This window comes from Pyxidicoccus fallax (assembly GCF_012933655.1).
In the GTDB taxonomy this organism is placed as follows: Bacteria; Myxococcota; Myxococcia; order Myxococcales; family Myxococcaceae; genus Myxococcus; species Myxococcus fallax.
The window spans coordinates 1-41792 of the sequence record NZ_JABBJJ010000079.1; the positions used below are offsets into that span (position 1 = coordinate 1).

At 68.6% G+C, this 41792-nt stretch carries 24 protein-coding genes and 1 pseudogene; 10 read left to right on the forward strand and 15 right to left on the reverse strand.

Annotated features, from left to right (window positions below):
* Positions 1 to 604: 604 nt before the first annotated feature.
* On the reverse strand, positions 605 to 1939 hold the full coding sequence (locus tag HG543_RS18385; protein WP_169346099.1) for a hypothetical protein: 1335 nt from the start codon (positions 1937 to 1939) through the stop codon (positions 605 to 607).
* Positions 1940 to 2058: 119 nt separating this feature from the next.
* Between HG543_RS18385 and HG543_RS18390 the strand changes: the two genes are divergently transcribed.
* The gene (locus tag HG543_RS18390; RefSeq protein ID WP_169346100.1) at positions 2059 to 2859 is read left to right on the forward strand and encodes an alpha/beta hydrolase; all 801 of its coding nucleotides are present in this window, start codon (positions 2059 to 2061) and stop codon (positions 2857 to 2859) included.
* Between the two features lie 89 nt (positions 2860 to 2948).
* On the forward strand, positions 2949 to 4250 hold the full coding sequence (locus tag HG543_RS18395; protein ID WP_169346101.1) for a chitosanase: 1302 nt from the start codon (positions 2949 to 2951) through the stop codon (positions 4248 to 4250).
* A 36-nt stretch (positions 4251 to 4286) separates the two neighbouring features.
* On the opposite strand, the gene HG543_RS18400 is transcribed toward HG543_RS18395, so the two are convergent.
* The 6 genes from HG543_RS18400 to HG543_RS18425 all read right to left on the reverse strand — a co-directional run bounded on the left by HG543_RS18400 (position 4287) and on the right by HG543_RS18425 (position 15922).
* Positions 4287 to 6083, reverse strand: coding sequence for a HEAT repeat domain-containing protein (locus tag HG543_RS18400; protein ID WP_169346102.1), 1797 nt, complete (start codon positions 6081 to 6083; stop codon positions 4287 to 4289).
* Entirely contained in the window at positions 6080 to 6880 is an 801-nt protein-coding gene (locus HG543_RS18405) for a nucleotidyltransferase domain-containing protein (protein ID WP_169346103.1), read from the reverse strand. The genes HG543_RS18400 and HG543_RS18405 overlap by 4 nt, the downstream gene beginning before the upstream one ends.
* Positions 6877 to 8172, reverse strand: coding sequence for a DNA polymerase beta superfamily protein (locus tag HG543_RS18410; RefSeq protein ID WP_169346104.1), 1296 nt, complete (start codon positions 8170 to 8172; stop codon positions 6877 to 6879). The genes HG543_RS18405 and HG543_RS18410 overlap by 4 nt, the downstream gene beginning before the upstream one ends.
* 139 nt (positions 8173 to 8311) lie before the next feature.
* Positions 8312 to 11020 carry a GAF domain-containing protein gene (locus tag HG543_RS18415; RefSeq protein WP_169346105.1) on the reverse strand — a complete coding sequence of 903 codons (2709 nt, stop codon included), beginning with the start codon at positions 11018 to 11020 and terminating at the stop codon, positions 8312 to 8314.
* 156 nt (positions 11021 to 11176) lie between these two features.
* Positions 11177 to 13102 carry an RCC1 domain-containing protein gene (locus tag HG543_RS56820; protein WP_211194015.1) on the reverse strand — a complete coding sequence of 642 codons (1926 nt, stop codon included), beginning with the start codon at positions 13100 to 13102 and terminating at the stop codon, positions 11177 to 11179.
* A gap of 63 nt (positions 13103 to 13165) precedes the next feature.
* On the reverse strand, positions 13166 to 15922 hold the full coding sequence (locus HG543_RS18425; protein ID WP_246357132.1) for an Ig-like domain-containing protein: 2757 nt from the start codon (positions 15920 to 15922) through the stop codon (positions 13166 to 13168).
* 352 nt (positions 15923 to 16274) lie between these two features.
* On the opposite strand from HG543_RS18425, the pseudogene HG543_RS57020 reads away from it, so the two are divergent.
* The 3 genes and pseudogenes from HG543_RS57020 to HG543_RS18435 form a co-directional block, all read left to right on the forward strand.
* Positions 16275 to 16406: pseudogene (locus HG543_RS57020) on the forward strand (serine hydrolase); the annotation flags it as partial.
* Between the two features lie 231 nt (positions 16407 to 16637).
* A complete protein-coding gene (locus HG543_RS18430) occupies positions 16638 to 18077 on the forward strand; it encodes a serine/threonine protein kinase (protein ID WP_246357133.1) in 1440 nt (479 codons plus the stop codon).
* Positions 18078 to 18568: 491 nt separating this feature from the next.
* Positions 18569 to 19378 (forward strand): beta-N-acetylhexosaminidase family protein, encoded by an 810-nt coding sequence (locus tag HG543_RS18435; RefSeq protein ID WP_169346109.1) that lies wholly within the window; start codon positions 18569 to 18571, stop codon positions 19376 to 19378.
* Positions 19379 to 19596: 218 nt separating this feature from the next.
* Here HG543_RS18435 and HG543_RS18440 read toward each other — a convergent pair whose 3' ends face one another.
* From HG543_RS18440 to HG543_RS18460, 5 genes are all read right to left on the reverse strand, one after another.
* Positions 19597 to 20208 carry a hypothetical protein gene (locus HG543_RS18440; RefSeq protein ID WP_169346110.1) on the reverse strand — a complete coding sequence of 204 codons (612 nt, stop codon included), beginning with the start codon at positions 20206 to 20208 and terminating at the stop codon, positions 19597 to 19599.
* Between the two features lie 1306 nt (positions 20209 to 21514).
* Positions 21515 to 22111: an imm11 family protein gene (locus HG543_RS18445; RefSeq protein WP_169346111.1), complete on the reverse strand. Its 597-nt coding sequence runs from the start codon at positions 22109 to 22111 to the stop codon at positions 21515 to 21517.
* Between the two features lie 3 nt (positions 22112 to 22114).
* Positions 22115 to 22855, reverse strand: coding sequence for an AHH domain-containing protein (locus tag HG543_RS18450; protein WP_169346112.1), 741 nt, complete (start codon positions 22853 to 22855; stop codon positions 22115 to 22117).
* A gap of 238 nt (positions 22856 to 23093) precedes the next feature.
* Positions 23094 to 30062 carry an RHS repeat-associated core domain-containing protein gene (locus HG543_RS18455; protein ID WP_169346113.1) on the reverse strand — a complete coding sequence of 2323 codons (6969 nt, stop codon included), beginning with the start codon at positions 30060 to 30062 and terminating at the stop codon, positions 23094 to 23096.
* 161 nt (positions 30063 to 30223) lie between these two features.
* Positions 30224 to 30790 carry a Vps62-related protein gene (locus HG543_RS18460; RefSeq protein WP_169346114.1) on the reverse strand — a complete coding sequence of 189 codons (567 nt, stop codon included), beginning with the start codon at positions 30788 to 30790 and terminating at the stop codon, positions 30224 to 30226.
* Positions 30791 to 31437: 647 nt separating this feature from the next.
* Here HG543_RS18460 and HG543_RS18465 point away from each other — a divergent pair.
* Positions 31438 to 32628, forward strand: a complete 1191-nt coding sequence (locus HG543_RS18465; protein WP_169346115.1) for a Kelch repeat-containing protein — start codon at positions 31438 to 31440, stop codon at positions 32626 to 32628.
* A 145-nt stretch (positions 32629 to 32773) separates the two neighbouring features.
* Here HG543_RS18465 and HG543_RS18470 read toward each other — a convergent pair whose 3' ends face one another.
* A complete protein-coding gene (locus HG543_RS18470) occupies positions 32774 to 33298 on the reverse strand; it encodes a DUF1801 domain-containing protein (protein WP_169346116.1) in 525 nt (174 codons plus the stop codon).
* A gap of 450 nt (positions 33299 to 33748) precedes the next feature.
* Here HG543_RS18470 and HG543_RS18475 point away from each other — a divergent pair, with 450 nt between their 5' ends.
* Both HG543_RS18475 and HG543_RS18480 read left to right on the forward strand, forming a co-directional pair.
* Positions 33749 to 34213 carry a VOC family protein gene (locus HG543_RS18475; protein ID WP_211194016.1) on the forward strand — a complete coding sequence of 155 codons (465 nt, stop codon included), beginning with the start codon at positions 33749 to 33751 and terminating at the stop codon, positions 34211 to 34213.
* A gap of 226 nt (positions 34214 to 34439) precedes the next feature.
* Positions 34440 to 34709: a hypothetical protein gene (locus HG543_RS18480; protein WP_169346117.1), complete on the forward strand. Its 270-nt coding sequence runs from the start codon at positions 34440 to 34442 to the stop codon at positions 34707 to 34709.
* Between the two features lie 285 nt (positions 34710 to 34994).
* Here HG543_RS18480 and HG543_RS18485 read toward each other — a convergent pair whose 3' ends face one another.
* Positions 34995 to 36977 carry a right-handed parallel beta-helix repeat-containing protein gene (locus HG543_RS18485; RefSeq protein WP_169346118.1) on the reverse strand — a complete coding sequence of 661 codons (1983 nt, stop codon included), beginning with the start codon at positions 36975 to 36977 and terminating at the stop codon, positions 34995 to 34997.
* A gap of 371 nt (positions 36978 to 37348) precedes the next feature.
* Between HG543_RS18485 and HG543_RS18490 the strand changes: the two genes are divergently transcribed.
* Complete coding sequence (locus HG543_RS18490) at positions 37349 to 38260, forward strand: LysR family transcriptional regulator (protein ID WP_169346119.1); 912 nt, start codon at positions 37349 to 37351, stop codon at positions 38258 to 38260.
* Positions 38261 to 38275: 15 nt separating this feature from the next.
* Here HG543_RS18490 and HG543_RS18495 read toward each other — a convergent pair whose 3' ends face one another.
* A complete protein-coding gene (locus HG543_RS18495; protein WP_169346120.1) occupies positions 38276 to 39256 on the reverse strand; it encodes an MBL fold metallo-hydrolase in 981 nt (326 codons plus the stop codon).
* Between the two features lie 251 nt (positions 39257 to 39507).
* Between HG543_RS18495 and HG543_RS18500 the strand changes: the two genes are divergently transcribed.
* The coding region (locus HG543_RS18500) for a CHAT domain-containing protein (protein WP_439332606.1) at positions 39508 to 41792 on the forward strand (2285 nt) is incomplete at its 3' end.

The following is a 41792-nucleotide window of genomic DNA, read 5'->3' on the forward strand; positions in this document are numbered from 1 at the left end:
CTCCCTCCCCCGGGCCGCCGCCTCGCTGGAGGAATCATTCCTCCACGACGCCCCTTCTACCGGAGGGGGCTGACATGCCAGGGAGGGTGGGACCAGTGTCCGGGGAGGACCTGGCGGGTCCTCTGGCTGCGTGCACTTCGCTCCAGCCATCGGACCGAGGGCAGGTCATCTGGCTGCCTGCCCTTCGCTCCAGCCATCGGGGTCGAGGAAGAGGCCTGAAACGAGCGCGCGGGCTCGGATGTCACGTGGTGCTCTGGGACGAAGCCCGGACCGCAACGAATGCTGCGCGGGGCACCGAACTCCACGCTCACGACGAGGGAGGGATCCTCCGAGGCAAGAACGATGCGCGCCTCGAATCCGTCGCCGAGCTGCGCGCCCAGGCAGGCCAGGGCGAGACGTACGGCTCGTCCTTGGAGAGTGTCCGGGCACTGCACCACCCACCGATGGGGCCGCGCCAGGCTCGGCGAGTCCGGCCGGGCCCGGCGACCTCCCTCGGGGGTAACCGCACCTCTCGGACTTCGCGGCAGGTTGCGCACACGGCCTTCAAGGACCTCACGGAGCCGCAGGCAGCACTCGCGGCCCCACCGGCCATCCCTGAAGCGGGTCAGCGCAGGTCCGACGGCAGCCGCGGCGAGGACAGCAGCTCGCGGAACACCTGCCAGCGCCGCTCGGGTGACGCACCGGGGCCCGCGTGGCGCTCCACGTACTGCTTCACCATGTCCTGGCCCAGGTTGTAGTTGATGACGTACGCGCGATACGTGTCGATGAAGGACATGCGCTGCGTCGCGCGCTCCGGCGACACCAGCCCGTAGCGCACGAGCCAGTCGCGTGCCGCCTCCCGGCTCATGCTTCCGTCGAGGTACCGGCGCGCGGCCTCGTTGCCCACGTAGGACAGCTTCGCGGCCAGCTCCTCCACGCGCACGTAGTTGGCGGCGCGCTTCGGGTCGAGCCCCGCGAGCGGGAACAGGACGTCACGCAGGTACGCCTCCGCGTCGGGGAAGGCCACGTCGATACCGTAGTTGGCGCTGCCCTCGGCGATGAGCGACATGGGCGAGAAGAGCGGGTACACCGTGAACTCCACCCACCCGCGCTCGCGCACGAGGTGCTGCTCCAGCAGCGCGTTGTAGACATGGTGGCCGGGGTAGCCCTCGTGCGCCGCCAGGTCGATGGCGCGCAGGATGAAGATGGGCAGGTCGGTGTTGATTTGGATGAGGCTGGTCGCGTTGCCCTTGAACCAGTTGTAGCCACCCCACGGCTTCTGGGTGACGTACTCCAGCGTGAAGGTCTCATGCGCCGGCAGCGTCACGTGCTTCAGCGTGCGGCGGCGGGCCTCCTCGATGGCGGCGCGGAAGACGGGGTCCAGCTTGTCCTTGGGAATGACGAAGTCCTTCCGGAACCGCTCCAGGCGCTCGCCCAGCGGGCCCGAGCCGGGCACGAGCTTCTCCAGCTCGGAGATCATCGCCTCGAACTCCGCCTCGGTGTGCCCCGGGTCCTTCGCGTCGTAGAGGGCCTGGCTCTCCTCGTCGAACTTCAGCCGCTCGCCGGACAGCATCCGCACCCGCGCGGCGAGGGCGGACAGCTGCGTCAGCAGGAAGCGGCGGCGCATCGCGAGGAGCGTCTCCGAGGGCTCCGGTACGGCCTCCACGGACTTCACCAGCGCGGCGGCGCGCGAGGCAATCTCGGGCAGGGGCAGCTTCGTGGCCTCCGCCTCCTTCTTCCAGTCCTCCGGCCCGTAGTACGCGTCCACGTAGTTGCCGTCATGCTGGCCCACGGCGAGGACCAGCTTCACGTACTGCTCGGCGGAGGAATCCAGGGGGGAAGGTGTCGTCATCGGCGTTTCAGTCGAGGGCTGCGAGGAGGACGTCGCGCCCCGCGTGGCGCAGGCGAGCACCAGCGAGGTGAAGGCGAGAACGGACAGGCGTCGGAGGCTCGTGAGCATGGCGTGGCCCGGTTGTAGATGGCCCGTGCCGCGAGTTCCAGCGGCACCCCGCCGCCACGGCGTCTTCGCGTTGCGTGAAATAAAGCAAGACGGGCGCTGTTCGCGCGTCGACACCGCATATGAACCGAACTGCCTGGATACGAAGACTGGGGCTCACGCTCGTGGCGCTCGGCGCGGTGGGCTGCGCGCATCGCCCCGCCGCCACGCCTCCGACGACCCCCACCACCGCGCTCCCTGGCTGGGTCCTCACCCATGAGGACGATGACTTCCCCTACGTGAGCTTCACGGTGGGCGCGCCGGAGCGCGGCCAGCCGCTGCCCATGTACCTCGCGCTCCACTACATGAGCGCGAGCATGCCCACCACGCTGGGCCAGTTCGCCTCCCTGCCCGGCCCCGCGCGCGTCATCGTTCCCCGGGGACAATGGCCCTACAAGGACGGCTTCGCGTGGTGGGTCATCGACCCGAAGGAGCCCGCGCCGGACCGGACCGAGGCTCAGCGCATGTCATCGCTGACCGACCGGCTCATGCGCTTCACGCAGCGGCTGACGGAGCGGCACCCCACCCAGGGCCGGCCCTTCGTCATGGGCCTCTCCCAGGGAGGAGACCTGAGCCTGCTGCTGGCCCTGCGGTACCCCATGCTCTTCCAGGCCGCGCTCCCCATCGCGGCGCGGCTGCCTTCCTCGCTGAGCAGCAAGGCACGGTGCGACGCCTCGACGGCCATCCCCATCGAATTCTTCCACGGCGAGGCGGACACCACCGCCTTCTATTCCGAGACGAAGGCCACCGCCGAGGCGCTCGAGGCCGCGGGCTGCTTCGTGAGGTTCCATACCTATCCAGGCGTGGCGCACGACTACACCGAGACGCAACAGGCCGACGTGGCGGCACGGCTCCGTGACCTGCGCACGGCGCCTCGTGGATAGCCCGGACGTCGCCTCCATGTCTTTCTGCTATTCCGTGTATGGCGCGGATGCCTCCACCCGCGAGGCCGCGCCAGGAAAGGAAGCCGGACATGAGAGCGCATCGGAGGAGCAGGACCTGGGTGTACGCGGCGTTGGCGGCGGCGCTGGCGGGCTGCGCGCCGGACACGGAGGGCACGGAGGTGCTCCCGGCCACGGAAGGCCAGGCGCTGGCGGCCTGCTCGTACAGCATCACCACGAACACGTACGTGGGCTCGGAGTACTGGGGCACCATCATCTTCAGGAACACGGGCACGGCGGCCATGACGCGGCCGACGATTGCCTTTGGCGTCCCCAGCGGCGTCGTCTGTGATTACGACGAGCCCGGCTGGACGCACACGCAGAGCGGCACGACGTGCACGTACTCGCGGACGTCGGACCTGACGGTGGGCGTGAATGCGTCGTACACGTTCTATTACTCGACGACGTCGAACACGTCGTTCACCGCCACCAACATCCAGATTTCCGACCCGAGCTGCGGGAGCACCCCGCCTCCGCCGGGCCCCGGGATGACCGCCAACCAGAAGAAGGTGTCCGAGGACCTGACGAGCATCTGGGAGAACGACACGCCCACCATCGACTACGCCTACTCGGAGAACATCGGGGACGGGCGCGGGTACACGAGCGGGCGCGCGGGCTTCTGCACCGGCACGGGTGACGCCATCCAGGTCATCCAGTGCTACGTCAACCTGCGCAGCGCGGCCAACGGCAACCTGATGGCGAAGTACATGCCGGGGCTCACCACCATCAACAACCGCTTCCTCTCCACGGGGCAGTCCCAGGCCTCCACGGCCGAGCTCGACGCCGTGGGCAACTGGCGCGCCGACTGGGCCACCAGCTACAACAACACGACGACGCGCGCGGACTTCAAGATCTGCCAGGACCAGGTGAATGACAAGCTCTATTACACGCCCGCCATGAACGAGGCCGCGAAGTGGGGCCTCGTCACCGCGCTGTCGAAGGCCGCGCTGTACGACGCCTATATCAACCACGGTGAGTCCGGAATCCGCAGCCTCATCCGCGCCGCCAACACCGCGGTGGGCAACTCCGGTCAGGTGGCGCCCGTCATCGGCTACAACGGCATCACCGAGAACGCGTGGCTGCAGCGGTTCCTGGAGAAGCGCCGCGACGTGCTCGCGGCGGACTCGACGTGGATTGAAGCCGTGGACCGCGTCGCCGCCTACGAGAAGCTGCGCCGGCGCGGCAACTGGGACCTGGGCACCGCCTTCCGCAACGACGTGCGCGCCCGCGACTGCTGGGGCACGAGCTACCCGTTCAGCGGCTACACGGTGCGGCAGATCAACCCGGATGGGAGCTGGAGCACGCCGACGTCGTACACGTACTCCTGCCAGTGAGCCGCACGGGACGGATGAGCGCCCCGCGACGGGCGCTCATTCGAACCGCTTCAGGGCCTTGGCCGCCGCTTCCCGGACGGGGTAGCGGGGCCTGTCACGAGTGCCGTCCCCGGAGAGGTAGTGCCCGTCCGTGTACGCATCCGTGACCAGCTGCTTCAGCCGGGGAACGGCGAGCGGTGAGCCGAGCCGTCCCAGTGCCTCCGCGGTGACCTCGCGGGTCTTCCCATCCGTGGAATCGAGGAGCGGCAGGAGCCGCTTCACCACGGCATCACGCTCCTTCGGCTTCAGCGTGGTGGCGCACCGCTCTCCGAGCCCGTGGATGTTGCGCGTCCAGCTCGTTCCTCCATGGCTGAAACCTCCGCTGTCCTCGGCGCAGGGGTCGTGCCTGGGCCGCTCCGCGAGGAGGCTGAATGCGGTAACGGCGCGGTGCTGGGTCTCCCCCACGGAGTCGGCCGTCATGGCGAGCAGGGGCTCCAGCGCCTCACGCTGGGCGACATCCGCGAACCCTTCCAGGGCCAGCACCCGCTTCTCCCACGCTTCCGGCCCGCGCTCCTGGAGGCGCCGGAGCGCGGCCGTGCGCAGGGGCTCGCGGGCCGAGGACAGCACCTGCTTCAGCTCCTCCGGCGGGAGGTCCCGGTGACGCGTCACCAGGGCGCCCCGGTACAGCCGCTTCACGTCGAAGCCCGCCGCCCGCAGCCGCGCCAGCCCGTAGGGTGCCGGGTCGTCGTCGACGCGGTACTTCCCGTCGAGGTCCAGGAGGCGCTCGACCACGACGCCCCGGCAGCCCGCGTGCAGCTCGGTGGCGCGGATGACGCCACGAAGCTGCTCCTCCCAGACGAGGTCCGCCCCCGTCCCGCACGCGCCATCCGACGGCGTGACGCGCCGATAGAGGGCCGCGGCCTCGGCGAAGGCTCCGAGGTCCTCCCGCACGTTGGCCCACTCCCGCATCACCGCGGAGAAGCGGGAGCCGTGCCAGCCGTAGGCGTTCTCCTCGCTGGCCTTCAGGGGCCCCGGATAACCCAGCAGCGTGAGGTAGCGGTGCGCCGCGGTATCCATGCCCTGGAGGTCTCCCCGCAGGCGCGCCGCCTTCAGCTCCTCGTGGGCCGCATCGAGCGTGGCGTTGGCCGGCGCGGGCTTGCGCCAGTCACCACCGGGCTCCACCGTCTCCCCCACCGGAGGACCGGCCTCCCGGACCGCGGCGAGGAAGTACGCGAGGTCCTCCAGTTCCCGCCGCGTGGGCCGCACGGCGACGAGCTTGCCGTCCCGGACGCGAAGAGCCGCGAAGTCGCCCAGGGTCGCCAGCTCCGTGGCTACCTCCTCGGCGGAAGGCGGCGCACAGGGGCGAGAGGCGATGACCGCGGCCATGCGCCGCGTCCGCAAGGTCTCCATGGCGCGCCCCGCGTAGAAGGAGCCCCGGGCATCCAACTGCCAGAGCAGCGGGAGCAGGTCCGCGCTCCCGTACCGGCCCAGCATGAGGATGAGCGCGTTCGCGCTGTCCTGCACCCGGAGCAGGTCCTTTCCGGCCTCGCGGCTGTACGTCTCGAGTTCCTTGCAGTCCTCGGTTCCCGCGAGACAGCGCGAGAGCAGTGCCCGGAGCACGCGCTCGACGTCGGCGGCGGGCACCTCGCGCTCGTCGGGGTCTCGGATATCGGACAACAGCGAGCCCGTGTTCCCCTCGAAGCCGGCTTGGCGGATGAGCGCCTCCGCCTCGGCGAGCGCCGGGAGCTGCTCGCCGGCGGGCGCCGCGGCGTGCGCTGGAGCGGGCTCACTCGCGTGAGCCTCGCTCGCACCGAGCATTCCACAGCCGAGCAGCATGACGGCGATGGCTCTCATGCACCCCTCCTCACATCGAAGTGCCGACGACGCAGGTCCAGCATCCACGCCTCCAGCGCGAGCACGGCCTCCTCGGGCGGGTCCTCGGGCAGGACGGACTCGGGCACGGCGGCGTCGAGCACCTCGAAGGAGCGCGCCACCTCCGCGCGCCACTTCTGGCTCAGCTCCTCCGGCAGCTCGCTCTTCTCCCCACGCCGCTTCTGCTCCACCAGCGCGTGCGCCTCCGAGAAGCCATACAGGTCCAAAAGCTCGGTGACGTCCGTCTCCACCGTGCCGGTGCGCAGGGCGTGCGTCCCCGTCAGCGTGGTGCGCAGGACGTAGAGCAGCTTCTTCGCGGACTTGAAGCCGCTCTTCTCCCACTCGCGCAGCTGGCCGTGGGCGAAGCCCCGGTAGTGCCGGTGCACGCGGCGCGACATCACCGCGCGCACGAGGGGCTTCAGCCCCTCCAGCTCCGGCGACGCGCGCACGCAGATGGCGCCGAGCACCCGCTCGAGGTAGTTGCCATTGCCCTGCAGGATGCCCTGGAGCACCGGCTGCAGCTCATTGGACGAGTAGTCCACCTCCACGCCATCCACCACCTGGAGCCGCTCGGCGGTGATGTGCTTGGGCTGCAAGCCCAGCAGCACCGCGGTGGGCGCCACGTGGATGGACTTCAAGTCGAGGTCGCTGTCCGGCGAGGGAAAGCCATACGCGTGCGCGCCCGAGAGGGCCACGACGAGGTGCTCGCGCTTCGCGGACTCCTCGTCGAGCACCCGGTCAGCCACCACGCGCTCATGTTCCTTCAGCGTGCCCTTCATTCCGAATCCCTCCACTCCATGGCCGGGGCCTCCGGCGCGTCGCGTCCCAACGGGCCGGGCTCCTTCAGCACCCAGCGCCGCGCCACCTCGTCGCCCACGCGCCGCAGCAGCCGGTCCGCGCGCTCGTAGTCCGGATGCTCCGGCAGCCGGCTCTCCCGGTGCGCGGCCTCCAAATCGGGCGCCATGGCCTCCGCGTCCCGCAGCACGTCCTCCAGCGGCACGCGGCCCGCCTTGATGTCCAGCAGCCGCGCCTTCAGCGCGCCCGTCGCCTCGAACGTGGGCTCGCCCGTGCGCAGCCAGCCCGTGGCGGTGGCCACCAGCCGCAGCAGGTTGTAGGCGTTCTTCGGCCGCAGCTCGCGCGCGGACGGAGGCCGCTGCCCGCCGCCCCGCGCGTACGCGGTGAGCGCCGCGAAGTCGTTGGCCGTCAAGAGCCCCTGGTCCCACAGCGAGCGGTAGAGCTGCTTCACGTACGTCTTCGCCGCCAGCAGCGCGTCCTGCTGCGAGGGCGCCGTCCGGGGAGACACGGCGGCCAGCCGCTTCGCCACCTCGTCCAGGTCCGGGGCCGGGTCCTCGCACAGCCACTCCAGGAGCAGGTCGCGGTGCTCGGCCAACCGCTGGCTGCGGGTGAGCTTGTCGAGCTGGCTCATGGCATAGCGGCCAAAGCTGCCGAAGATGGCCTTGGACACGAAGGCGCCGCGCTCGGCGAGGAGCCACTCGCCCAGCACGTCCTTCGCCGTGGCGCCGGGGACGAAGAGCGTCTCCAGCGTGTTGGGGTCCGCGCGCAGCGCCTGCTCCACCGTCTTGCGTACCTCCCAGTAGGTGGTGCTGCCGTCAGCGCTGACGAGGTCCATCGGCGCCTCGACGAGGCCGAAGGTCCACGGCAGCGGCAGCGCGAAGACACCGCGCACGTCCACGTCCGAGTTCTCGTTGGCCAGGCCCCACGCGTGGCTGCCCACGCGCGTCTCCAGCACCACGCAGGGCGTGAGCGCCGACCACGCGGCCTCGCGGCGGCGGGCGAAGTTCACCTGCCCCATGCGCCGGGGCACGAGCTCCTCGCGGGCGAACCACACCTCGCCCACGCCGACAATCTGTACGTCGAAGCCACCGTCATGCGCGCGGACGACGCGGCCCACCACGCCTTGAGGGATGCGGCGCCCACCGGAGGCCATGCGCTCCACGCGCGTCGTCACCTCGGTGCCGTGCGGCAGGGGCACCGACAGCCGGTCCACCTGCTCCAGTCCCCGGATGCGCGCGCTCCCCTGGCGCGGGGTGTCCGTCGGAGAATCACTCATCACTCACCTCCCCATGCGGTGCGGAGTCGTCTCCAGACGACAGCGCGGGCGCGGAACTGACGCCCCGGCCCCATGCTAGGCCACCCGGTGGGGACAGGGGAGACCGAGCCTCACGGCGCAAGCAGGGCTTCGAGGAGTCCTAGGTGGGTGCCGAGCTCCTCCCAAGTACATCGACGATGGCGGCGACGACGCGCAACGGCTCGACTGGCTTCGTCAGATGGGCCGCGTATCCGGCCGCGGCGGACCTGTCCCGGTCTTCGGGCCGCGCGAACGCCGTCAGGGCCACGGCAGGCAACGCGCGAGCGCCAGACCATGGCAGTTGTCGGACGCGCTGCAGGAGCTCGTACCCATCCACTCCGGGCAGCCCGATATCCGAGAGCAGCAGGTCCGGCGAGCATGCCGCGATGGACTCGAGCGCCGCGGTGGCATCGGCGGCGACACTCGTCTTCGCGCCTGCCTCTTCCAGGATGCGCGACAGGAACTCCCTCACATCCGGCTCATCGTCCACGATGAGGACCTTGCGCCCGGCGAGCGCGTTGTCCTGCACTGTCGCATCGGAGGTTGCTCTGACGGCCGGAGCCTCGAGGAGTGGCAAGCGGACGGTGAAGGTGGCGCCCTGCCCTTCGCCAGCACTGAAGGCCTCGATGGAGCCGTCGTGGGCCTCCACCAGGTGCCGTACAATCGAGAGACCGAGCCCCAGTCCCCCATACCGTCGCGTCGTCGAGCCATCCGCCTGCCGGAAACGCTCGAATATCTGGTCCATGAACTCCGGCTTGATTCCCGCCCCCGTGTCGGCGACCCGCACCTCGACCGCCCCCGAGGAGCCGCGAACGGCAACCCGGATTTCTCCGCCCGGCGGAGTGAACTTGATGGCATTGGACAACAGGTTCCAGACAACCTGCTGCAAGCGGCTGGGGTCTCCCAGGACGAGGCCGGGTGGCTCATCGAGCTCGACCTTCAGACGGAGGCTGGCGGCGTCCGCGGCGGGGCGAAGCGTGTCGACCGCGGCCAATACGAACGACGCGGGGGAGACGAGCTGCTTCTGGAGCCGGAGCTTCCCCGTCACGATCCGGCTCATGTCCAGCAGGTCATCCACGAGCCGGGCCTGGGTGTGCGTGCTGCGCTCGATGATGTCCAGCCCGCGGTGCAGGTCCGCGTGTGCTGGAAGCAGCTTGCGCCGCAAGATGTGGACCCACCCGACAATGGCGGTCAGGGGCGTTCTCAGCTCGTGGGAGAGCGTCGCGAGGAACTGGTCCTTGAGCGCATTGGCGCGTTCAGCTTCCCTGCGGGCCGCCCGCTCGCCCTCCAGCAGCGCGTGACGCTCCTGGGCGGCCTGTCTGGATTCGGCGTACAGCCGCGCATTGTCGATGGCCACCGCGGCCTGGGCCGCGATGCCCGAAGCAATCCGCTCACTCCGCTCGGTGAAGACCCCTGGCTCCGGGTGCCCGAAGAACAGGCCGCCGAGCGTGACGCCAGAGCGGCTGATGACGGGCACCGCGAGATAGCTGCGCACCGGGAGGTGATCTTTCGGCATCCCACGGTGTGGCGGCAGGTGCCCATACCGCCTGTCTTTCGTCACGTCCTCGAGCCGGATGACCTGGCTGCCGGTGAACGTGGGCTCGAAGAGCGGCGTCGAGCGAGGATGGCTCTCGGGGTTCATCACCATACCGGGAGTGCCGCTCAGTGTGGACAACAGGTAGGTGTCCCCATTGGGATGGCGTACCTGTTGGAAGAAGGCCCCGAAGCGCGCACCGGTTGCCTCCGTCGCGGCATCGGTCACCCGCTGCAGCAATCCATCCAGGTCCAGCTCAGCGGCCAGCGCGGTACCGGTCCTGTTGAGCAACTCGAGGAGGCGGGCTTCCTCGCGGACCGCGGCGTCCGCGCGAATCCGCTCCAGGGATTCCCAGCACTGCTCGACGATGGACTGAACGAGGTCGACCTCGGCGGGCGTCCAATGCCGGGGCTGCGACGAGTGAACCGCCATCGCGGCGACAAACCTGCCATTCTTCAGCAGTGGCACGCAGATGACCGACTGAATCTCGGTGAGCCGGTATGCCCCCAGGTCCGTGCCGACGGTCTGGGGGTCCTTGTCGACGTCATGATTGACGTAGGGTCTGCCCGCCAGCATCAAGGCATGCACGTGGGCGCCGAAGTCGGTGAAGCGGTACCGGCCCACGATGCTCCGCACTCCCACGGTGTAGTCACCGATGAGGTCGAACGTGTCCTGGTCCTCGAGCACGTGTGCATAGGCGCATCGGTTCACCTGGAGGTGTTCTCCCAGCATGCGTGCCGTCGTCTGCATCGCCTCCTGCGGATTGGCCACCGAGCGCATCGCCTGTGACACTTCGTCCAGCAGCTTGAGCCGGCGCTCACTCAGCACACGGTTCGTGGTCTCCGCGAAGGTGACCAGCACGCCAGCGACCGCTCCGTCGTCATCCCGCACGGGGCTGTACGAGAAATTGAAGTAACAGTCTTCCGGGTACCCATACCGCCCGATGGTCAGCTTGAAGTCATCGAACCCGATGGCCTTGCCCTGGAGCACTTCCAGCCACATGGGACCGATGGTGGGCCAGATCTCCTTCCACACGTCGGGCGTGGAAGCTCCGAGCGCGGCCGGATGCTTGTCGCCCAGGATGGGGCGATACGCATCGTTGTAGAACTGGATGAGATGCGGGCCCCACGCAACGAACATGGGCAGCCGGCACTCCAGGATGGTGGCGACAAGAGTCTTCAGGCTCTGCGGCCAGCTTTCGGGAGCGCCAACGGGTGTGGCTTCCCACTGGAAGTCACGGACGCGCTCACGCATTTCACCCGGGGTGGTTACACGGTCGAGGAAGTTGGAATACACGGATGGCCACAGGTGGGGATCTGGCCGAGCCTACCCGCAGCCGGCCGCGCTTGCCGCATACGGCCGTGTCGCATCTGTCCTCCGTAAAACGGGGTGATGTGGACTCGCCGTACGGGGAGTAGCAGTCGCGGCTGAGCGCCCCCCCAGTGACTCGCGCTAGAAGAAGTCGACCGCCGGGAGGCCGTCTCCCATGGCACTCCGGCCATCTCCGCGCTCCTTCGTGTCGCCGAGCCCGAGCTGGCCATAGGTGTTGCGACCCCAGCACTTGACGTCACCATCGTCGAGGGTGACACAGGTGTGGACGCCCGTCGTGAGCGCCGTCGCGGTACGGCCCGTGCCGAGGTTCACCGGAGGCAGCGCATCGCCCATTTGACTCGGGGACAGACCGCGGTCCTCCGCGTCGCCGAGCCCGAGCTGGCCATGGAAGTTGCGCCCCCAGCACTTGACGGTGGCGTCATCGAGGAGCGCGCACGTGTAGAACTCACCCAGGGAGAGCGCCTTCGCGGTCCGCCCCGTGCCGAGGTTCACCCGGGGCAGCGCGGCCTCCATCTCTCCAGGACCATCGCCACGGTGCGCGGTATCGCCGAGGCCGAGCTGGCCATACTCGTTGTAACCCCAGCACTGGATGGAGCCGTCATCGAGGAGCGCACACGTGGAATACCCACCCGCGACGATGGCCCTCGCGGTCCGCCCCGCGCCGAGCTTCACCGTGGGCAGCGCGTCGCCCATCTCTCCCGGGCCATCTCCACGGATCCTCGTATCGCCGAGCCCGAGCTGGCCGAATTCGTTGTAACCCCAGCACTTGACCGAGTCATCGTCGAGGAGGGCGCACGTGTGAGAGTACCCCGAGGTGAGCGCCTTCGCGGTCCGCCCCCTGCCGAGGTCCACTGGCGGCAACGCGTCGCCCATCTCTCCCGGGCCATCTCCACGGCTCCGCGTATCGCCGAGCCCGAGCTGGCCATGGCTGTTGTCACCCCAGCACTTGACCGAGGCATCGTCGAGGAGGGCACACGTGTAACCACTGCCGTTGGCGGTGAGCGCCCTCGCGGTCCGTCCCGTACCGAGGTCCACCGGCGACAGTGCATCGTCCATCTCTCCAGGGCCATTTCCGCGGCGCGCCGTATCCCCGAGCCCGAGCGAGCCAGAGGAGTTTGCCCCCCAGCACTTGACCGCGCCACGCTCGAGGAGCCCACAGGAGTGATACGCCCCCAGGACGAGCGACGTCACCTTCCGCCCCGTGCCGAGGCGAACGAACGGGAGCAAGCCGCCCATCTCATCCGGGCCGTCCCCACGGCTGTCCCCATCCCCGAGCCCGAGCTGGCCATATTCGTTGAACCCCCAGCACTTGACACGTCCATCCTGGAAGGCCGCGCAGGTGTGCGTCGGCCCGGCGACGACCGCATTCGGAACATCGTCACGGACGCGCACGGCCACCGAGCCGGTCGCGGCTGCACCGTGGATGTCGGACACCTGGTACTCGAAGCGGGCAGCGCCCGCGAACCCGGGCGTCGGCGTGAACCGCACCTTGTCGCCCACGAGCTCGACCGTACCGTCCCGCGCGTTCGCGACCTGGCTCACCGCCAGCAAGTCACCCTCCACATCGCTGTCATTGGCGAGGAGCGTCGCCACCGGGATGAACAGCTCGCCATCCATCCGGGTGACGGCTGAATCGTCACCGGCAACGGGCGCGTCATTCACGGAGTGGATGGTGACGGTCACCGTCGCGGCGCGGGGGCTCGTCCCATCGCTGACCGTGTACTCGAACGTCGCCGTTCCGGAGAAGTTCGCCTCCGGGGTGAAGGTGACATTGCCACCCGCCAGCGTCACGGTGCCATGGGTCGCCTTGGCGACGGCGGTGGCCGTGAGGGAATCGCCGTCCGCGTCGGTGTCGTTGGCGAGGAGCGTGGTGGCCGGGATGACCACGGCGGTGTCCTCGTCGGTCGTCGCCACGTCACTCGCCGCGACAGGGGCATTGTTCGTCGGAGGCGGCTTCGGAGGCGGCTGCGGCGGCTTCTCCCCACCTCCACACGCGACAAAGACCCAGGAGCCAACAAGGATGGAGACAAGAAGCGGATGTTTCACGGGTTCCCCTCAAAGAAAGACACACCTACAGCACGAGCCCGCGTCGTCCTCGGGCTCCCCGCGCTACAGCTCGACGGCCGGGAGAGCGTCCCCCATCTGCCCCGGACCGGCCCCGCGTTGGGCGGTGTCACCCAGCCCGAGCTGCCCCCGTTGATTGGCGCCCCAGCACTTGATGCCGCCATCGTCGAGGGAGGCACAGGTATGGGTTCCCGCCGTGAGCGACGTCGCGATACGACCGGTACCGAGGCTGACCGGCGGCAGCGCGTCGCCCATCTCGCCCGGAGCGTCCCCGCGGTTGGCGATGTCGCCGAGCCCGAGCGAGCCCGAGCGGTTGTCACCCCAGCACTTGACGGAAGCGTCATCGAGGAGCGCACAGACGTGACTGACACCCGCGGCGAGCGCCATGGCAATCCGACCCGTACCGAGCTCCACCAGCGGGAGCGCGTCCCCCATCTCGCCCGGGTCATCTCCGCGGGCTTCCGTATCGCCGAGTCCGAGCGTGCCGGAGCGGTTGTCACCCCAGCACTTGACGGTGCCATCATCGAGGATGGCGCACACGTAATTCCCACCCGCGGCGAGTGTCTTCGCGGTTCGCCCGGTGCCGAGGTCCACCGGAGGCAACGCGTCGCCCATCTCTCCGGGGTCATCTCCACGGCTCCGCGTATCGCCGAGCCCGAGCTGGCCATATTGGTTGTCACCCCAGCACTTGACGGAGCCATCGTCGAGGATGGCACACGTGTGCGCGCCACCCGCGGCGAGCCCCCTCGCGGTCCGCCCCGTGCCGAGGTCCACCGGGGACAGCCAATCCCCTATATTCCCGGGACGATCTCCGCGGTTCTCGTGGTCGCCGAGCCCGAGCTGGCCCCAGGCGTTGAGCCCCCAGCACTTGAGTGTATCGTTGTCGAGGATGGCGCAGGTGTGAGCACCCCCGGCGGCGAACACCTTCGCGCTTCGCCCCGTGCCGAGGTCCACGAGGGGCATCCCGGTGCCCATCTCGCCGGGACCATCTCCGCGGTTATTCGTATCGCCGAGCCCGAGCGAGCCGAAGCGGTTGTCACCCCAGCACTTGATGTAACCCCCTCCCTGGAGCGCGCAGCCGAACTCCGAACCGAGCTCGAGCGACATCACCATGCCACTCGCGCCGAGGTTGACGAACGGGAGGAAGGCTCCCATCTCATCGGGGCCGTCCCCCATGTTGCGGAGGTGCCCGAGCCCGAGCTGGCCAAAGTTGTTCGCCCCCCAGCACTTGACACTTCTATTCGGGTAGTACGCGCAGGTGAACTGCGACCCGGTGACGACCTGCTTCGAACCCGAGGCACGCACGATGAGGGCGACCGGCGCGGTCGCCGTGGCGCCGCGGGAATCGGACACCTGGTACTCGAAGCCGGCGGCTCCCACGAACCCGGGCGCCGGCGTGAAGCGCACGATGTTGCCTTCGAGCTGGACCGTGCCGTTGCGCGCGTTCGCGACCTGGCTCACCGTCAGCGCATCGCCGTCCCCATGTCTGTCGTTGGCGAGGAGCGCCGCCACCGGGATGCGGAGCTCGTCGTCTTCGTCGGTGAAAGCTGAATCGACGACGGCAATGGGCGCGTCGCGCACGGAGTTGACGGTGACAGTCACCGTCGCGGCGCGGGTGCTCGTCCCATCGCTGACCGTGTACTCGAACGTCGCCGTCCCGAAGAAGTTCGCCTCCGGGCGGAAGGTGACGGTGCCGTTGGCAAGCGCCACCGTGCCATGAGTGGCGGCGCCGACCGAGGCCACCACGAGGGGAACGCCATCCGCATCCGTGTCATTGGCGAGGAGCGTGGCGACCGGGATGGACAGCAGGGTGTCCTCATCCGTACTCGCGGTATCCGCGACGGCCACCGGCGCGTCCTGCACGGGGTTGACGGTGACAGTTACCCTCGCGGTGCCAGTGCTCGACCCATCGCTGATGGTGTACTCGAACGTCGCCGTCCCGAAGAAGTCCGCCTCCGGGATGAAGGTGACGTCGCCGCCCGCCAGCGTCACGGTGCCATGAGAGGCAGCGCCGACCTCGGTCACTACGAAGGTGTCTCCATCGGCATCCGTGTCGTTGGCGAGGAGCGTGGCCGTCGGAAGGATCCGCGCGGAATCCTCGTCCACCGCCGCGGTATCGGCGACGGCCACGGGAGCGTCCTGCACGGGGTTGACGGTGACGGTCACCCTCGCGGTGCCAGTGCCCGTCCCATCGCTGACCGTGTACTCGAACGTCGCCGTCCCGAAGAAGTCCGCCTCCGGGATGAAGGTGACGTTGCCGCCCGCCAGCGTCACGGTGCCATGGGTCGCCGTGCCGACGGCGGCCACCACGAAGGGAGCTCCATCCGCATCCGTGTCGTTGGCGAGGAGCGTGGCGACCGGGATGTACAGCAGGGTGTCTTCATCCGTACTCGCACCATCCGCGACGGCCACGGGAGCGTCCTGCACGGGATGGACGGTGACGGTCACCGTCGCGGCGCGGGTGCTCGTCCCATCGCTGACCGTGTACTCGAACGTCGCCGTTCCGGAGAAGTTCGCCTCCGGGGTGAAGGTGACGCTGCCACCCGCCAGCGTCACGGCGCCATGGGTCGCCGTGCCGACGGCGGTGACCGTGAGGGAGTCGCCGTCCGCGTCGGTGTCGTTGGCGAGGAGCGTTGTGGCCGGGATGACGACGGCCGTGTCCTCGTGGGTCGCCGCCGCGTCACTCACCGCGACAGGGGCATTGTTGGCCGGAGGGGGCTGCGGCGGCTTCTCCCCACCTCCACATGCGGCGAGGCCCCAGACGAAAAGTAGGAGGGAAACTCGGATGCAGTCGCGTTTCATTAGATACCGGGAGACGAGAGCTATTCGCTTGCTGAAAATTGGATGCTGCCCACCAAACGAAGCCCGGAGGCACAAGTCGCAACGGAAGGCGCTTCATTCCGCCGGAGCCGGGGAGCGCCATGTGCGTCCGACTCGAGTGGAAGCCACCGGACCGCTGGCGAGCGACCGCCTTCCGCCTGTCGATGAGCCATGCTTCACCGAGGGTCAACACCCCTACTTCGCCCTCTTGAGAAGATGAGAGCGACCTCCGCGCATCGCCTCATCGCCCGCTGGCTCGTGTCCCTGCTCATCGCGGTCGTCCCCTGCCGCGGCATGGCCACGGAGCGCGCAAGCCTCCAGGCTCACCGCGGCCCTGGTGCTCCAGAAGGTGGACGCGGGGAAGAGCCAGCTGAGCGCACCCGTGGAACAGCATGTCTCCGGGCTCGCGGCCTCCTGGGGCCGCCGCGTGAAGCTCGAGCACCTCTTGAATCACAACTCAGGCATCGAGGCCCTCGACAAGCCCAGGTGCTGTACCAGGCCACGAAGCGCTTCCCCTTGCTGCTGCGCTACCTGCGCGGCGGCGGTGAAGCATCCGCTTCAAGCTGTGGCTCTACCCAGCCTCATCTCCTCGGTCCGGAGTGGATGGCTGTCGTCCATCTGCCGGAGGGCGTTGGACTTCAACTACCTCGCGAGTAGTCTCCGCGTGCGCGGTGCGGAGCGCCTCACGGGGTACCTCATGGAGTCTGCTCACCTCAATCCGGCAACCCTGCTCCCGGACACGCGCATCGGCCCGTGGCGTCTGCTGGAGCAGCGCGGCCGGGGCACCTACGGCGTCGTCTATCTCGCCGTGCCCGCAGAGCAGCACGCCGCGCAGCCGGTGGCCTTCAAGCTGGCCTTGTACCCAGGCGATGCGCGCTTCGCGCGCGAGGCCGAGCTGCTCTCCCGCATCAGCCACCCCGCCGTCCCCCGCCTGCTGGACCAGGGCCAGTGGCAGCCTCGCGAAGGCGTGGCCTATCCCTGGCTCGTCATGGAGTGGGTGGAGGGCACGCCGCTCTATGCCTGGGCCCAGGCACAACGCCCGTCTTCACGGCAGGTGCTCCAGCTTCTGGCCCGGCTGGCCCGCGCCCTGGAGGCCACCCATACCGCCGGAGGTCTCCACCGCGATGTGAAGGGTGACAACGTCCGCGTCCGGCGGGCAGACGGTCAGCCCTTCCTCATGGACTTCGGCTCCGGACACCACCTGGGCGCCGCCACGCTGACCTGGCACCCCTTTCCTCCCGGCACCCCGGCCTACCGCTCACCCGAGGCGTGGCGCTTCGTCCTCCGCTGCGGCAAGCCCCCGGCAGTCCCGTATCCCCCGGGGCCCGCCGATGACCTCTTCGCCCTGGGTGTCACTGCCTATCGCCTCGTCACCGGGAAGTACCCACCCTCGACGCACCCCGAGGACGAGGATGCCTGGCGCTGGCGTCCCGAGGAGCTGGAGTCCTGGACGGCACGAGTCTGCAACAGCCGCTGCCTCTCGGAGCTGAGCGTGCTGGTGTCCCGGATGCTCTCGCCCCGCCCCGAGCAGCGCGGGAGCGCGCGGGAGCTGGCGGAAGCGCTGGAGCAGGCGGCGCTCCGCGCGGGACGTGAGGCGGATGAGCCTCTCTTCACAGGAGAAGAGCCGCGGCCCGCGGGCCTCTTTCCCCTCCCCCAGCGCGTCACGGTGCACTCCCCTCCTCGCAGGCGGAGGTGGCCCTGGTTCGCGGCCGCCGGCCTCGCAGGCGCACTGGCGCTGAGCGCCGGAGGGCTGCTGAGCGAGAGAAGCTCCGCGAAGCTCGCGACGTCCCACTTCGCGGAGCAGGACGAGACGGAGGATGGCGGCACCGTAGCCGTCGGGGACGCCGCACTGACGGCGCCGGCGGCTCCCGAGCGAGCCCCCTTCGTGTGGTCATCCATCGCGGTGGACCTGCCACCGAAACCTTTCCCAGGGCAGCGGCGCCCGGACGCCAATGGCCGCTGTCCTGGCAAGGTGCAGGTCGTCATCAACGGCGGTTGTTGGACGAAGCTGCCCGTGGACCTGAAGGACTGTGATGATTGGGGTGGCGTTGAATACAAGGGCGCGTGCTACTCCCCCGCCCTGACTCGGCAACGCCCCGCCACCTCGGGCTCCGCGGCCCAAGACGCAGGTCCATGACCTCGCGCTCGCGACGTAGCCCTCGGAGCGTCAGCCCAACACCTCACCAGGCCTGCCTGTGAGTCGAGAACACAGGATGGGTAGCGGTCACCGCGTGCAAGCGGGCCTACGAGGTCTGTGCTCCAGCCCGGCGCACTGCACGCACGTCATCCTCCAGCGGCCCTTCTCAACCCCTTTGCACCAGCCCACGCCCTCAAACAGGGCCCCCATTCCGCCTATACTCCACCAGTGGCAGCGCTAGCGGGAGCAGTCCGACGAACTGTGAGTGCGGGCGGGGCTACAGCCGCCCAGGGCCGTCACGCTCGCGGGTATAGACTGAGGCTTGCTGTTCCAAGCCCGGAGCCCATCACATGACTCGCCCCTGCCGTGTCCTTTTGAGTTCCCTTCTTACGGTCTGCTTCCTTACTGCCACGAGCTGCGGACCGACCTCGGATGGCACCGCTGGCATCGACTCCCAGGCTCCTGGAAGCATCGAGGAAGGTGCGAATACCGTGCGGGCCTTTGACACCATTCCCATCACCGTCATGGAGAGCGGCTCATGGCCCAAGGTGGTGACGTGGTGCGGCGGCGGCGGCCATGAGTCGCACGGGAGCTACCAGTGGAGCGTGTCCTGGGGAGCGAACCAGACCACCTCCAGCAATTGCATCAACTACACGGCGAACACCGAGACCTGTGGTCTGCGCACCCGGGTGCTGACGGACAACGGGGGCCATACCTCGGTTGACACCTTCAGCAACGTGTTCGACTACCGGGCCTTTTCCCTTTCGCCCTCCAGCCACTCGGTGGCGGTCAACCAGACGGTCTCCCTTGTGGCGCCTGCTCCACATGGCACGCGTCACTGTGACGGGACGGGGCAGTTCGTCTGGCAGGTCCTGAGCGGTGGCGTCTGGACGGACGTCCCGGCCAGTCTCAATATCTCTCCGTGGAACGTTTCCTCGCCCACGGCGGGGACCGAAACCTATCGGCTGAAGTCGACGCACCAGGGCCTCACGATGTACAGCAGCAACACCGTGGCGGTGACCTGGGGTGGCGTCTCGCCGCTCTACTCCTGGCACAACTGCACGCGCATCAACTCGACGACGGTCAGCTGCACCGGTGCCGCCCAAGGCGGTGTGGCGCCGTACACGGCCTACTGGAAGCGGGGGAACACCGGTTCCTGGTTCGTGGGCTCCATGACCCAGACCTTCCCGTACGCCGTCAACACACCCTATTACTTCCGCGTGCAGGACTCCGCGAGCAACTGGTCGTTCGATGGGTACTTCTGCATGTGTGACGGTACTTCCTGCAATATCTGCAACTAGGGGTGGCTGAGTTGCTCCCCCGCGCCTTGCGTGGCGCGGGGGCTCGGTTTGACGGGTTCCTGGACGGCTACAGGCGCAGCCCCATCGTCGTGCGCAGTTGCATGTCCAGCGGGGGGACGGGCGCCGGGGGTGCGCTATCGTAGATGAGCGTCACCCGCGGACCCGCGCCCACGAGTCCGGGCTCCCTACTCTTCCCTCAGAGCACTGACGCAGTAGTGTTAGCCGGGGCCGACTCGCCAGCCTTCAACGTAAGTAGGCGCGTTGATTGTCTGTCGCTGAATGCCAGCATCAGAACAGAAGGTCGACGAACCAAAATCCTGCCGAAGTCTTGTTTTCTTGAGCGTTCTCACATCATAAGTGACATCGAACGCCGTGACGCCATAGTCTCCCCTTACCCTTGAATAAGGCGGGACTGTCGCAGTCGTGGAGACGCCAACCTGAGTTGTTTGCGACATCACGATTGTACTGCTCACATTGGCAGTCAGAAACTCCCCAAGCTTCGCAGACATACCTGCAGTCACCGAGACGCTAAATGTCTCCGAACGCTGAGCGGTGAATGTCACACTTATCGGGGTGCCGAGGTCATTGACAGCTATGCGGGAGTCGCTGACGTTGAACGTTGGCGTGGAGGAAACAAGAAAAAATTCGTAACGCTCGTAAAAGGTCCAATCGCCTGACCATCTAACAAGAACCCAGTTATCCAAGGGGTAGTTCCAACAGTTCGCTGCTGCCTCGGTCGCTACGAGGAGAAGACCTGCTACGAAGGCCTTGGTGACCTTCCGGAGAATTCTCGCTGAAAAGTGAACGATGCTGCTGGTTTTTAACTCCATGTCAGGCTCCTGAAGGTTGGGGCGCCGAGCGAGGTGGGAAGCTGCAACGAACGCAACTGCAGAGCGTCTGGGAAAAGCTCCTTAGGTTACGGCCAGCCACCTGTAAAGCTCGGAAAAGCCAGCAATGCAGGATGCCCTCATCCACCATGGTGGCGCAGCGGGCCATGGAGACGATTCCGCAGTCGTGCGTGCCACATGAGAGCGGTTTCAGGCAGGGAGGAGGACCGCCTCAGCGACATCGAAGTAGCGAGCGCCCCCTTGGTGGAGGCAGAGCCGAAAGAACAAGAAGCGAGCGCACCACCCGAGACAGCTGCGAAGGAGGAAGCGAAGAAGGAGCGCACGCCGCGATTGAATGGGGCCAGGTTGCTCAAGCAGGACGGAAAGCGCTGGACGTCTTCGCCTGCTTCCGGTGTGGCGGCCTCCTGCTGGGCCATGGCCATTGGCAACCCCGAGAAGGCGTGACCTACGCTTGGCTCGTCATGGAGTGGGTGGAGGGCCTGCCGCTCTATGCCTGGGCCCAGGCACACCGCCCGTCCTCACGGCAGGTGCTCCACCCGGCTGGCCCGAGCCCTGGAAGCCACCCATGCTGCCGGAGGTCTCCACCGAGATGTGAAGGGTGACAACGTCCGCGTCCGGCGGACAGACGCTCAGCCCTTCCTCATGGACTTCGGCTCCGGACACCACCTGGGAGCCGCCACGCTGACCTCGGGAGCGCGCGGGAGATGGCGGAAGCGCTGGAGCAGGCTGCGCTCAGCGCGGGACGTGAGGCGGATGTGCCTCTCTTCACGGGACAAGAGCCGCGTGGAGTGATGCTGAGATCGCAGTAGACCTGCCGCCACCGGGCCCCTTCCCAGGGCAGCGGCGCCCGGACGCCAACGGCCGCTGTCCCGGCAAGGTGCAGGTCGCCATCAACGGCGGTTGCTGGACGAAGCTGCCCGTGGACCTGAAGGACTGTGATGATTGGGGCGGTGTTGAATACAGGGGCGCGTGCTACCAACCCGCCATGACTCGGCAACGCCCCGCCACCTCGGGTCCCGCGGCTCGAGATACAGGTCCATGACGTCGCGCTCGCGACGTAGCCCTGGGAGCGTCAGCCCAACACCTCACCAGGTTGCCTGGGAGTCGAGAACACAGGATGGGTAACCGCGTGCAGGCGGGCCCACGAGGTCGGGACTCGCAGCAGCTTGAGTTCGTGTGCCCCGCGCGAAGCCGTGCGCCAGCACGCCGCACTCCAGGTACCGGGCGAAGTCCCGCTCCACAGCCCGGAACAGGCCTCTCCCCACCGCGTTGAGGTGTGGAGGCAGGCTCAAGGGTCTTGGCGTCCGTGAAGGAAGCCGGCCGAGTCGTTCCAGTCCGACACGGGAATGAAGCGGAGCCCCTCCGGCGGCGGCGTGAGGCTCATCACCCGGTCCACCACGGACGCGTGGAGGAGGTGGACCACCGACTCCTCCAGCCTGAATGCGAGCCGCTCCTCCAGGGGAAGCTCACGCAGCACGGACTCGTCCAGCACGAGCCTCTCAATCTCCAGGATGTCGCCATCGCTCGAATCGAGGGTGAGGACAGAGCGCTCGCGGTCGACACATCGGAAGCGACGCCACATGTGGACGAGCCAGTATCGCAGCACCTGGTCGCCCACCCGGACATCCGCGGGGACGAACTGGACACCCTGGAGCGGCATCGCTTCAAGCGCCTCCTTCACCCGTGAGGAGACCACGGGCGCCGGAAGGCTGTGGTGGTCCACCATGACGGGCTTGGGCGGGACCGGCTCACCCAGCTTCAGCTTCACCGGCTCCGGCACCTCGACGGGCCTTGGCTTCAGGAAGGCGCGGTAACCCTGGTCCCACGCGAGCAGCGGGTGCTGCTGGGAACGCGCACGGAGCAGAACGAAGTAATCGCGCTGCACGGCCTACGCCCCTACCTGCAGCGTCCGGCGAGGGAGCGGCGCTCCTGTGCGGCCGTGCCGAATGCCGTGCCGACGGCCACGAGGGCACGGGCGCCGCGGCTTGTCCTGGAGGCTGCTTGCGCCGGCACACCCCTGTCCTCCTGGCAGGTAGTCCAGCCCGTCGGTGGTGAGCGTCCACCGTCCGCTGGAGACCTTCGCGAGAATGTCCTGACTCAGGGAGTCGAGCTTCTCGGTGAGCGACTCCGGCCGAGCGCAGAAGCGGCCCGCTTCCACGGACTCCGCCACGCGCTGCAGCTTGCGCTTCACCGCATCCGGATAGGCCAGGTCCATGTCGAAGGCCCAGCCTCCGGCATGAGGCCCGACGTGGACGGGCACGTGCAGCTCGCACGCGACGGCCAACACCATGGGGAGGATGACACCGTTTTGCGCCCGGTTGATGTCGTAGCCGAATTCCCGGCAGTAGCCGTCCCAGACCTCGTCGTCCGCCATGGCCTCGGAGCAGATGAGGTGATGCGCGGCGATGGACCAGCGCCCGGTGTACCAAGGGTGGGCGTCCGCCTCTGCTCCACCGAGGATGTTGTCCCGCAGGATGCCGGAGCTCCCGATGGAGCTGCCCCACGAAGGGGCGAACGGATGCCCCGGCTTCCCGCAGTACTCGCACGGAGGCTTCTTCACGGGCTGAGGCGCGTCGCCGGGCTTGGACTGGAGAAACATGACTCGGCGACCGCGAATGATGACGGGCATGGAGTCAGGAGACCTCCATGCCCAATCACCTCAGAAGTGTCCGCTAGGGCCGCAACCCATGCAATAGCCAACACCTTGGCGGATTCGAGTACTCACGCAGCGCGGCCCGGGCCCTCACGACAAGCCTGCTCCAGCCGGCGGGCCGCCTCGCGCCATGCTCCACGTCAGTCGCACGTTCTTCGTGCTCAGTCTTGTTTTCTTCGGTGCGGGGCTTGCCTTCTACGTTCAAGGGCGGCAGTCAGGGAACAACGCGGAACCACACCCGGGTGCCGTTCGGGTAGGACCGCAGCTGTCCGCCGAAGGAGCTGCCCGAGCCCCGGTTGTCCGTCGGGTCGATGTACTCGATGTCCGCTCCGGTGCCGCCCTCCTGGAACATGGCGGGTGGGTACTCGTCGCGGTCATAGCCCCGCTGCGTGGGGATGCCCCGGAGCGAGTCGCGGCGATTCTGCGCCGCCCCCCCGCGGTTGATGGTCATCACGTCCGGATGGCCCGCTTGCTGGGCATCCTCGATGTGTGCGGCCGACTCGGGGTACTCACTCTCGGGCACCCGCAGCTCCACGTCGTAGGGGTTGCCCTGGGGGCTCGTGCGGCCCTGGCCGGTCCTGTCGATGGCCTCACAGGGGTTGTGGGCCCAGACGCCGAGCGCGCCGACGAAGTACGAGCGGAAGCCCTCGACCTCGAAGTTGTAGACGTCGACGCCCGCGGGCCTGGCGAGCGTGGCGGCCTCCATGACGTGGGCCCAGCCCCGGTGGGCCGTGGCCACCGCGTCGCCCGGCCGCAGCTCGCCCGCGGCAGCCCAGCCCCGGCCGCGCACCCACAGCGGGTGGTTGTGGGTGGTGAGCAGCACCTCGCGCCCGCCGTCGTCCACCTCCAGGTCCAGGCTCAAGAGCGCGGTGACGGCGTGCCGCATGGGCGCGAGGGCCCGCCGCCAGGCGTCCGCCCGGTCGATGCTGTTGCGGGACAGCAGCGACTCTCCGCCCGACAGCGACTCGATGGGCGCGGTGCCGGCACGCAGCCACACGGGCGTGCCCGCGGGGAAGCTGGCCGCGCACGACGACACGCCATCCTCGATGAGGTCCTGTCCGGAGGTCCTCGGGGGCGCCTCCTCGGCGACCTCCCGGCCCACGGCGCTGCCCATCACCTCGCCCTCGGACTCCGCGGACAACGTGGTGGCCTCGCGCGTGGCCACCGAGGCCGCGGCCTCCTCCGTCATCTCGCTGGCCGCGGTGGAGACTCCCGCCTCCGCCTCGCCACCGAAGCCACCCGTCAGCAGGCCGAACAGCGCGCCTTCGCCCTGCTGGATGCCGTACTGCTTCCAGCTGAAGCCGCTCGTGTGCGTGGCGCTGTACTGCACGCCGTTGAGGCCAGCGCCGATGAGCGCGCCGCCGATGGGCTCCAGCGCGCCGTCGCTCAGCACGTCCACCGCCACGCCCAGGGCCACCTCCGCCACGCCCACGACGATGCCGACGATGGACTCCCAGACGTTGTGGCCCGTCGGGTCGATATGGGAGACGGGGTCGTTGAGCGCGAAGGCGAACCGGTTGAACGAGTCGATGCGGGTGAGCTGACTGGCCAGCTCCGTGTCCGGCGTGAGGAAGCGGCCGAGCGACGGGTCGTAGTAGCGCGCGCCGAAGTAGTAGAAGCCGCTGCCGTCATCCAGCTCACGGCCCTGGTACTTCGGACGGAAGTCGTCCGGTCCGCGCGAGCCCGGCTTCCACACGCCGCCGAAGGGCTGGTAGTAAAGCCGGGTGCTCAGCGCGCCGTCCTTCGTGGTGGTGAGCGCCGTGCTGCCCAGCAGGTCCTGGTGGAAGTAGAGCGTGCCCGGCACGGGGACGCCGGCGGGCATGGCGTCGCCGGGGACGGTGCCCTCGCTCGCGGTGGCCACCGCCGCCCCGGTGGTGCGGGTGGTGACGGCCGCCACCGCCGCCCCGGTGGGCGTGGTGATGTACCGGGTGAGCTCGCGCGTGCCGTCCGGCAGTCGGGTGACCTGGAACTGCGCCGTCACGTAGAGCGTCTCCACGCCGCTCGGTTCCACCTTGCGCAGCCGGCTGCCCGCGTCGTTGTAGAGGGGCACGGACAGCACGCTGGTGCCGTTCCTCGCCACCCGCACCAGCCGGTTGCTCGTGTCGTAGGTGTAGTCCCACGCGTCGCTGCCCACGACCTTGGACTTCATGTTGCCGCCGCAGTCGTACGTGGCGCGCAGCGCGGGAAGCTCCGCGCCAGCGCCGGACATCAGCCGGTGGGCCTGGTACTTGAAGGTGTACCCGTCCTTGCGCGTGAGGTTGCCCTCGGCGTCGAAGCCCAGGGTGCGCACCCCGTACAGGCCCGGCGCCTGCGCCTCGGTGAGGCGCGTGCCGGTGTACGTGAAGCGCTGGGTGCCATCCACGCCGTCCGGCTTCAGCGTGTCCTGGAGCAGCGTGAGCTGCTGGAGGTGGTTCCACTCCGCCGTGCGGCGCAGCAGCGGCTGGCCGCCGCCGTCCAGCACCTCCTGGGAGATGAGCTCACCGGTGGGCGCGTAGCCATAGCTGCCCCGCGCGCCGTTGCCGTAGTCCACCCGGCCGGGAGAGCCCAGGGGCGTGTAGTCGGAGAAGCGGGCGTACGAGGTGTCCGACGAGGCGAGGCGGTCCAGGTTGCCGAAGCGGAAGGTGCGCTCCACCGTGGCGCCGTCCGGGAACGTCTGGCGGAAGACGCGCTCCAGCGGGTCATACAGCTCGGTCTGGAGGTACGGCGACGCGTCGCCCGCGAGCAGCAGCGCCGTGCGGGCGGCATGGCCAAAGCGGTCATAGCCGTAGGAGTACGCGTAGAGCTCGGTGCCGTCCGCGGCCTGCGCCGCCATGCGCGTGCGCTCTCCCAGGCCATTGGCCGCGGCCGGGTCGTCGTAGCCGTAGGTGACGGAGCGCGCGGCGGTGTCGCCGGAGTCGGCGGGCAGCTCCTTGCGGGTGACACGGCCGAGGGGGTCGTACTGGTACCGGGTGACGCGCGCGCAGGCGTCCGTGGTGCGGGCCAGCAGGCCGGTGGTGGCGTCATAGGCCAGCGCGAGCGCCTTGCGGTCCGACAGGCCCGTGGTGTTCTGGTCCGGGTTGTCCAGGCTGGTGCGCCGGTCCAGCGAGTCGTACGTGAGGGCGTTCGTCACGCCGCTCGGGTTGTCCGCGGTGGCGGGGTCCGTGGCGGACAGGAGCCGGCCGATGCGGTCATACGCGAAGGTGCTGGTGGCCTTCTCCGAGGGCACCACCATGCTCCGCAGCTTGCGGTCCGAGTTGTAGTACTCGAACTGGAGCTGCTTCTCGATGCGGTAGGTGTCGTCCGCGGCCTGCGTCACCGTCACCCGCAGGGAGGTGGGGTAGACCATGGTGGTGACGGAGGTCTGCTTGCCGTCCGCGCCCGCGGGCTGCGCCTGGCGGGTGGCGCGGCCGTAGACGTCATAGGTGTTGGTGGTCCACAGCATGTCCGTGCCGCCGCTGCTGCTGGTGCAGGCGATGGAGCCGGTGAAGTAGCGCGGCACCGAGACCCGAAGGGCGCGGTCCTCGGAGTCGTAGTTGGTGCAGGTGCCGGACACGCCCACCGCCGCGTCCTCCTGCGCCGTGGACAGGTAGGCCCGGCCCAGCCCGTCGGTGTACTTGCGCTGCCAGCGCAGCGACGGCTGCTGGCCCGACAGCGTCCAGGACTGGAGCCGCAGCGACTCCAGGTACAGCAGGCCCGAGTCGGTGCGGCCGCGCGAGCGCGTCTCCAGCGTCACCACGGCGGCCTTGCGGAAGGTGGTGCTCTCTCCCGTCACCTGTGCGGGCACGCAGTTGGTGTCGGGCTTCACGCCCGAGGGCTCCGCCGGGACGGCGCCCTGCACCTTCGCCACCCGGCCGAAGGCGTCCAGGCACTGCACGCTGACGTTGCCGTTGGGGGTGGCCTCCGCCACCATGACGCCGAAGCGCGGGTCATACCCGAAGCGCCGCGTCAGCTTCACGCCCTGGGCATTGGGCGGCGTGGTGCGGGTGGCGACGTAGGTGTTGTACGTCGTCTCGTAGGTGAGCTGCGTCGTGCGGTCGCCGGGCAGCGTCTCCCGGGTGGTGTTGCCGAAGGCGTCGTACTTATATGTATTGGTCAGGTCGACGCGGTTGACGTTGTCGTAGGTGGAGCGCGTCGCCAGGTTGCGCTGGGACGTGTACGTGAAGTGCTCCAGGTGGAAGTCGGTCGCGTCGTTGAACTTGGAGAAGTCGGTGCACGCGGAGGTGGAGGACTCCTTGCGGTCCAGCAGGTAGCCCAGCTCCCAGCCGTCCTGCCGCACCACGTTGTCGTAGCGGGCGCAGCTGTAGACGTCGTCCGCGGTCGACAGGTTGACGCCGTCCGGGCCCACGTAGCCCAGGTCCGACAGCAGGGAGATGTTGCCGTAGGCGTCGTACTGGAAGGTCTTCGCCCGCGTGTACTCGTACGTGCCGTAGCTGTACGTGGCGAAGCTCACCTGCTGCTTGCGCACCTCGTAGATGGGAGTGGCCCGGGCGCCCGCGCCGGTGGCCGTCACGGCGGCCGTGTACCCGGTGAGCCCCAGCGACAGCCGGGTGTCGCGGGCCGCCTCCGGGCAGCGCGGGTCCGGCGAGATGGGGCCGTCACACTGGTACTCGATTTGCGCCGTCGTGCCGGTGAGGGGGAAGCCCTGGTTGAGCATCGTCACGCGGCGCTGGCCGGTCTGCTCGTCCAGGCGTGAGACGGTGCGGAAGCCCAGCCAGCCGCGGCCGCTCGCCAGGTCGACCAGGCCGCCGGTGTACCGGTAGCTCTCCTTGTACTGGTAGGTGGAGGCGTTGCGCGCGGGCTCATTGGCGCTCACCAGGGTGCGCACCAGCTGCATGCGCGAGCCGCCCACCCGCTGGAAGGGCCCCTGCGCGGGCGCCTGGCGGTACGGGTAGCCGAGCGCCACCGTGGCCCCGTCCGGTTGCACCGCGGCGGACGCGAGGGCGCTCTTGTTCGCCTTCGCCTTCGCCTTCGTCTTCGCCGAGCGCGAGGCCTGGGGCGCGGGGCTCGTGGAGCTGTACACGTCCGGGTCGGACATGGGCAGGTAGGTGAGCGCGTACCGCGCGCCGGCCGGCTCGGTGAGGGTGGCGAGCAGGTCCGGGGCCGGGCCCTGCGCGAAGTAGCCGCTGAGGGTGAGCGAACCTCCGCTCGTCACGCCCTGGACGAGGTCCGTCTTCCCGTCGCCATTCACGTCCGTGGGCCACACGGCCCGCGCGTCCGGGGACGCGAGCCGGGCGCCGGCGGCCGTGCCCCGGTCGAAGCCGCTGCCGATGTTGCGGTAGACGATGAGGTCCAGCGCCGTGCCCTGCCTCCAGGCCTGCACCAGGTCGATGCGGCCATCCCCGTTGGCGTCCATGGGCCAGAACGCGGCCACGTCGGTGAGGCCCTTGCCCGTGTCGGTGATGTCCCCGGCGGTGAAGCCGCCCGCGCCGGTGGCGAAGAAGGTCACCAACTGGAGGGCTTCGCCCGGAGCCGCCCACCCCTGCACGAGGTCCGTCTTCCCGTCCGCGTTGACGTCCAGCGGCCACAGGCCGGCGGTGTTCAGCGGGCCGCCTCGGGTGTCCGTGTCGATGCCGGCGCGGAAGCCCCGGCCGTCGGACAGGAAGGCCGTCAGGTGCAGGGAGACCGACCCGGCATCGGGCGCCCAGACCTGGACGAGGTCCAGCATGCCGTCGCCGTTGATCTCGGCGGGCCAGAGCCGCTCGTTGGGTTGCGCGGTGATGCTCCCCTGCGTCGCCTGGGTGAAGCCCGTGGGGGAGCCGAGGAACGTCACCACGGTGTAGACGCCCTTGGACAGCCACGCGCCCACCACGTCCGTCTGGCCGTCGCCATTGACGTCCATGGGCCACAGGTGCGTGGGGGAGGTCGGCAGGCTGGTGGTGCTCTGCGGGCCGGCGGTGAAGCGGCAGCCGTCCGCGCTTGGCGTGTACAGCGCGAAGCCGAGCCGGGAGCCGTCCGTGAATGCATAGACGAGGTCCGCACGGCCATCACCCCCCAGCGAGACGGGGAGCACGTTGGTGTAGGACGTCAGCGGCAGGGTCAGCGACGTGGCGCAGGCGCTGAGCGTGGTGCCCTGGGAGATGAGCGGCAGGAGGCTCAGCGTGGACTTGTCGGCGGTGACATAGGCGAGGTCCCCCCGGCCGTCCCCGTTGAAGTCCGCCGGCAGCACCTGCTTGTACGGAGTGGGCAGCGAGGTGCTGCCCAGGCTCGAGGCCGAGAAGGTGACCTGCGCGGTGTCCTGCCACGTGAGGGACGTGGGCGTCAGACAGGGCGCGTCCGTGCTCGTCCCCGCGCACTCCTGGAGGCTCGTGAGCCGGGGCGCGTTGGTGGCCTGGCTCGCCGCGTACCCCAGGCGCATGTCCTTGACGGCCTGCTCCCCCACGTACGTCTGGACGTTGGAGAGGACCGCGCGAGTGAAGATGCGCGAGCCGCCCGCGTAGGCCATCAGCACCGGGCTGCGCGGGCCATACAGGAAGCGCACCGAGCGGTTGGCCTCCACGCTCGCGTCGGCGTTGGAGGCGTAGTCGATGCGCTGCACGTAGTACTGGCCGTCGCTCGCGGAGGACTGGGGGATGGGGGCCTGGGTGTAGCGGTAGGCCACCGCGTTGCCGTTGAGGTCGGTGTAGCGGGCAATGGCCCAGACGCGCACGTCCGCGCGGCCCACGGCGAGGATGCGGCTGTCGGCCGTGGTGGCGTACTCGGAGACGCTGCCGTCGCGCTGCACCACCGTGAACGAGCAGGGGCCGGAGCCGCACAGCTCCTTCGAGGCCTTCACCCGCCGCCACGTCTCCAGCTCCGTGCGGTAGACGGACTCCGCCGCGCCTTGGTCACCGCTCACGTTGATGAGGCGCTGGCCGTCCAGGCAGTAGCGGTCCCTGGCGTCGTAGGAGATGGTGCCCCGGTAGCCGTCCACGCCGAAGGTGGCCGGGCAGCGGCTGATGGCCGAGGTGCCCTGGAGCTGCCAGCCCACGCCCATTCGTCCGTCCTCCGCCTGGCTGCTGTAGACGAAGGACAGCTGGGGGGTGGCCTTCCCGATGCCGGGAGGCACCTCGAGCGGGAGCGAATAGGTGGCCGCTCCATTCTCGCTGACGGAGAGCGTTCCGGAGGGGTCGATGGAGACGGACCCCGAGTCCGCTGTGGCGACACGGGCCAGGGACAGACACGACAGGAGCAGTATCAACGGGAACCACGGGGACCGCGCGAGCATGGGGGGACCTCCGTCGCGGGCACACCTCGGCCCGGCCCGTGCGCCGCGCCTTCACGCGGTACACGAGGGCCGGGCGCGCGCGTGCGCCGCGGAGTGGGATGAGAGGAATGGACGAGGGAAGCGGGAGGCGCGGTGGGACGCGCGCCTCCCGCCGTCAGCGACTACGGGGTGACCAGCACGCTCGGCACGAAGGTGCCTTCGGTGGGCGGGGAGAAGCTGGGGATGGCGTAGAACACGTTGAGCTGGTTCACGCGGTAGATGGACACGTTCATGTCGGCGCCGGAGCCGCGGTCATCCCAGATGAGGCCTCCCAGGCCGACGGCCGCCGCCAGGTCATGGCGCAGGCACCGGTAGTTGGGGATGTACGGCTTGTCGTAGCCACGCTGGATGACGTGCCCGCACGCGACGTAGCCGAAGGGCGGCACGGGCGCCCAGAACGAGCCGTCCTCGTCGGCGCCGGAGCCCTTGTCCTTGTAGATGAGCCGGTAGTCCTCGGGCGCCACGAGCGCCGGGTTCTTCGGGTCATCGTTGTCGACGACGCGGATGGTGAGAACGGTGCCGGTGGGCTCCAGGTAGTTGCCCTGGCCATAGTCACCGAGGATGAAGAAGCCCTCGCGCGGGATGGGACGGTAGAAGGCGCCGTCCATGGTGGCGCCCGAGCCCTTGTCCCACCAGACGCGGGTGAACTTGCTCGTGGTGCTGAACTCAATGACAGGAGGAAGCGACATGATTGGCTCTCGGGGTAGCGGGTGGACGCGGAGGCTTCTCGCCGGTTGCTGGCGAGAGCGCTTCGCGTGCGCGGAGTCAGGAGGGTCCGCCTCCGCGCGCCGCCACCGATTGCAGTGCATATGCCAGCACGGCGCATGCGGAGTGCCCGTGTCATTCAGGGCACTTCGCCTCGCGGCGCGACGGCGCTCGCGCGGGCCGCGTCTGGCCAGGACGTGGCTGCGTCACGCGCTGACGCAAGGGTGGCATTTGTTACATGGACTGCATGAAGTGGTGCCCTGCGCCCCGGCGCCGACCACGAGCACGGGCCAGCCGAGCGCCGACCTCCGACAGCCACCCATTGAGAAGAGCGTCACGAATCTGCGCAGCAAGCTCCAGTCCCGGGGTCGATAATGCCCCTCCACGAGGTCAACCCGCACATGGCCGAGGTCCGCTCCACGCGCGTTGACATGTCCATTGAAGCGGACGACGTGCCAGCGCGCACGCCGGTGACGCGCGTGCTTGAAGTCCCGCAATATCGGTGACAAGGATGCGCGTCGCCGGCCCGTGAGGGGTGGAAAGGCTTCCACCTTCGCGAGAGCTGACGATCACGCCCGGACATGACAAGGACCTTCCTGCCATGGCAGGGCTTCGCTCCCAGGGGCAATCCATGACGCGTTCCTTCGCCTCCACCTTCCCATCCATGTTGTTGCTGCTCGCCAGCGCGGCCTGCGGTCCCGGCCCGTCCTCCGACCCGGAGCCGACGGGGCCCTCCTCCGCGGTCGCGGTGGCCACCGAGCGCCAGGCCCTCGCCAGCTGGAGCTCCGCCGCGCCGATGTCCACGGCCCGAGTCGACCACAGCGCCACCGTCCTGCCGTCGGGCAAGGTGCTGGTGGCCGGCGGCGAAAACGGCGCGAGCACCCAGTTTGCCAGCGCGGCGCTCTATGACCCGGCCACCAACAGCTGGTCCGCCACGGGGAGCATGACGCAGGCCCGCTCGGCCCACGTCGCCGTCCTGCTGTCGTCGGGCAAGGTGCTCGTCATCGGCGGCACCTTCGGCAGCACCACCACCGCGGAGGTGTACGACCCGGCCACGGGGACGTGGACCGCCACCGGAAGCCTCGCCACGTCACGCACCAACTTCACCGCGACCCTGCTGTCCTCGGGACAGGTCCTCGTCACGGGCGGCCGTGGCAATGGTGGCGTCTACCTGACCAGCTGCGAGCTGTACGACCCGGCCACCGGCACCTGGTCCGCCACGGGCAGCCTCGCCACGGGCCGTATGGACCACTCCGCCGTGCTGCTCGGCAACGGGCAGGTGCTCGTCAGCGGCGGCCTCTACATGGTCTTCACCTCCCTGTACCGGATCTACAGCGCGGAGCTGTACGACCCGGCCACCGGCACCTGGTCCACGACAGGAAGCCTCGCCACGGCGCGCAGCGGGCACCTGTCGCTCCAGCTGCCCTCCGGCAATGCGCTGATCGTGGGAGGACTGGCCGGCGACGGCAGGCTCACCGGCCACTACTCGGTCTCCGCGGCCGAGTCGTTCAGCGCGGGCACCATGTCGTCCGCGGGCACGATGAGCAGCCCGCGCCACGGCCACGCCGCCGCCGCGCTGCCTTCGGGCGCCGTCCTGGTGGCGGGAGGCCTGAACAAGATTGGCGGCAGCACCACGACGCAATACCTGTCCAGCGCGAGCCTGTACGACCCGGCCACCGGCACCTGGTCCGCCACGACCAGCATGCTGGCCGTGCGCAACCGCTTCACGCTCAGCACCCTGCCGTCGGGCAAGGTGCTGGCGGTGGGAGGCACCAACAGCTCGGGCATGGGGCTCGCCTCCACGGAGCTCTACACCCCGTGACCGGAGCACCCCGGGGCTCCGCTCGCATGCGGGAGCCCCGGCGAAGGCCATCCAGGAGCTGGCCGGGTACCAGCATCTCTCCACCCCGGCCGACGGGTGTAGCCCCCGGGCTCGCGTCGGTAGGCCACTTCGGGGCGTGCCTCCTTCAGGAGTGGTGCGCCACCGCGGCCTTCACCCAGCGCAGGATGCTCGCCTCGTCAATGTCCGCGGCGCTGCGCACCTTGAGGTGCCGCATGGTCTTCCCGGTGCCCTCGAGCTTTCCTTCCGGGTCGTCGAGCTTCTCCGGGGGCGCCATGATGCTGAGGGCGGCGTAGGTCGTCGAGGTGTAGAGCGCACAGAAGCCGCCCTTCAGCTCGTAGTAGGGCATGCCCCACTTCATGGACTCGCGAGCGCCGGGGGCGGCCTTCTTCACCAGGGCACGCAGGGCCTCGAGGTGCTCGCGCCGCTCCGGGGGCTGCTGCGCGAAGAAGGCGTCCGCCGGGGCGCCGAGGTCCTCGCGGCGCAGGTACCGGCGGGCAGGGGCCTTCTTCGCGGCCGCGCCCTTCGCCGGCGCCTTCTTCGCGGCCGCGCTCTTCGCCGGGGTCTTCGCGGGCGTCTTCCTGGCGGTGCTCTTCTTCGCCGGGGTCTTCTTCGTGGGCGTCTTCTTCGCCGTCACCTTGCGTGCTGCCATCCGTGCCTCCGAGGCCCCGGACCGCCGGGGCGGGCGGGAGGCTACCCCAACAGCGGAGGACGCATGGGCTACCGCTTCCAACTTCGCGGCGGCCCCATTCAGCCGTCCTACTCTCGTCCGGGCACCTGAGGGCGGATGCGCCGGTTTTTCTGGCTTGAGGAGGACAAGGTGTGCGCTTCGAGGCGTTGCCGCCACCCACGCAAGCAGAGGTGGAGCGGTTGCTGAGGGGGGCGTCACCGGGTGCTGCGCCTGTGTATCCGCGCAGGCGGGAGTTGGAGCTCGCGGAAGCCTTCCGGGTCCTCCTTTTCCTTCTCGCGCGTTGCCGCCGCGCCTATGTTCCGACGGCGTATCGAGACAGCCTCACCGTCGGCTCTCGTGCAAAGGATGATGCTCGGGAAGTCGTCCAGGCGATGGGGTCCATTTCACGCCTCCACGAAGAGAGGGCCGGTCGTGTTCAAGCGAGGGTTGGCTGGCGCAGCGCTGCTGGCAATGGGGTTGATGTCGATGTCCCTGGGGTGTCGGACCGCACAGCCGCCGGGACCGGACACCCTGACGAAGGAGGATTCGAAGGTGGCCATTCATTACCTGGAAATCGTCAGCAACGACGCAGACTCCCTGTGCGCTCTCTACGAGCGCATGCACGGACTTTCCTTTGGTGCTCCTGACCCCGACCTTGGGCAGGCCCGTGTCGCGACACTCTCGGACGGAAGCCTTTTGGGCATCCGCAAGCCGCTGGCCAGACATGAGGAGCCGATCATGCGGACCTACCTCGCGGTCGAGGACATCCAAAAAGCCGTGAAGCAGGCCGAGCAACAGGGCGCGATGATTGCCTATGGACCGACCCGGCAGGGACAGCGGGGAACCTTCGCAATCGTGATCCAAGGCGGCGTGCAACACGGACTCTGGCAACGCTAGCGCTTGCGCTCGAGCGGCACGCATCCAGTGGGCGCCCTCAATGGCGTAACGAATCTCTCCCAGCTCAGCCGAGAGGCTGATGCGTTCCATCTGCGTTCCTCGCGAGCACCTTCCTGGCGCAGCGCTATTGGGAACCGCGCGCCTCCGAGGAGATTCCTTCCCAGGTCACGCCATTCGCGCTAAATCTTGAAAGCGCGACAAACCCACCGCGCGTTCGGAGGAAGTCATGAAGGCATACGTCGTCGCAGGCGCACTCGTTGCTGGGCTCCTCGCAGGTTGCGGCGGAGTCGAGGAGGACGGACTGGAGACCGAGCAGCCACACCTCGCGACTCGGGAGGACCGGCTCATCTGCATTACCCAACACATCGTCGTGTTCTACAGCGACGCGACCTACACCACCGAGGTCGGCGTCGAACACTGCTATTGCGGGTATAGGCCTACGCTGGAAGGCCAGCGCACACTGTACCGCCAGGTGTATTCGGAACAGTCCTGCTAGTGGCAACACGGCCCGCTCCAGTCACCTGGAGCGGGCCGCTACACTACAGCTGGCGGCACTCTGCACTCTGCCCCTGCGCACTCAGCAGGATGGCGGTGGCACGCGCTGCCATCCCTCCCTTGGCCCTCTGCCGCGTGGCCCTTGGTAGTGCCAGCCGCTGCTGGGGGGCAGCCGGATGCTACGCTGCTCAGAGGACATCGCCGCTCCTCTCTTCTCAGAGCCGCGTGACGCCGAGGGTAATTGTCGCAGGCAGCCCGTCAGAAAGCCGCGCCGCTCAGGGAAGCTTCATGGTGATGGCGCCGCGGCCCTCGTCGCGCGTCGCCGTGCCATGGCGCCGTACCCGCCCTGCCTCTGCCCGGCGGAGCCCTCTCCCCCAGCACTGGCGGCGTCGAGGGTGTTCGGCACAGTCCCCACGACCACGTCGTCGACGTAGAAGAAGTCTCCAGCGCTGCCCGAGCCCGTCAGAGAGACCAGCACGGTGCTCGCACCGGCCGGCGCATCGACCACCGCGGACACCGTCTGCCAGCTCGGGGTCAGCGCTGGTAGCGTCACCTCATCCGTCTGGAGGACCCCGAAGCTGGCGTTCATCCACTTCACGGTCATCCTGGGCGACAAGCCTGCTCCGGCGCCGAGCCGGCCCCAGAGGCTCAGCGTCTTGACGCCGGGCGTGGTGGCGAAGCCGGGCCAGTTCGCGAGCTGGACACCCCAGCCCCAGGCGCCCGTGACGTCGACTCGCAGGCTGTGCGTACCGGAGTGGGCCGCTTCCGACGACCGGGCCACGGCCGCGGAGTACCAGGTCGCCCACTGGCCGATGGAGGCCTCCAGGGTGGCGGTGTCGGCATCCAGGGCGTTTCCAGAGCCCGGCTCCGGGGGCGGCTCGCCGACGTCCCCTTCGAGGGTGCTGCCAGCCTCCTGGGAATAGGGCGCGGCCCGCCAGACGGCGAAGCGGACCGTCTCGCCGTAGCCCTTCGCGAAGCGCCAGTTCCCGAAGTACTTGTTGTCGTGGAAGCTGTTGCCGTTGTTGAACATGACGTCGTTCTGGACACCGGCGACCGTATACGGCGACCAGGACATGTTGTCGGCACCGGTGGCGTAGAGCGCCTGCACGCCGCAGTACGTCCCAGCGCAGGGCACGACGGTGCTGTCGAAGTGGAACTCGTTGTCATTCACCTCGATGTTCCTGGAGTGCCAGCGGCAGTCCGTCCGGTAGGGCTCGCTGGCCACCAGGGTGTAGCAGGGGTGCGTGGCGCTGATGGGATTGGGGTATTCGTAGTCGCGCGGCGCCTCGGGAATCAGGGTCGGGGTGATGAACGGCGTGCAATACCCCTTGCTGGTGTTGCCGTTGGAGTTGCAGAAGCGGTTGGCGTTCTCGTAGATGGAGACACCCGAGAAGTTGTCCTCGAAGAGGTTGTCGTGGACGCGGATCTTCGGCGCCCCGCTCACGGCCGTGGCCAGCCTCGAATCCCCTCCGGACTCCGAGAGGTAGATGGCCGGGCCCGGCGAGCCCAGGTTGCGGTTGCCGCTCACCCAGGCGTTGCGACGGAGGGTGTTGTTGCGGATGGTGGCGTTGTAGCTGATCTCGTACCAGATACCCTCGCCATCGTTGTTCTCGATGTAGTTGCCTTCAAACAGGAAGTCGATGTTGTTGGTGTCCGCCCACAGGCCGGTCCCCCTGTTGTCATGGACCCAGTTGTTGGACACCCGCGCGCCACGGACATCCCAGAACTTGCCGCCGCCGGTGCACCCGCAACCCTCGATGCGGCTCTCCCAGTCATCGGTGTTGTTGCCGGTGATTTCGTTGTGGTCCAGGACGATGTTCTCGATGGCGGAGCCACCCTCGATGGGCGGCTTGAACATGCTGAAGCCGTACTGCCCGTTGTCCTTCAGGCAGTTGTACCGGACGATGTTCCCAGGGCCCAGGAAGACCCCGGCGCCGTCGTTGTTGGCGATGGTGTTGTACTCGACCACCCAGCCCGCGCCGGAGTCATGGTTCACCACGCCTTCGTTGTTGTTGTCCAGACCCCGGCCGAAGTTCCGGATGGTCAGGTACTTGATGGTGACGTTGGGAACATCTCCCGTGAAGGCATACAGGTTGAGGTTCTGCCCGTCGATGATGGCGCCCGGTGCGCCGACATACGTCGTGTTGGCGCGAGCGATAATCTGGCCGAAGACGTCACTGGCCAGGGTGTGTACCCCCGGCGCGAACCAGAAGGTCGCTCCCGGCCGGTTGAAGTCGAAGGCACTGTTGTCGCCAGCCGGAACCGTCACCGCTCCCGGGGGTGGGCTGCTCGGGCCGCTCAGGAGCGCGGTGTTTCCACAGATTCGTGCCGGTGGCGTCGTGGGCCAGGGCGGTGTCTGCGCGCTGCCCTGGACGGGGAGTGCCAGGCCCGCCACTGCAAGGAATGCACGTATCACGAAGGACTCAGCTCGATGTTGGATTGTCATTCTCACTCAGCGTAGGAGAGGCCGTGCTCCACGGTGCGGACCTCGCGACATGCGAGGTCCCGCTCCGGAAGACACGGCCCGAGGCCAGGTGGCGCACGGGTGCCGTCGATTTTCTGCTCCGCCTGGGTCGGAACACGCACGTGGGTGTTCTATAAGCTCCACGCCTTCCGAGAGGCCGAGCACCGATAGAGCGAATGGATATCTCCAAGTTGGACCTCCACCTTCTGCTTGCGCTGGAGGCGCTGTTGGAAGAGCGCAATGTGACGCGCGCGGCGGAACGGCTGCAGCTCAGTCAGCCAGCGCTCTCCGCGCGCCTGGCCCGGCTGCGAAGTCTGTTCGCGGATCCGCTCTTCGTACCCGCGGCCCATGGGCGCGGCGTGGTTCCCACCCCGCGCGCGGCGGAGATGCAGTCGCCGTTGGCCGAAGCGCTCGCCCAATTGCGGCGGCTGATGGAGGGCCCGGGGGTCTTCGACCCTCGGCAAAGCCGGCGCACCTTCGTCATCGCCATTCGCGACAACCCGGCGGCGATCCTGATGCCCGAGTTCATCACTCAGATGATGGCCGTCGCACCCGCCTCCCGCCTGGCGCTCATCAACCCGGGTCGTGACATCGCCGAGAGGCTCGAGACGGGCAAGGTGGACATGCTGGTCGGCGCCACCGACGAGGTCGGCGGCGCGATGATCAGCCGGCCGTTGTTGGAAGATCGGTTCTTGACCGCACAGCGCAAGGGCCACCCACGGGGACAGGGCCCCATTGACCTCGACACCTTCTGCGACCTGGGCCACCTGTTGGTATCGACTGACGGCGGCGGATTTTCCGGCCGGGTGGACGCGGCGCTGGCCGCGAAGGGCCGCCAGCGCCGCGTAGCCGTGTCGGTCCAGAGCTATGCCCTGGCTCCATTGATTCTGGCCAACAGCGACTGCATCTGCACGTTGCCGAGCCGCTTCCTCCAGCGCTTTGCGCGTGAGCTCGACTTCTCACCGCCGCCGCCGGAGCTGGAATTGGGTCGGCTTTCCCTCGCGGCCTTGTGGCATCCCCGCCATCAGGACGACCCAGCGCACGCCTGGCTGCGAGAACAGCTCTTCGAGGCCGCGCGCCGGAGCTGAACTCAGGGCACTCGCCTACTGCGCATCGCGATTGAAGTATTCGATCGGCACCCAGCTGTAGCCGCTCGCCTCGGGGCGCACGTGGCCGATGCCGGGAAAGGGCGTGTGCGCAACGGCCACCAGCCGTCGCTCGGCCGCCGCGGCGGCCAACTGGTTGGCCCTCTGCGCGGCGGCGGCACTCGAATCGACGTCATAGGTGACAGTGATTGCTGGCCTTGGAAACTGCACGGCGGCGAAGTGGAGAATGTCGCCCCACATCTCGAGCTGCTGACCCCGGCTTTCAATCAAGTAGAAGCTGTGTCCCGGCGTATGACCCGGAGTGGGAATCGCGGTGATGCCTGGAAGGATTTCTTTGCGGCCGGTGAAGGGCTTGACCTTGCCAGCGAGCAGGTAGCGGCCGACGGTCTTGACCGCTTCCTCGAACAGCTTCCGGTCGATACCCCCGGCGCCAACGTTGGCGGGGTTCAGGAAGAGGTCGAGGTCGGGCTTGCCGACGTGGACGGTCGCGTTCGGAAACACCCGGCGCCCACCGTTGACGAGCCCACCGCTATGGTCGGTGTGGATGTGGGTAATCAGGATGTCGTCGATCTGCTCGGGCTGGTAACCCGCGGCGGCGAGGCTGGTGAGCAGCTTGCCGCCGAGGCCAGGCCCGAAGAGCTGCCCCGCGCCGGTGTCGACCAGGACAAGGCGCGAGCCCGTGTCGATCAAGAAGGCGTTGATGGAGGTCTCGATTGGATTCTTCAGGAAGGAGTGGTGCAGCAGCGCGTCGACTTCCGAAGGCGTGGTTCGGGTCAGCAGCGCGTGCAGGTCCTGGGGCACGGTGCCGTCCGACAGCGCCGTGATTTGAAAGTCGCCCAGACGGTAGCGGTAGACTCCTGGAAGTTGGGCCTTCCATTCCGCCACGGGCGGCGAGGCGACGGCGACGGGCGCCCAACCGGCCCCCGAGAAAATGGCGGAGGTGGCCAGGGCGGCGAGGGTGAGATGACGTCTGCGCATGCGGAGTTCTCCAAGAGCGTGGGGAAAGGGGTGGCGCTCGCCACCGATGCGCAAACCTAGGAAGCCGATGGAGTCGGTTGAAATATCGCTGACGGATGGGACCCATCCACGGGACCGATGGTGGGAGCGCGCTCCACGCTCGGGAGCACCTCACCGGTCATTCTCTCCGCATCATTTTCGACCGAGGCGGCTCATTCCCATGGCGGCTCTCGAGTTCCAAGGGGGACGACTTGCGACTGCTTCTCGCGTGGATGGCGATATGGGTCCTGGGCTGCGCGGCCGGAGTACCGGTTTTGGCAAGGCCCCAGGATGTACGGCTGCGGGCGGCGCAGGAGGCCTACGACGAGGCGATGAGGCTCCAGGAGGTGGGCCGCTACGCCGAGGCCACCGTGCGGGCACACCGTGCGCTCGAACTGCGCGAGGCGGTGCTCTGGGGTTCGCATCTGGAGGTCGCCAGCTGTCTGAACCTGCTCGGTGGACTGCACCGGATCCAGGGAGACTTCGACCGGGCCGAGCCGCTCTACGCGCGCGCGATCTCCATTCTGGAAAGCGAGTTCGTCGACCCCTACGCCAAGAGAAAGCTGAACGACTGGGTGGGTCTGCTCAGCCCTCGCGCGCTCGCGCTCGAGGGGGCAAAGGGTGTCTATCATGAGGTTGCCTATCATGCAGAGCGCGACGACCACGCCGCATTCGGCAACCTCGACCTACAGAACCTGTACGACCCGGCCGAGCCGCTCTACCAGCGCGCGCTCGACATGGCGAAGGGCTCCATCGGCAAGCACCATCCCATCGTCGCCGCCACGCTCAATGAGCTCGGCCTCCTCTACGCGGCCCAGGGGCTCTATGTCCGGGCCGAGCCCCTGCTTCAGCGCGCCCTCGACATCCGGGAGACGGCCCTGGGCAAGCACCACCCTACCCTCGCCGCGTCCCTGAACAACCTCGCCATCCTCCATGCGAACCAGGGGTTGTATGTCCGGGCCGAGCCCCTGCTTCAGCGTGCCCTCGACATCCGGCTCGCGGCGCTTGGACAGGACCATCCCGACGTCGCCGCGTCCCTGAACAACCTCGCCATTCTCTACGCGAGCCAGGGGCTGTACGACCGGGCCGAGGCGCTCCATGCGCGCGCGATTTCCCTGGCCGAGGCGGCCCTCGGCAAGAGCCATCCCACCGTCGCCACCTCGCTCAGCAGCCTCGCCAACCTCTACGTGAAACAGCGGCTGTACGCCCGGGCCGAACCGCTCTACCAGCGCGCGCTCGACATCCGGCAAGCCGCCTTTGGCCAGGACCATCCCACCGTCGCCGCTTCGCTCACCAGCCTCGCCAACGTCTATCAGGAGCGGGGGTTGTACGGCTCGGCCGAGCCGCTCTACCAGTTCGCGCTCACCATCCGGGAAGCGGCGCTTGGCAAGCACCATCCCGACGTCGCCGCCTCGCTCAACAACCTCGCCGTGCTCTACGCGAACCAGGGGCTGCACGACCGGGCCGAGCCGCTCTACGAGCGTGCGCTCACCCTCCGGGAGGCGGCCCTCGGGGAGAACCATCCCGAAGTCGCCGCCCTGCTCAACAACCTCGCCCTGCTCAGGCTGTCCCAGCATCGCCTCGACGCAGCCATTCCCCTGTTCACGCGCGCCTTCGCCATCTCCGAGCAGCGCCTGCGCCAGGAGGCGCTCGATTTCTCCGAGGCGCGCCTGGCCAGCTTCCTCCAACTGCTGCGCACCGACGAAGAGCGGCTCTATGCGCTGCTACGCGCCCGCGACGACGACCGGGTCAGGCACCTGGCCCTCGGCGCCGCGCTGCTGCTCAAGGGCCGCTCCGTCGCGCAGACCGCCGACATCTCCCGCGCGGTCTACCAGAGCCTGGGCGAGGAGGGGCGCGACACCTTCGCGCAATTGCGCGAGCTGCGCACCCAGCTGGCGACTTTGTCGCTCCAGGGCCCTGGCCCGCTCCCGCTGAAGGAGTACCAGCAGCAGCTCAAGGCGCTCGCCGAGCAGGGAGATGCCCTCGAGGCGGACCTCGCCAGACGCTCGGCGCCCCTGCGCGAGCTGGCCGGGCTCCCGCCCCTGACCGACATCGTCGACCAGGTCGCCGAGGCCCTACCCGAGGATGCCGCCCTCATCGAGCTCATCAGCTACCAGGACCGTCCCCTCGTGCCCGGGCCCGGCGCGCCCGAGCCGCACCAGCGCTACCTGGCGCTGGTGCTGCTGCCGGACACCCGCATTCTCAGCCTCGACCTGGGCCCCGCCGGCCCCATCGACTCGGCCGCCTCACGTCTGCGGGACGCGCTGGCCAACCGGGATGTCGCCTTTCAAGCGCGGGCCCAGGCCCTCTACGGGCTCGTCTTCCAGCCCCTGCTGCCGCTGCTGGGGACCACCCGCCACCTCTTCCTCTCGCCGGATGGTCCGCTGGCCCTGGTGCCCTTCGCCGCCCTTCACGACGGTGAGCGCTTCCTCGTGGAGGACTTCGACTTCGTCTACCTCACCTCCGGTAGGGACCTGCTGCGTCGCCCCCAGCCGTCCGCCCCCGCTTCCTCCGTGGT

Bases quoted from the DNA above. Each gene is read 5' to 3' on its own strand.
- HG543_RS18460 (WP_169346114.1), bottom strand. From the start codon at position 30,790: ATGTCGCTTCCTCCTGTCATTGAGTTCAGCACCACGAGCAAGTTCACC.
- HG543_RS18490 (WP_169346119.1), top strand. From the start codon at position 37,349: ATGGATATCTCCAAGTTGGACCTCCACCTTCTGCTTGCGCTGGAGGCG.
- HG543_RS18480 (WP_169346117.1), top strand. From the start codon at position 34,440: ATGAAGGCATACGTCGTCGCAGGCGCACTCGTTGCTGGGCTCCTCGCA.
- HG543_RS18425 (WP_246357132.1), bottom strand. From the start codon at position 15,922: ATGAAACGCGACTGCATCCGAGTTTCCCTCCTACTTTTCGTCTGGGGC.
- HG543_RS18465 (WP_169346115.1), top strand. From the start codon at position 31,438: ATGACGCGTTCCTTCGCCTCCACCTTCCCATCCATGTTGTTGCTGCTC.
- HG543_RS18455 (WP_169346113.1), bottom strand. From the start codon at position 30,062: ATGCTCGCGCGGTCCCCGTGGTTCCCGTTGATACTGCTCCTGTCGTGT.
- HG543_RS18395 (WP_169346101.1), top strand. From the start codon at position 2,949: ATGAGAGCGCATCGGAGGAGCAGGACCTGGGTGTACGCGGCGTTGGCG.
- HG543_RS18410 (WP_169346104.1), bottom strand. From the start codon at position 8,172: ATGAGTGATTCTCCGACGGACACCCCGCGCCAGGGGAGCGCGCGCATC.
- HG543_RS18440 (WP_169346110.1), bottom strand. From the start codon at position 20,208: ATGGAGTTAAAAACCAGCAGCATCGTTCACTTTTCAGCGAGAATTCTC.
- HG543_RS18470 (WP_169346116.1), bottom strand. From the start codon at position 33,298: ATGGCAGCACGCAAGGTGACGGCGAAGAAGACGCCCACGAAGAAGACC.
- HG543_RS18430 (WP_246357133.1), top strand. From the start codon at position 16,638: ATGGAGTCTGCTCACCTCAATCCGGCAACCCTGCTCCCGGACACGCGC.
- HG543_RS18405 (WP_169346103.1), bottom strand. From the start codon at position 6,880: ATGAAGGGCACGCTGAAGGAACATGAGCGCGTGGTGGCTGACCGGGTG.
- HG543_RS18400 (WP_169346102.1), bottom strand. From the start codon at position 6,083: ATGAGAGCCATCGCCGTCATGCTGCTCGGCTGTGGAATGCTCGGTGCG.
- HG543_RS18450 (WP_169346112.1), bottom strand. From the start codon at position 22,855: ATGCCCGTCATCATTCGCGGTCGCCGAGTCATGTTTCTCCAGTCCAAG.
- HG543_RS18390 (WP_169346100.1), top strand. From the start codon at position 2,059: ATGAACCGAACTGCCTGGATACGAAGACTGGGGCTCACGCTCGTGGCG.
- HG543_RS18385 (WP_169346099.1), bottom strand. From the start codon at position 1,939: ATGCTCACGAGCCTCCGACGCCTGTCCGTTCTCGCCTTCACCTCGCTG.
- HG543_RS18495 (WP_169346120.1), bottom strand. From the start codon at position 39,256: ATGCGCAGACGTCATCTCACCCTCGCCGCCCTGGCCACCTCCGCCATT.